Source organism: Kocuria sp. UBA5001 (assembly GCF_002398425.1).
GTDB lineage: Bacteria > Actinomycetota > Actinomycetes > Actinomycetales > Micrococcaceae > Kocuria > Kocuria salsicia.
In genome coordinates this window covers 287655-345031 of sequence record NZ_DGYR01000013.1, presented here as the reverse complement: position 1 = coordinate 345031, position 57377 = coordinate 287655, and the positions used below count along the sequence as shown (strand labels likewise).

The window sequence follows — 57377 nt, the reverse complement described above, 5'->3', positions numbered from 1 at the left end:
CCGCACCATCTCCGTTCGCGCGCGATCCTTGTCCTCCTCCGGCACGGCGTCCTCGATGTCGAGCACCACCGAGTCCGCCTCCGAGGCCAGCGCCGGGGCGAAGAGGGCGGGATCCGCCGCGGACGTGAGCAGCCACGACCGGGACAGCCGTGCGGGAAGTGCTGCGGCGCGCTCATTGCGGTACGGGACCATGAATCTCCTCGGGAGTCGTCGGACGGTGTCCGGGGGACGGGCGGGCCCTGGACCGCTCCTCGCCAAGAGAGAGTACGCAGGAGGACCGGATCCGGGGCGGAAGCCACATAAACCCTATTACCCGGGCACCGAGTGCGTCCCGGGCACGGCGCACAAAAGCACCCGGGGCGCACTTGTGGGGTTCCCACGATCACTCCGCCAGCCGCGCGGAACCGGCCCGGGCTGCCGGAGTCGGCCGCGCGGCGTCGTCGTCCCCCGCTCCCTCCTCAGTCAGCGAGCGGGGTGTGCTCTGCGAGCACCCGCTCCTGCGGGCGAACCGGGCCAGGGGGCGTGGCCCCCGGTGCGAACGGGGACCCGCCGAGAGCCTGCCGGCCGTGCGGCGTGGTCCAGTTGGTGAGGTCCGGACCCAGCGGGACGATGCCGGAGGGGTTGATGTCGCGGTGGACCACGAAGTAGTGGTCCTTGATCTGCTGGAAGTCCACTGTGTCCCCGAAGCCGGGGGTTTGGAACAGGTCCCGCGCGTAGCCCCACAGGTTCGGCATCTCGGTGAGCTTGTTCCGGGACGCCTTGAAGTGGCTCACGTACACCGGGTCGAAGCGCACCAGGGTGGTGAACAGGCGGACATCCGCCTCGGTGATGTGCTCGCCCATCAGGTAGCGGCGGGTCGCCAGCCGCTCCTCGACCCAGTCCAACCCCGCCCACAAGCGCTCGTACGCGGCGTCGTAGGCCTCCTGCGAGCCCGCGAAGCCGCAGCGGTACACGCCGTTGTTGATCTCGGTGTAGACGCGGCGCATGACCGGGCGCATCTCCTCCACCAGCTCGGCGGGCCACAGGTCCGGGGCGCCATCGCGCTGGTACTCGCGCCACTCGGTGGCGAAGTCCTCGGTCATCTGCGCGAAGTCGTTGGTCACCACCTGACCCGTGGGCGCGTCCACCATGGCCGGCACGGTGATGCCGCGCGGGTAGCCTGGGAAGCGCGCGAAGTAGTTCTCCTGCAGCCGCTGGGTGCCCAGCACGGGGTCGCGGCCGTCCGGGTCGAGGTCGAAGCGCCAGGACCGGGCGTCGTGGGTGGGGCCGGCAAGGCCCAGGGAGATGGCGTCCTCCAGCCCCAGCAGCCGGCGCACGATCAGCGTGCGGTTCGCCCAGGGGCAGGCCCGGGCCGCGACCAGGCGGTACCGCCCGGGCTCCACGGGCCATGCCTGCGCCCCCGGGGACAGCTGCGCGTGCTCGGGATCCGCGACGATGCGGTCCTCGATGTACGTGGTGTCACGGTCGTACTCCTCGCCCTCGCGCACGTAGGACCCCACCGTGGAGTACTTCTCGTGGTCCTGCTCGCCGTTGTCCGCCGTCAGATCCGACATGTACCACCTCCTGTGAACGTCTTGCGGATGATACGTCCAGCGTGCCACGGGTCCCCATCTCACGTCACCGCGGCGGGCTACAGTGGCCTTGTTTGAGGCCGTGCGCGGCAGAGCTGCCGCGCGGCACCGCCGCTCGACCACACTGGATCAGCCATGACTCCCGCCCAGCACCCCCGCGACCGCCACGATACCGACGACACCCCGCGCCGGGGCCCCAGCGCGTCCGGGGCCGCAGTGCCTGGAGACCAGGGCACCTGCCACGAGGACGAGCGCCCGCGCTACGGCATCCGCGCGCAGCCGGCCGAGGAGACGCCCCGGCCGACGGCCACGTCGCCCTCCGCACCCGGTCAGCCCTCTGAGCCCTCCACGCGGACCGCTTCTGCACAGGCCGCCCGGCGCATGGGCCGGGGGCTGTCCTTCACCGTCATCCTGCTGGGGCTGCTCGCCGCGGGCACCTGGCTCGGCTGGCTTGTGGGCGGTGCCCTCGTGGTGGCGGGGCTCGCGGGCTACGCGCTCGTGCAGACCCGCGCGCTCGCCGTGTTCCGGGAGCCCTGGGAGACGGGAGGCCCGCAGCGCCGCCCGTGGTCCAGGCTGTGGCTCATCCCCGCCGCCCTGCTGCTGCTCGGGCTGGGCTGCTTCGCCACCGCGTTCGTCGTCCCCTCCTGGCTCGGTCCGTCCGTGCCCCCAGACCTGCTGGACGACTACATCCTGGCGTTCGTGGTGGGGGGCATGACGATGGTGGTGGGCGCCGGTCTCGGCTTCGGCCTGGTCGCCACCGCACGGCTCACGCGCCCGGACGACGACGACTCCCCCCTGCGCCCCACCGACTACGCCGAACGCGTGCGCTGCCGGGATCGCCACGAGGACCCGGGCCACTACGACTCCGACTGGATCACCCGCGAGCACCGCGGCTGAGCCCACCCACCATCCGCGCGACCACGCGCGGGCCGTCACAGAGAGCGCGAGGAAGCATGGACACCACACCCACGGACGTGCCCGTCCAGTGGCTCACCCCGGAGGAACAGGCCGCCTGGCGTGGCTTCCTGGAGCTCAGCCGCGGAATGGAGCGCGCAGTGGACCGCCAGCTGCAGCGCGACAGCGAGCTCTCCAGCTCCGAGTACGAAGTCCTGGTGCCCCTGTCCGAGGGTCCCTCGGAGGGGATGGCGTCCCGCGAGCTGCTGACGCTGCTGGGGTGGGAGCGTTCGCGGCTGTCCCACATGCTCTCCCGCATGGAGCGCCGGGAAATGATCACCCGCTCCCCCAACCCCTCGGACGCCCGCGGACTCATGGTGGGGATCACCGGCCGCGGCCGGGAGGCAATCGAGAACGCCGCCCCGGGACACCTGCACCTGGTGCGTGAGACATTCATCGACGTGCTCGACGAGGAGGAGCAGGCCACTCTTGTGGGCATCGCCCACAAGGTGCTCCCCCGCCTCGTGGCGCTGGGGCTGCGCTGAGACCGGCGCCGAGGGGCCGGGGAAAAGAGCCTGTTAACAGGGGACGGGTCCTGCCACTTGGGGGATCGGCAGGACCCGTCGGACATCCCGAATCTGGGGGAGATCGGGACGCCGGCCAGCCGGGGGATCATCCGGACGCTCATTTGGGGGGACGCGCCCGGGCCACTTCGGCCGACATCAACACTTTATGTGGCAACTCCATCGAGACGCAAGTAAAGCGTTGCGAGGCACACACAATGCCGGGAATGATCTCCGCACCCCGCCGTGACCGGGTGCAACGCACGTCACAATCGTCATATTCATGATTTTCACTGAGCTTGCATCCGAGCGACCCCTGTCCCCCGGAGCACCGACGGCCGCCGCGAGCGGTCACCACTGCTCCGCGAGCTCCACCACGAGCTCCAGGACACTACGCAGGACGGCCGAGCGGTCCTCCCCGCGCCACGCGAGCACGAGCTCCACGTGGGCGCCGTCCGCAAGGTCCTCGTAGGCCACGCCGTCGAGCCGCAGGGCACGCACCTGCTCCGGGAGCACGGCAACCCCCTGGCCTGCCGCCACCAGCGACAGCATCACGGAGATCTCCGGGGTGCTCTGCGCGACGCGCGGCTGGAACCCGCCACCGCGGCACAGCTCGTCCACGGCACGCTGCAGGGGTGATCCCTCCGGGTGGCCGACGAAGACCTGCTCCCGCAGGTCCCCGACCGCGAGCCCCCGCCCGGAGACGAGCGGGCTGCCCTGCTGCACGGCGACGACGAGCCGTTCCCGCCCGACGACCCGGTGCTCGATGCCCGGTGTTGCCACTGGCGGGTGCAGGAACCCGACGTCCAGGGTTCGTTCGCGCAGCCCGGACTCGACGGCAGCACTGGACATCTCCCCCTGCACGGTGAGGGCCACCCCCGGCAGCCGCTCCCCCACTCCTCGCAGCACCCGGGGCATGCTCACGTAGGTCGCGGCACCGCAGCACCCTATCCTCAGCACGCCGGTGGCCCCTGCGCCCACGCGGTGCACGTCCGCCTCCAGCGTCGCGATCTCAGCGAGCACCGCTCTGCCCCGCTCCAGCAGCTCCTGCCCGGCGGGGGTCAGGTCCACGCGCCGGGTGGTGCGCTCCAGCAGGGTGACGCCCAGCTGATCCTCGAGCTGCCGGATCTGCTGCGAGAGAGGGGGCTGGGCCATGCCCAGCCGCTGCGCCGCACGGCCGAAGTGCCGCTCCTCGGCGACCGCGATGAAGTGGCGCAGCTGTCGTAGCTCCACGGGTGCCGCCTTCCTGCCTGGTCGTGAGGGGGCCCTCGAGGAGGCCGCGCTCCCCGCTGTCAACGCCGCCGCGAGCGGCAGGTTCGGCACCGCGCCGGTGCGCGTGCGCCCGCCCCCGCGAACCTCGTGTCAGGAGTCGAGGAGCTTCTTCTCCAGGATCTCCTCCTTGACCGCCCGGCGCAGGGTCTTGCCGAGCATCGTGCGCGGGAGGTCCTCCATGGCGACGATGCGGCGGGGAACCTTGTAGCGGGTCACCTTGTGGTAGCAGTGCTGCCGCAGAGCCGCCTCGTCCAGCTCCACACCGGGCTCCAGAACCACCGCGGCCACCACGGTCTCGTTGCCGTCCGAACCGGGGATGCCCACCACCGCGGCGTCGGCCACGGCGTCGTGCAGCTTCAGGGCCGTCTCCACCTCGGTGGGTGCCACGTTGAAGCCTCCGGTGATGATGACCTCCTTGATGCGGTCCACCACGCGCAGGAAGCCGTCCTCGTCCACCATGACGATATCCCCCGTGCGCAGCCAGCCGTCCTCTGTGAACAGCTCGGCCGTCTCCTGGGGGCGCTTCCAGTAGCCGCGGGTGACCTGCGGGCCCTTGACCAGAAGCTCGCCCTCCGCATCCAGCGGGACGTCCTCGCCGGTGCCGGGGTCGACCATGCGGATGTCGGTGCTCGGGAAGGGGATGCCGATCGAGCCTGCGCGGCGGTGCTCGTTGAGGGGGTTGCACGCCACCAGGGGCGAGCACTCGGTGAGTCCGTAGCCCTCGATGAGCATGCCGCCCGTGGCATCTTCCCAGGTGTCTACGAGGGGAACGGGCAGCGTCATGGCGCCGGAGACGGCCACGCGGATCCCGGTGAGGTCCACACCCTTCTCCGCGGCGGCGTCGAGCACCTTCTGGTACACGGGCGGCACGGCGGGCAGCACCGTGGGCATGCTCTTCCTCATCGCACGCAGGATGAGGTCTCCGCGCACGGTGGGGAACAGCACGAGCTTGGCGCCCAGGGACATGGCGAACGTGAGACCGAGCGTGAGACCGAAGGCGTGGAAGAGGGGCAGCACGCCGTAGACGACCTCGTCCGAGGAGCTCTCCAGCCAGTGCTGGCCCATGAGCGCGTTGGACTCGAGGTTGCGGTGGCTGAGCATGGCGCCCTTGGGAGTGCCGGTGGTGCCGGAGGTGTACTGCAGCAGGGCGATGTCCTGCGCCACGGGACGGGGGTGGTCCGCGCGCAGCGGTTCGTGGGAAGCCAGCGTCCGCCACGGGATCGCCCCCGGCGCAGGCTGGGTCAGCTCCCGGCGCTGCTCCGCGAGCTTCTTCAGCGGCAGCCGCAGCCCGAGCCGCATCAGGGTCGACATGCTCTCGGTGATGTCCACGGCCACCACGTGCTCCACGGCGAGGTCCTTGGGCATCCGGGTGATCGAGGTGGCGATCTTGTCCCACGCAATCACCACGCGTGCACCGTGGTCCTCGAACTGATGGCGCAGCTCCGGTGCCGTGTAGAGGGGGTTGTGCTCCACCACGATCGCCCCCAGGCGTAGCACCGCGTAGAACGCCACGATGTGCTGGGGGCAGTTGGGCAGCACGAGTGCCACGCGATCCCCCGCCTGGACCCCCATGATCCGCAGCCCCTCGGCCGCCCGCTGGACCTGCTCGCCTAGTTGCGCGTAGGTCATCCCGGCGCCGAAGAACTCCACGGCGGTCTTGGCCCCGTGGCGGGCCACGGACTTCTCGAGCATGTGCACCAGCGACGTCTCGGGCAGGTCCAGGTCACGGGGCACCCCCGAGTCGTAGCTCGCTGTCCACGGTCGGGCTGCCAGGAAGTCTCGGGAATTCGCAACAGACATGTGTGCGAGGTTACCCGTCCGTCCTTTCTGACGCATGGAACCCGCGTTGCGTCCTCCTCCGTGACGGCCCGCTCCCGCCGCACGGGGCTCCGCCGTGGGCCCACGAGGATGGGGCCACCTCGGTAGACTTCGGGGAACCCGCCACCGGATCTCCCGCCGAAACGAGGCCCCCGCATGTCCCCCTCCTCAGCCCGCCCCTCAGCCCGCGACCCGTTCGACGACGGCGCGGCGCCCTGGACGGACCGGACGCCCGCCGCGGGGCGGTCCCCGGAGGACGACACCACCCGACCCCTGCCCCGCCCCACCGCCGCAGGACGGTCCGGGATCCCCGGCGGCGGAACCGCTGGCGAGGACGTTGCGAGCTCCCGACCCCGGAGGACGCAGCAGCACGCGCCGGGTGCGCACACCGCCCCCACCGCGGCGGTCCCGGCCGTGGCCGACGACGCCGCCCGCGCGACGTCGTCGTCGACGTCGGCCACCGCGCCGCGCACCGGACGCACCGGCGTGGCTTCCGGCAGGCTGCACCCCCGGGACGCCGACTCCGCGGCGGCCGGGCCCGTGGGCGACGACCACCTGACCCGTCCGCAGGAGCGGATCTCGGCCGAGGCCGCGTGGGACACCATGCGCCCGGCGGTGCGCCCGGACGGTGTCACCGCGCTGCGCCGGCCGAGTGCGGAGGAGCTGCGCGGAAGGCAGAAGCGGCGCTTCGGCGGCCTGCAGGTGCTGCCGGGGCTCATGGGGTTGCTCGTGGCCGTCGGCCTGGCGGCCGTTCTCCTGGCCGTCGCCGCGCTGACGGCACCCGGCTTCGGCGTCGACACCACCGCTGGCGCCGGGGACGCACTCTCCCGCGCCTGGCGCGAACCTGGGACGGGCCTCCTGTGGGCCGCCGTGGCCGTGGCGGGAGGAGTCGAGTTCCTCTCCATGCTCGCCGGGGGATACACGGCCGGGCGCATGGGCAGGTTCTCCGGGGTGGCCCAGGGCATGGGCGTGTGGCTGTGGGCGCTGCTCGCGCGCGCCGTGGTGTCCGTGGCTGTCCTGCTCGGCGCGGGGACCGCTGGTCTCGGTGCAGGCTGGTGGACGGCCCAGGAGCTGCTCGGCAGTGATCCGGGGGTTGGTCTCGTGGCCGTCGCGGGGCTGCTCGTGCTCGGTCTCGTGGCCGCTCTCCTGGGCGGAATCTGGGGAATGCGGTACCACCGCAAAGTGGACGCGTGGACGGTTTCGAATGCACTGAGCGAGTAGACTTTGCCTGTCGAGGGCCTGGGCTGGGTCCTCACAGGGGAGTACGGAGGAACTTGCTATGCCTTCAACACTCGTCGCGGTTGTCGACGATCATGAAGTGGTTCGCGAAGGTGTTCGGCTGGTGTCCATGACATCACTCGCGGACGTCAAACTCGTGGGGTCCTCGGATTCCGTGTCCACGCTGCTGGACCAGCTGGGGAGAGACCCGGAGAATCCCGCGCTCACGGCACAGGGGGCCAAGCGGATCGAGTGCGACGTCGTCCTGCTGGACCTCTCGCTCGCGGACAAGTCGCGCCCCGCCACCAACGTGGAGCGGCTGCGCAGCGCGGGCATGAAGGTGCTGATCTTCAGCATCGGGGAGAACGCCGGTCTGATCCGCGAGGCGCTGCGCGCGGGTGCGCTGGGGCTGGTCCGCAAGTCGGACCCCCTCGAGCACGCGATCGAGGAGGCGCGCGCCATCGCGGACGGCAAACCGGTGATCACCAAGGAGCTCGCCGCCGCGATCGACGGCGACGTCGAGTTCTCCAGGGCGGCGCTGTCCCCGCGCGAGCGCGAGACTCTGCGGCTCTACGCCTCAGGGTTCGCCCAGGTCCAGGTGGCCCGGCGGATGGGCATCAAGCAGTCCGCGGTGAAGACCAACATCGACCGCATCCGGGAGAAGTACGCCCGCATCGGGCGGCCCGCGCCCACCAAGATCGACCTGCGCATCCGCGCGATCGAGGACGGGCTGGTGGACCCGGAGGACGACGTCACCAGCGCCGAGAAGAAGCTGTGACCCGAGTCCGGCCCCCCGCATGAGTGCACGCGAGAGGTCTGTCACGCGCAGGGCGCTCTCGTACCGGCGGGTCAACGTCCGGCTGCGGTGGAAGCGGTTCTTCGCCACCATCGCGCCGGGGGAGCTGGGTCTTTACACGTACCGCGCCCACTATCTCGCGATGATCGGGTTCGGCGTCTTCGGAGTGGCCCACCTCATCGAGGTGCTGCCGATCTACGCCCAGCAGCAGCAGTCGCTGCGGGACTGGTACGCGGTGTTCGTGCTGGCGCTCGCGGTGCTCACCGGGTTCACCCTGCTCTACGGCCTGCGGCACTCGGTGCGTCCCTGGGTTTTCGTGGCCTACACCGCGGTAGTGGCGGCGGGGATCTTCGCGCTGCCGCTCGCATGGACCGGCAGGTCCATGCCGCAGAACCCGTGGATCTCCGGCTTCATCATCCTGGCCGTGGGCGCCGCCGCGGTGCTGTGGAGCCCCAGAGCCGCGGTGCTGTACATGGTGCTGCTCGAGTCCGTCTACGCGGTGATCGCCTCACGCGTGATCACCGTGGAGGACAGCGCGGAGCCCTGGCTCGCCGCAGGGCTCTCCCGGATGGTCTTCGGGTTCATGCTCGTCGTGGTGCTTGCCGTGGGCAAGCGGGGTGTGGAGAAGTTGGACATCGACTACGCGGAAGCCCTCTCCCAGACCCTGGCCATGCGCCGCAACCGCTCGGAGACCGCGGACCAGGAGCGCATCGACCGGCTCATCCACGACAACGTCATGGCCGCCCTGCTCGACGCCTCCCGGTCCCGGGGCCCGCTGTCCCGGCAGACCCGCCAGCTCGCCTCCCGGGCGCTGGACGTGCTGGCGGAGGAGTCCAGCCGCTCCACCGGTTCGCACACCGTGATGGTGCACGTGCTCATGGACGAGCTCATGGACGCTCTGGCCCCCTGGCGCTCCCGGGTGCGGTTCACCAACCTCCGAGGACCCATGCGCCCGGTGGGCGAGCCCCGGGTTTTCGTCCCCGCGTACGTGGCGCACGGGCTCACCCAGGCGGTCACCGAGGCCGTGTCCAACAGCGCCCGCCACTCGGGCAGCGAACTGACCACGGTGTCCATGGAGGGCGCGCTGTGCGAGCCCACCAGGATCAACCCCGAAGGCTTCTACCTGCGCTTCACCATCAGCGACGACGGCCGGGGCTTCAACTACCACGACATCCCCGGCCGCAGGCTGGGCGTGCGCGTGTCCATCGTGGAGAACATCGAGGCGATCGGCGGCGCCGTGGACCTCGACACCGCGCCCGGGCGGGGCACGCGGGTGACACTGACGTGGCCAAAGGACGCCACGGCATGAGCACGGTGAAGCGCGAGGCCTTCGCGCACCGCTACATGCGGCTCATCGTCCTGGCCGCGTTCTCCGCGCCCTTCGTGGCCGCACTGGGGCACTTCGAGGCCTCCGCGGGACGTCAGGGGGCGTTCGTGGTCTCGATGCTCGCCTACACCCTCTCCGGCCTGCTGGTGGCCCTGCCCCCGTGGAACGGCCACCGCTTCCCCCTGGTGCCCACCGCCCTCGTGAGCGGCCTGTTCCTGCTGGCGGCGCAGCAGGGGTATGCGGCCACCCCCGTGACGCTCGACGCCGGGCAGGCCCCCTGGTTCCACCTGGGGTTCATCGCGGTCCTCTTCGCCCTGGGGATGCGCCTGCGCCCGGGATGGGCGTGGACCGTGTGGCTCGGTGTCACGGTCCTCTCGGTGCTGCGCTGGCCCGTGACGGACGGCGTGCTTCGCCCCGTGGAGGCCTACCACGTGGTTGGTGCCGCCGTGCTGCTCGTGACCTGGATGGTGGAACGGCAGTACAACGAGTTCATGCTCCGCCAGGAGGACACCCGCAGAATCCTCGAGACCGCGCGCTCGCGCGACGAGGCCGAGACGGGGATGCGCCAGGCCTCCAGCAGGCGTGTGGACGAGGTCCGCAGGCTCGCCGGCGGGCTGCTGGAGCGGATCGCCCAGGATACCTCCCCCGTCACCGACTACGATGCCCAGCAGTTCCGGCTCACCGAGGCCCAGCTGCGCGACAGCATCCGCGGCCGTTCGATCGCCTCCCCCCACGTCCTCGAGATGACCCGTGCGGCCCGTGCTCGCGGTCTCACCGTGGACATCCTGGACGAGCGGGGCTGCGCACCGTCTCCCGCCGTCATGGAGGCCACTGCCCGGCAGCTCGCCGAGATCATCGCCCAGGCGCGGACGGGCATCATCACGGTGCGCGCGCTGCCGGAAGGCGATCCGACCGCGGTGTTCATCGTGCACGACTCCGAGAACCCGGACGACGACCCCGTGGCGGTGGAGATCGCGGACGGCACCGGGACGGTCTCCGTCTTCTGATGCGGGCGCACTGCACAGCGGCGCCGCGGCATCCTCCGCGGGGCGCTGGATCCACAGGCGCCCCGCTCCCTGCCCGCTGGCGGGCGCGCCGACCCTAGCGTTGCGCCATGACGACTTCGCAGCCTGACTCCCTCGATCCTCTGTCCCTGCCGCCGCAGGACGTGGGCCTGCCCCCGTCCGGGGAGCCCCCCGCGCTCGGGGACCTCCTCGCGCCCGCGGGCCTGGCGCGGACGGCGCTGCGAGCCGTCCTGTGCGGGGACGGGGTGAGCCGGTGCCCGTGGTCACCGGCCACCGTGGGCGCCCTGACCGACCACGACCAGGGCTGGGGCACCACTCCCACGAGCGCCAGGGGATACTTCGCCGCCCTCACCCTGGAACTCGTGGATTCGGGCCTCGCCCGCTGGTCCCAGGCCGCCCGGCACGACGCGTGGCACCTGAACATGGCCGGCCTGGACCCGCGCCGAGTGGCGCTGTTCGACGACGACGACGTGGACGACCTCCTCGACGTCCCAGAGCTCATCCGCAACCGCGCCAAGATCGAGGCAGTGGTCCGCAACGCCCGCGCGTGCCAGGACTGGGAGTTCTCCGACTGGCAGGACGTGCTCGAGGAGGCCGAGGTCCCCGCGCCGGGCCCGGCACCCGAGACCGCGCTGGACCTCCCGGACAGCACCGCGGCGTCGCGACGTCTCGCACTGGTGCTGCGCGGACACGGCATCGGGCTGGTGGGGCCGGTGACGGCACACCGGTGGCTCGAGCGCACGGGCCGCGCACCCGGTCATGTGCTGGGGTGCTTCCGAGCGGTGCCGGAGGCGCCCACGGGCTGAGGCCCGGGCTCAGTCGAGCAGCAGCGCGGGCTCCTCCAGAATGCGGGCCACGTCCGCCATGAAGCGCGCGGAGAGGTCCCCGTCCACCACGCGGTGGTCGAAAGAGCCGCCCAGGGTGGTGATCCAGCGCGGGACGACGTCCCCGTCGACGACCCACGGCTTCTGCTTGATGGTCCCGAAGGCCACGATCGCCGCCTCTCCCGGATTGATGATGGGAGTGCCGGTGTCGATGCCCAGGGCGCCGATGTTCGTGATCGACAGGGTTCCGCCCTGCATGTCCCCGGGCTGGGTGCGTCCCGCGCGAGCTGTCTGCGTCAGTTCGTGCAGCGCGATGGCCAGTTCGCGCAGGCTGAGGTCCTGGGCCTCCTTGATGTTGGGCACCAGCAGCCCCCGCGGCGTGGCCGCGGCGATCCCGAGGTTCATGTAGCGCTTGATGACGATCTCGGTGTCGGTCCACGTGGCATTGACCTGCGGGTTGCGCGCGGCGGCCCAGATCACGGCCCTCGCCAGGATCAGCAGGGGCGTGACCTTTACTCCCTCGAAGTGCGGGGATTCCTTGAGCCGCTTGACGAACTCCATGGTCCGGGTGGCGTCCACGTCCACGAAGATCGACACGTGCGGGGCGCTGAACGCGGACTTCACCATGTTCCGCGCGGTGGCCTTGCGGACCCCCTTGACGGGGATGCGCTCCTCACGGGCGTCCGCGGGCTGGGCGGTCGCGCTCCAGAACGTGTCCGGGCCGCCCTCCACCTCCCGCTCGTGGGCGGCGTAGGCGAGCAGGTCCCTCTTGGTGACCTGGCCGCCGTCGCCGGTGGCCCGCACGTCCGCGAGGTCGATGCCCATCTCCTTCGCTGCCTTGCGCACGGGGGGCTTGGCGAGGTTGGGGCGCCGCGGGATGGACGCGGTGGCCGGGGGCTGCGCCGCGGGCTCGTCCAGGGACTTCCACCACGTCTCGCTGCGGTCCCGGATCTTCCCAGCCTTCTCCGCGAAGTCCACCGCGGCGCTGCCGATGCCCGTGCGGGAGAGCCGGTCCGCCCAGCCCTGCTTCCGCACGACACTGGTGTCCGCCTCGGCCTTCTGGGCCGCTGCACCGCTCTGGCTCAGTCCCTGCGGCGCCTCGGCGTCCGTGCGCATTCCCACGCGGGTACGACGCCGCCGCCGCACCGGGTCCGCCTTCGGCCCGGAGCCCACAAGCGCCTTGCCCCCGGCGGAGTCCAGGCTCGTGCCGGAGCCAGAGGTGATGTCCTCCTCCGCGCGCTGCACCTCGGGGACCGGCTCGTCCGCGAGCCCGTCCTCCGGTGCCGAGCCGGTGTAGCCGGGATCGGTCGCGCCTGCGGGGGCGTCGTCACTCGTGGCGACCGCGATGATGGGGGTGCCCACCTGCACGGTCTCCCCCTCGGCCACCATGATCTCCTGCACGGTCCCCGCGAACGGGGAGGGCAGCTCCACCACGGACTTGGCGGTCTCGATCTCCACCAGCACCTGGTTGACCGTGACCTGGTCCCCCTCGGAGACCTTCCAGGCGAGGATGTCCGCCTCGGTCAGCCCCTCGCCCACGTCCGGAAGCGTGAAAACCTGTGACATGAGTTCTCCCTCGTGCGCTGCGGCCCCCTCCCGGGAACCGGCGGCGCGACTGCTCTAGTAGGCGAAGGACCGGTCGAGTGCCTCGAGCACTCGGTCCAGGTCCGGGACGTAGTGGTCCTCCACAGCGGCGGGAGGATACGGAAGGTGGTAGGAGCCCACTCGCAGCACGGGTGCTTCGAGCGAGTAGAAGGCCCGCTCGGTGACGCGCGCGGCGATCTCCCCGCCCAGCCCCCCGAAGGTCGGGGCCTCGTGGGCGATCACCAGGCGGCCCGTCTTGCGCACGGAAGCCGTCACGGTGTCGAAGTCCACCGGCGAGAGGCTGCGCAGGTCGATGACCTCCACGCTGCGTCCGTCCTCCTGGGCCGCCTGCGCCGCGGCGAGCGCCACCGGCACGAGCGGGCCCCACGCGACCACCGTGGCCTCGTGGCCCTCACGGATCACGGCGGCGCTGAACGGGTCCCCCGGGGAGGTCGTCTCGTCCACGTCGCCCTTGAGCCAGTAGCGGCGCTTTGGCTCGAAGATGATCACGGGGTCGTCGCACTGGATGGCCTGCTGGGACATCCAGTAGGCGTCCTGCGCGTTGGAGGGGGCGAGGATCCGCAGCCCGGCAGTGTGCGCGAACAGCGCCTCCGGGGACTCCGAGTGGTGCTCCACAGAGCCGATGACCCCTCCGTAGGGGATGCGGATGGTCACGGGCACCGTGAGCCTGCCGTCCGAGCGAGCGTGGATCTTGGCCAGCTGGGTGGTGATCTGGTTGAACGCCGGGAACGTGAACCCGTCGAACTGGATCTCGCACACAGGCCGGTAGCCGCGCTCCGCGAGCCCCACGGCGGTGCCCACGATCCCGGCCTCGCCGAGCGGGGTGTCGAGCACGCGGTGGGCGCCGAAACGGGTCTTCAGCCCCTCCGTCACGCGGTACACGCCACCCAGGGAGCCGATGTCCTCCCCCATGAGCATGACCTTGGTGTTCTCCTCCATGGCCCGTGCGAGCCCGGCGTTGATGGCCTTGGCCACGGTCAGCTGTGTCATGCGCCGGTCCCTCCGGTCTCGGTGTCCTGCGCCGGGGTGAAGCCGGCCTGGTAGTCCAGGTACTCGGCCCGTTCGGCGCTCACGAGCGAGTGCGGTTCGGCGTAGGCCTTGCCGAACGACTCCTCGAAGGTGGGCGGCTCCATGGCGAGGACCTCGGCACGCAGCTGCTGCGCGGCGTCGTCGTTCTCCCGCGCCACGGCCTCGAAGAACTCGTCCTCGACCCCGTGGTGGGTGCGGAGGTGGGACCGCAGCCGGTCGATGGGATCGAGGTGGCCCCATTCGTCCTCCTCGTCCCGCTCCCTGTACTTGGTGGGGTCGTCCGCCGTGGTGTGGGCTCCCATCCTGTAGGTCTCGGCCTCGATCAGCACGGGGCCCTCCCCTGCGCGGATCTTCTCGAGCGCGTAGCGCGTGGCCGCCACGACCCCCAGGACATCGTTGCCGTCCACGCGTAACCCCTCGAAGCCGTAGCCCGCGGCGCGCGTGGCCAGGGGGACGCGCGACTGCGTGGTGAAGGGCACCGAGATGGCCCACTGGTTGTTCTGGATGAAGAAGAGTACCGGGGCGTCGTAGGAGGCCGCGAAGACCATGGACTCGTGGATCTCGCCCTCGGTGCTTGCGCCGTCCCCGAAGTACGCGACGACCGCCTCCGGCTCCGTGGTGGGCGGATTTCCCGCGCTCCCCGCGGCCCTGCGGTCCAGCGCGGTCCCCATGGCGTAGCCCACCGCGTGGGGAACCTGGGCGGCGAGGACCATGGTGTAGAGGTTCATCTGGTACTCCTCCGGGTCCCAGCCCCCGGCCGTGATGCCGCGGAACAGCCGCATCAGGTCCGCTGGGCGGATCCCCCGCTCAAAGGCCGCCGCGTGCTCGCGGTAGGAAGGAAAGAGCCGGTCGGTGGGCCGTGTGGGCCACACCGAACCGACCTGCGCCGCCTCCTGGCCCCGCAGCGGGACCCAGAGCACCAGCTGCCCCTGGCGCTGCAGCGAGGTGCCCTCCTCGTCCACACGGCGGGCGAGGGTCATGGACCGGTACAGGTGGTGCAGGTCCTCGAGCGAGAGGTCCGCCGCGTACGGGGAGAGCTTCGGGTCCTCGCGGACGACGCCGCGCTCATCCAGCAGCTGGTGGCGCGGCAGCGTGGCCTGCGCCTCGTTTGTGGGGGTGGGTGGTGCCATCTGGGGTCTCGATCCTTCTGCTGTCGTCACGCCCGGCCCTTCCGTTCCGGCCACGGCTGCGGGTGGCCGCGGTGCGCGTCCGTCCCGGCGCCCGTGGTGGTCCGGGGGCGCTCGGTGCTCGTCACGGTCTCGGCGTCTTCGTGGTCATGGGGTCCTCGCGGGCCGCAGCCCTCAGCAGTCCGCCGTCTGCTGCGGGGCTGGCATGGTGCTGAGGTGCGGGAACGAGGCGCACAGTTCCAGGAACCGTGTGTTGGCCTCCGGCTCCCCGAAACTCACCCGCACCCCCTCCGCGCCGAACCTGCGCACGGACAGGGCTTTCTCGTCGCACGCCCGTGAGAACTGCTCGCTGTGCTCCCCGAGCGGCAGCCACACGAAGTTCGCCTGCGTCTCAGGGTACTGCCATCCCAGCTCCGTGAGCCCGCGCAGCACCCTTTCCCGCTCGGCCACGAGCTGCTCGACGCGCTCATCCACCTGCTCGATGCTCTTCACCGACGCCACAGCGGCCAGCTGCGCCACCTCGGTGACGGAGAACGCGGGCGCGCTCTGACGCAGGTGGCGCGTGACGTTCTGCTGGGCCACGGTGTAGCCCACGCGCAGCCCGGCCAGCCCGTGGGCCTTGGAGAAGGTGCGCAGGGACACGACGTTGGGATGCTCACGGTAGAGGTCGATCCCGTTGGCGAGACCGACCAGGCGCTGGAACTCGGTGTAGGCCTCGTCGACCACCACCACCACGTGCGGGGGCACCTTAGCCAGGAATTCCCGCACGGCCTCGTCGCGCAGGCTGGGGCCTGTGGGGTTGTTGGGCGTGCACAGCAGGATCACGCGGGTCCGCTCGGTCACGGCGGCGGCCATGGCGTCGAGGTCGTGAGAGCCGTCCGGCAGGTTGGGGACCTGCACGCTGGCGGCCCCGGCGAGCCCGACCGAGATGGGGTAGGCCTCGAACGAGCGCCACGCGTAGACGACCTCATCCGGCTGACCATCCTCCCCCGTGCCGGCGAACGCCGCGAGGAGCTGGTTCAGGGCACCGAGGCTGCCCGCTCCGGCCACCACGTCCTCCGCCGGGACGTCCAGGTGCTCGGCCAGCGCCTCCCTCAGCGCTGTGGCGGTGGGGTCCGGGTAGCGGTTGACGTCCGCGAACGAGGCGAGCGCCTCACGCACGGCGGGCACGGCGCCGAAGGGGTTCTCGTTGGACGCGAGCTTGTAGGCCACGAGCCCCGGCACCTCGCTGGCCGGCTTGCCGGCCGCGTACGCGGGGAGTCTGCCGAGTGCCGCGCGCGGGGTGATGCACGTGGTGTCCCGCGGGAGATCCGACGGTACCTGGGCGGACGTGGAATGTTCCATAGCTGTCATGCTAGCGCCCGCCCCTGCCGGGAACCTGTGTGCTCAGTGCTCCTCCCAGCCCTCGTAGACGTAGGTCTCGGTGCGCGTGCCCGGCCCGTGGGGGACCACGTCCGCGAGCCGCTGCTCGTGGGCGGCGACCGCCGGGTGGTGGGACTGCGAGATCCCCTGGGACCCCACGGCGTAGAGGTTCATGTCGTGCGCCCCCACGCCGGTGAATCCGGCCTCCCCGGTCAGCGCCAAGGGGTAGGCAGTGCTGAGCCGCACTGTGGAGCGGTGCCCCGAGTCCGGGTTCGCCACCCCGTCCAGTGCGGGCACGACGTCGTCCACGTGCTCCACCGCCATCACGGACGTGGACTCCGGGATCGCGAAGTCCCCCACCGGCGCGCCATACGTGGTCACGGCTTCGACGTAGTAGCGCTCCCGGAACTGCGTGTTCGCGGCGAGCCCGGCGGCGTCGATCCCGCCGAGGCTGTGGCCGGAGAGCACCACGGCGTCCCCCTCCTGGATCCCGGCGTCCTGCAGGGCCTGCACCGCCATCCGCTGAGCCTGCGGCAGCTCGGTGAGCGGGGCGTCCACCCGGGCCGTCATCCCCTCCGCAATCCCCTTGAGATCGTGCACGCCCGGGCTGTCCACCCACTCCTCCGTGCCCGTGAGCACCACCGAGAACGTACGGCGGCCCTGCTCGTCGACGGCCTTCTGCACCATCACGGTGCTGTTCTCCACGGGCGTCCCGTCCGGACCGGCGCCGGAGACGATGTTCTTCGCGTCCTTGAGGGCTGCGGCCGTTCCGGCGACTGTAGTGGGGATCGTCCCGGGGTTCTCGATGCCGGCAGGCAGGGCCCGCCGGTCCATGCCCGTCATGCGGTGCGCCGCCGCGTTGGCCGGGGTGAGCGCGGTGAATACCTCCCGGGTGGCGGGCTTCAGCGCCTGTGCGGTGAGCCAGGGCCGTAGGTTGTCCGTGACCGCGCGCTCCGCGACCTCTGCGGGGCGCAGCCGCCGCCCCGTGCGCCACGCGGTGTACCAGCGCGGGATGCCCGGGGCATCCAGCATCAAGGCGGCCACCACCGGCGCCAGGATCCCACCGACGGCCGCGAGGACGTCCTTCTCCCCCGCGCCCGCCGCCCCGCCTGCCGTTCCTTCCACTGCCCCGCCCGCTGCGTGGTGGGCACCACCTTCGGGGCGACCGTACCCACTCAGCATCTCGACGGCCCGGAACCGAAGGTACTGGCCCAGTGTCAGGCCGCCCGACGACGTCGCCCGGCCGGCTTCCGTGCCCGCGGCGCCAGTGTCCGCCGCTCCCGTTGCGGGTGGGTGGGGGCCCGGGGCGGTGCCGTCCGGGGCGTCGTCCGCCACCCCTGATCCTGTCCCGCCGAGGGGGACGCGCAACGCGGCGTCCGCGATGTCGTCCAGCCCGATTCCCCGGATCAGGGCATCCGTACCGCGGGGGCCACCGCCCCGCACGACGACTCCGAATGCTGTGAACTCGACCTTGCGGCCGAACTCCTCGGGTGAGCCGATGCCCGCCCGGGCGAGTGCGACGTCCACGTCCTCCGCGGTGCGGCACACCTCGCGCGCCACGGAGCTGCCCACGGCACCCAGCGGCGTATCCAGCGCGGCACGCGAGAACGCCCCGGTGAGGACGTCCTCCAGGGCCGCGTACCGCAGCTGGGCGAGCAGCAGCCTGCCCCCGGTTGCGGCGACGCCCTCGCCCACGCCCAGCAGGTCCACCGCCACCAGCCCCGCGAGCGCGGCGGCGTGCACTGCCTGGGGTTGTCCGCTCAGCGACCACAGCTCCAGTTCGGCGGCCAGGGGCGCCATGCCCGCGAGCGCGAAGCACAGGTCCGTGGCAACACCGGAGAGGGCACTGGCGAGCGCCGCGATCGCGGTGGTGTCCACCCGCACACCGCCCGCGCCGTCGGTTCCGGTCCCGACGACCCCGCCGGAGACCTCCATGCTCGTGGCCGCCCCCTCCACGGCCGCCGCCACGGCGTCGGCGTCCTCGAAGCCCTCCGCCGCGGGACGTGGCCCCGTGCCCTCGGCGAAGAGCACGCCCTGGAGGTCCTCGGCCGTTCCGTGCACCTCGGTCACGCCCGCCGCCATGTCCGGCGCGGGAAGCGGGGTGGAGCGGTGTTCAGAGGTGGCCGCAGCGCCGGTTTCAGTGCCCGGCTCATGGCCCGTACCGACGCCGGACTCATTGCTGGTGTCAGTGCCCGTCTCGGCGCCTCTTTCCGTGTCCGCCGAGGTGCCCGGGCGTGTGTCATCCTCCCCGGGCACGCGGGTGGGCTGAGGCGCGCTCACGTCGACGCTCCGAGGCCAGCGCCCATTCCCACGTTCATTCCCGAGCCCAGTCCCGAGCCCAGTCCCGCGCCCAGAGCCACGGGACCGAGCACCGCGGTGAGTGCACCGGTCAGGGGCCCGCCGAGATCCAGGACCGACTCCACGTCCTGGATCCGCTGCCCGAGCATGCTCGCCGTCTGCCGCACGAGATCGGCAACTTCCCGGCACTGCTCCGCCTTCCCCCGGGTGTCCTGACCGTGGCGCTGCACCCACGCCGTGAAGGCACGCGAACCCGGACCGGCCCAACCGTCCGCCCGTGCAAGTTCCGCGAGCCGGGCGGCGAGGGCGTCGAGGTGCTCCGCGGCGGCCTCGTACCGGGCGGCGAGACTGCTGAGCCGTTCGTGGACCAGACCGGCGAGGGTCCAGGGGCTCGCACCGGGCGGCGCCGAGCTCGCGAGGGGTGTCATGAGCGGTTCCTTTCCGGCACCGGCCGCGGATCCGGACGGCGTCAAGGACCCAGGCTAGGAAGCGTGCCGGGACGGCCTGGGCGGCGACCGGTGCGTGTGCACGGGCACGGAGCCCGGCGGCCGTGGAACGTGGCTGTGGAGGGCGATCGCCGCCGCCGTGCGCGGAACCGGCATGGAAGAATGAGGGCCATGTCGAACACCGCGCAGACCCTCCCGTCCGGACGAGTGGCCCTGGGCCAGCAGGAACCCGCCATCGCGCTGGGGCCGCTGGACGGCCGCTACCGTCCGCAGACCGCCGTGCTGGTGGACTTCCTCTCGGAGGCGGCGCTGAACCGCGAGCGGGTGCACGTGGAGGTCGAGTGGTTCATCCACCTGTGCGAGCAGCGCGCCCTGCCGGGCCTGGAGCCCCTGAGCGAGGAGCAGAAGGCAGGCCTGCGCGCTCTGGTCACTTCCTTCGACGCCGCCTCCGTGGCCGAGCTCGCCGAGCTCGAGGCCGTGACCGTGCACGACGTGAAGGCCGTGGAGTACTACATCGGCCGCCGGCTGCCGGAGCTCGGCCTGGAGCACCTGACCCCGCTCGTGCACTTCGCGTGCACCTCCGAGGACATCAACAACCTCTCCTACGCACTGGGCGTGAAGGACGCCGTCGAGCAGGCGTGGCTGCCCGCCGCCCGCGGTCTCGTGGCGGCGGTCTGGCAGATGGCCCGAGAGACGAAGGCCACTCCCATGCTCTCCCACACGCACGGCCAGCCGGCCACACCCACCACCCTGGGCAAGGAGCTCGCCGTCTTCGCCCACCGCTTCGAGCGGCAGTTGCGGCGCATCGAGGGCACCACGTTCCTGGGGAAGATCAACGGCGCCACGGGAACCTTTGCGGCCCACACCGCCGCCGCGCCGGACACCGACTGGCCGCAGATCTCCCGGACCTTCGTCAGGGGCCTCGGGCTCACGTGGAACCCGCTGACCACGCAGATCGAGTCCCACGACTGGCAGGCCGAGCTCTACGCGGACCTCTCCCGGTTCAACAGGATCCTGCACAACCTGTGCACGGACGTGTGGTCCTACATCTCGATCGGCTACTTCCAGCAGATCCCGGTGGAGGGCGCCACCGGCTCCTCGACCATGCCGCACAAGGTCAACCCCATCCGCTTCGAGAACGCCGAGGCCAACGCCGAGATCTCGTGCTCGCTGCTGGACACCCTCGCCGCCACGCTCGTGACCTCACGGTGGCAGCGTGACCTCACGGACTCGTCCTCCCAGCGCAACATCGGGGTGGCGTTCGGCCACTCCCTGCTGGCCATCTCCAACGTGGTGAAGGGCCTGGACCGCCTGGACGTGGCCGAGGAGACCCTGGCCGCGGACCTCGACGGCAACTGGGAGGTGCTCGGCGAGGCTGTTCAGACCGCCATGCGCGCCGAGGCCATCGCGGGTCGCGAGGGCATGGACAACCCCTACGAGCGGCTCAAGGAGCTCACCCGGGGACACCGCGTGGACGCAGCGCGCATGCGCGGGTTCATCGCGGGACTGGGCCTCTCCGAGGCGACCGCTCGGCGTCTGAGCGAGCTCACCCCCGGCGGCTACACAGGCCTGGCAGAGGAGCTCGTGGACGAGTTCGGCGACTGATCCCCCGTGAGCCGCGCCCTCATGGTGCGCGGCACGTTCGTGGTGATCTGCTGGACCCCCAGGCCCAGGCACGCCCGCGTGTCCTCGACGGTGTCGACGGTCCACACGCGCAGCACCGCTCCGTCGCGCAACCACTACTCCACCTCGGAGAGGTGGGACCGCACGAAGGCGATTCCAGGCCCGACGAGCGGCCCAGCCACGAGGTTCTCCCGCGCCTGCGCACCGGAGTCCTCGTCCAGCAGCTGGCACACGTTCTGCGGTGCGACCCTCTCCAGGAGGTGACGCACTGCGTCGGCGTTGAAGCTCATGATCGAGACACGGACGCTGCCGAGCCAGCCGCTGTCTGGATCCCAGCCCCGGCGTTCGAGGAGCACGAGCAACGCCTCCTCGAGACCCTGCCCGCGGGGGCTGGGGTGCTTCGTCTCCACGGCGAGCCCCACTGGTCGGCCGGCGGCGAGCAGGAGGTCCAGCAGCTCATCCAGGGACATCAGCTGCTCGTGGGCGAGGCCGTGGGTGGCCGGGATCCCCACTCCCTTCCAGGACGTGTAGTCCAGCGCCCGCAGCTGCTCGAGCGTGTGCTCGGCGAGCGCGCCGCTGCCGTCCGAGGTGCGCCCCAGCTGGTCGTCGTGGTGCAGGACGAGGTACCCGTCGCGCGTGAGGTGGACGTCGCACTCCACGCCGTCCGCTCCGTCCGCCAGCGCCTCGACGAAGACGGCCCGGGTCAGTTCGGGATAGCTGGCGGAGGAGCCGCGGTGCGCGTACAGGAGCGGGGGTGCGGAAGACGGGAGAGGTGCGTGTGCCACGCGTCCCAGCGTACGAGCCGCACGGGGTGCCGTGTCGAACGGGTCGACGACGCCGTTGCCCCGAGCGGGTGCCCCGGGGCCGGATCCCGGTCCCCAGCTCGCGGCCCCGGAGGAACCGAGCCACGGAGACACCCCCGCCCCGGCCAGCACGGTGCCCCGGGAGGTCGAGACCGCCCCGGGGCACCGTGCACGTTCAGCAGGCCGCGCAGAGCCAGCCGTACAGGCTCAACTCCGCACTACTTGCGCTTCTTGCGGTCCGTTGGCCCGGAGTCCAGAGCCTGCTGATCGGACGCCGTGGCACCGTCCCTGAACTTCTCGGCGCGCTCCTGCACCTCCAGGTTTGCCGGGAACGTGGCGGGGAACCCCCCGAAGGCCTCGTCGGTGGCCTTGACCACCTGGCGGGCCATCGCGAGGTTGGCACCGCCACCCACCACGGCGCCGAGGCCGAAGGGGAGGGCGCGGCCCAGTACCGCGCCGGTCTGACGGGCCAGGAACCGCTTGACAAACATGCTGCGGATGGTGCGGCCCACGTCGAACTTCTTGGAGTCGGCGGGCGACTTGCCCAGCATCAGCCCCCACTTGCCCGTGAGGTTCTTGCTCGTGGAGGAGTTGGCGAGCAGCTGGCCCATCAGAGCGTTGCCGTCCTCTCCGAGCATCAGCGCCATGATCATGGTCCGGTTCTGCTGCTCGTCGCTGGGCTCGATGCCGTGCAGCTCGGCGACGGCCTGCGCGTAGAGTGCGGTGGCCTCGAGGTACCCGGCCACGGCCGCCGAGGAGAGCCCGACGGAGGCGATGGTTCCGATCCCGGGGACGGCGGCGGTCGCACCCACGGCCCCACCGCCCACGGTCACCGATCGGACGTAGATCTTCTGGGCGCGTCGGGCGATCTCCTCGGGGGTCGCGTCCGGGTGCTGCCGACGCTCGTGCTTGAGCATTTTGACCACCCAGGGCTGCTGGATGCGCAGTGCGTGGTCCAGGAACTTGTTCACCCCGGGTTTGGGCTTTCCGTCCTTGTCAAATGCCTTGTTCAGGGGATTCTGGCCCATCGACGTCCACTCCTCGACACGGGTAGTCATTGCCCGGCGGATCCCGCCGAGAACATCACGTCCACTATTCCACAGCGCCCTGAGCGTTGCGCGGGGCGCGGTTCGCTCAGCGCACGAAATCGGCCCACGCGTGCGGCGCCCTCAGCAGGTCCGTCTTCTTAAACGCGTTCCCGCACACCCGCTCCAGCACGAAGGAGAGCGTCCGGACGGCCTCGACGACGCAGGTGCCCTTGTTGAGCATCACGCACTCCGTGCGCTGGCCCTGGGCGGCGTCGGCGATCTCTGCACGGGAGGGGATCCCGTTCTTCGCCAGGCTTTCGAGCACCTGGGTGGCCCACACGATCGGCACGTGCACGGCCTGGCACAGCCACAGGATCTCCTCCTGGACGTCTGCCATCTGCTCAAATCCGGTGTCGACCGCGAGGTCCCCGCGCGCGGTCATCACCCCGCAGTCCTAGCAGTGCCTGGCCTCCAGCAGCATCATGGGCAGCTGCTCGAAACCGCCCACGGTTTCGTTCCTCGGGGTCACGTCCAGGCCGTGGGCCTCCAGCGCCTCCAGTTCGGCCAGGAGGTCTGCGACGTCCCGTGCCCGGCGCACGAACGACATGTTCACGATGTCCGCATGACGGGCCACGAAGCGCAGGTCCTCCCGGTCCCGCGCCGTCAAGGAGGGGATGAGGAGGTCGGTGTCCAGGAAGTCGATGCCCTTCTCCGCCGAGAGTCTGCTGCCGCCGGGCGCCGCCCGGGTGGTCTCCACGTCCATCGTCCCGGGGCCCACGGCGGTGGCGACACTGCCCAGCCTGCCGTCGTCGAGCAGCACCCGGTGCCCCACCCGGGCGTCGCGGAAGGCTTCGGGCACGGTGCGGCCAATGCTCGCGGGCCCCTGGCGTCCCGCAGGTGGAGGCGGTCCCCCGGGCGGTGCCGCGCGAGCCACCGTGCGGGGCCCACAGGAACGCAGGCGACACCGTCGTCCCCGGGTGCGGACGAGCCGAGCCACAGCCGAACCGGGCTCAGCACGTGACCGGTGGCCTTGCGCTGCGGCTTGATCCCGGCCACGCGGGGACCTGGCTGCAGCGGACCTGTACGGACTTTGGGTCCGGCGAGGTCCATCGCAATGCGCAGGTCCCGTCCCTGCTCCGCGGCCGCTGCCCGCAGGTGCTCGACCATGCGCGTACACCGTGCCGGGCCGTCGTGCGCGCAGTTGATCCGTGCCACGTCCATTCCGGCGGCCACCAGGCAACGGACGAGGCCGGTGTCCGTGGCCACCTCACAGGGCAACGTGACCATGGTGCGGGTTCCGTGTCCCTCCGGCGTCGGTCCGAGCAGCCCGACCACGCGCAACAGGAACGCGGCGGCCCGTTCGGCGCGTGCCTGTGCTGTGCCGGGTGTCGGCGCTGCACCGGCTGCCTCTGTTGTCCGGTTTTCGCTGCCGTCATGGGGCTCCCCTTCCGGCCGTGGCCCCGGCACGACGGCGCGCGGCCACGTCCACGGCAGCTCACCCGGGCCAACGGCGGGTGAAGGGGAGACTGCCCGTCAGTGCGTGCTGAACTCGGTGTAGGAGTGGGTTGCGGGGCCGAAGTGCTCGTCCACCGTGATCACGGCGCCCGGGGTGTCCCGGGAGATCAGCGCCTGCAGGAACTCCCCGGCGGCCCACCGGGGCCCCTCGGCGACGACGGTCACCGTGCCGTCGTCGTTGTTCGTCGCGGAGCCCACGAGACCGAGCTCCTGGGCCTGCTGCCAGCACCAGTGGCGGAAGCCAACGCCCTGGACGGTGCCGTGCACCACTGCGCTGAGCCCGATGGTCTCGTTGAGGTCGAGGGGTTCGGAAGGGCGCCCGGACGCGGGGTTCTGGTGGATCGAGGGCATCTCCATGCTCCCAGCCTAGAAGACGGCCCGGCCCGTGCACGTCACGGTGACGGGCACGGGCCGGGCCGCTTGGCTGACCGCTCGCTCAGGGGATCAGGCGAGACCGTCGATCGCCTCGGCGATCGGGGTTTCCCCGTCCGCGAACTCGATGAACGCACCGGTGGTGCCCTTGGGGTCCGTGAGTGTCCGGGCTGCCACGAGGGCCACGTTGCCGCGGGAGGTGTCCCGGTTCTCGTCCTCCCCGGCGCGGCCCAGGGCGATCGATCCCGAGGGGTCGTCGTCCGTGAGCATGCCCGGGCCCAGGATGGTCCAGTTCAGGGAGCTGGCGCGCAGGTGGTCGTCCGCGTCCGCCTTGGACTGGGCGTAGGCGTAGAAGTCGTTGTCCTCGGGCACCCCGTGGTCCTGGCCCGCGCCCATGTAGGACACCATCACGTAGTGCTTCACGCCGGCCGCCTCGGCGGCGTCCATGCTGCGGATCGCGGCATCGCGGTCCACAGCGTAGGTGCGCTCGGGGGACCCGCCGCCGGCACCCGCGGACCACACGACGGCGTCCTGGCCGGAGAGCAGCTCGGTCAGCGCTGCCACGTCCAGGCTCTGGACGTCAGCGACCACGGGTGTGGCACCCGTGTTCTCCACGTCCTCGCTCTGCTCCTCCTTGCGGATGACGGAGCGCACTGTGTCCCCCTGGGTCGAGAGCAGACGGCTCAGCTGCAGCGCCACCTTGCCGTGGCCGCCGATGATCGTGATCTCAGACATTGCTGGTCCTTCCTGTCGCAACGATGCCGCGGGAAACGGCTGCGTCCCCGGGACCAGTACAGCAATCACGGGCGGGTGGATATTCCGGCACCCCGTGCTTTCCCCGGACGCTGCTCCTCAGTGAGGCCCAGGTGGAGCCCAGGGGACGGGCCGCCTCCGCCTGCGCCGGACTCGACCTCACCCGCCGGGCGCGAGGGTGGACAGACCCTCCGTGAGCTCGCGGAACAGACCCCCCAGATCGGCGTCGGAGCGCTGCAGCAGCGCATCCGCGACCAAGCCCACGAGACCGTGCACGGCGAAGCGGTCCCGCCGGCACTGCACGGCAGCCACCGCCCCGTCCCGTGCAACGGTGCCGACGCCGCCCACCACCCTCCCGACATCGTCCGCCCCAGACTCGTTGCGCCGGGCTCGTTCGGCGCGCAGCCCGGCCACGGCGTGGTCCACCACGGCGTCACGGGCCGCCGCGCCCGCCGGACCCGAGAGGACGTTGCGGTAGTAGTCGCGGTGGCTTGTCATGTGCGCCACGACCGGTGCGAGGACGGCCACCCACACGGTGGTTTCACGGGTGCCGGCGGGCTCCACGGACGGCACGGCGTCGCGCAGCAGCCACTCGGTGGCACTGCGCAGCACCTCGTCCCGGGAGCCGAAGTTCTCGTAGACGGCCTTGCGGCTGACACCGGCGGCAGTGGCGATCTCGGTCATGCCCACGGCCGGGGCGCCGCGCGCAGCCAGCGCCACGGCGGCTTCGACCACCGCGGTGCGGGTCCGTTCGATCCGCCGGTCCATGCGTCCTCCCATGACGAGGTCGAGAATAAGTGGCCTTGTCATTTAACGCGTCCGACCGGATCGTCGCGACAGCCCTAGGGGTGAGATCGGGCGGGAGGCTCACTGGCCGCTGACGGCCACCGCCTCCACCAGGAAGACCTGTCCCTCGCCCTCGATCGTGGCGGTGCCCGGTCCCTCCAGACAGATCAGGGACTGCCCGGCGGAGGCCCGCACGTTCCCCGGGACCACGGTGACCTCACCCTCCGTCACCAGCACCATGCAGGTTCCCGCGAGCTCCCGGCGCACGGGGTTCCCGGGGGACACGCGCGCAGAGACGAGCGAGACCGCAGGATCCCACAGGGGGTAGCTCACGGTGCCGCCGGGCTCCGCGCGCGGCTCCATCACTGCCACGGGCTCGGACGTCCTGGACATCACGCGCAGCAGCTCTGCCACGTCAACGTGCTTGGGGGTAAGCCCCGCGCGCAGCACGTTGTCGGAGCATCCCATGATCTCCACGGCCGTGCCGCTGAGGTAGGCGTGCACCTGCTGGGCCGGGGTGAACAGCGCCTGCCCCGGGGCAAGGTGCACCACATTCATGCACAGCGCCACCAGCAGCCCCCGGTCTCCCGGGTAGTGGTGGGCCAGCAGCCGGATCAGGGCGACGGCGCGCTGCACCGGGTCCATCTCCGGAGAGAGGGCACGGGGTGCGGCGCCTGTGCTCTCCGCCTCCGGGCCGGTGGACGGGGCGGAGTGCACCGACGGCCCAGACGTCGCGGAGGCCTCAGACTGTGAACCGGGGCCGGACTGCCCCGCAGCGGCGGACTCCGCCTTGTCGGGCTCTGAGGTCCGTGAGGCCGCGGCGACGCTCGCGCGGACGGCCGCTGCGGCGTCGTCGTCCGGCAGTTCGAGGACGTGCTGCACGGGGCACGGCGTCTGCACCGCGAGCTCGAGCCAGGCCAGGTCGAGGTGCTCGGCCAGCCGCGCGAGGCGGGCGCGGTCCTGCTGGCCCACGAGCAGCCACATCTCGGACAGTGCCACCACGGTCTCGGGCTTGGCCCGGTCGTCCTTGTAGTTGCGGTGGGGCGCGTCGAGCGGGACCCCGGCCGCGTTCTCGCGCGCGAAGCCCTCCTGCGCCTGCTCGGTGGAGGGGTGGACCTGGATGGACAGGGGCGCGGCGATGGCGAGGATCTTGAGCAGGAACGGCAGGTGCGGGAGCACCTCGTGCAACCCGCGGCGAGCGCCCTGCACCTCCACGTGGGACGGCGCGCTCGGGTGGGCCCCCATCCACATCTCGGCCTCCGGGTCCGCGGTGGGTGCGGGGCGACCCTGCATGGTCGCGAGCACCGAGCAGGACCCCCAGGCGTAGTGCTGGATCGGGTTGCTCATCCTCAGGAACTCGGCCATGTCGCACATGTAACCACAGCGCCCGGGGAAAAACCGTGCGGTGCGCGGCACAGGGACGCAAGTGGGGACGCCCCGCCTGAGGAGCGCGCGGGGGCGCCTCCCGTAGAATCCGAACGGTGACCACAGATCTTTCATCATCATTCAAGGCCTACGACGTCCGCGGCATCGTGGGTGAGAGCATCACCGCCGAGAGTGTGCGTGCCACCGGTGCGGCGTTCGTGGACGTCCTGGGCCTCGCGGGCTCGGGCGTGGTGGTCGGCGGGGACATGCGCCCCTCCTCCCCGGAGTTCGTGGCGGCGTTTGCCGAGGGCGCCACGCGCCGCGGTGCGAACGTGACCGTGATCGGCAGCATCTCCACGGACGAGCTGTACTTCGCCTGCGGCACGCTGGACTGCGCCGGTGCCACGTTCACCGCGAGCCACAACCCCGCCGCGTACAACGGCATCAAGATGGCCAAGGCCGGTGCCGTTCCCGTGTCCTCGGACACCGGGCTGTACGAAATCCGTGACACCGCCCAGGGCTACCTGGACTCCGGCGAGATCCCCGCCGCGGAGCACCAGGGCACCGCGTCCGAGCGGGACGTGCTCGGCGACTACGCCCGCTACCTGCGATCCCTCGTGGACCTCAGCGGCATCCGTCCGCTGAAGGTCGTGGTGGACGCCGGCAACGGGATGGCTGGCCTGACCACCCCCGCAGTGCTCGGCGACACCTTGCTCCCGGCGCTGCCCCTGGAGATCGAGCCCCTGTACTTCGAGCTGGACGGCACGTTCCCCAACCACCCGGCCAACCCCCTTGAGCCCGCCAACCTGGTGGACCTGCAGAACGCGGTCCGCGAGCACGGGGCGGACATCGGACTCGCATTCGACGGGGACGCAGACCGCTGCTTCGTGGTGGACCAGAACGGGGACCCGGTCTCGCCCTCCGCGGTCGCGGCGATCGTCGCCGAGCGAGAGATCGCCCGCGCCCAGGCCGGGGGCGAGGAGCACCCCGTGGTGATCCACAACCTCATCACCTCCAAGGCGGTTCCCGAGCTGATCGAGGCCAACGGCGGACGGGCAGTACGCACCCGCGTGGGGCACTCCTTCATCAAGGCCGTCATGGCCGCCGAGCACGCCGTGTTCGGGGGGGAGCACTCCGCGCACTACTACTTCAAGGACTTCTTCAACGCGGACACCGGCATGCTCGCGGCCATGCACGTCCTCGCCGCCCTCGGCGAGCAGGACGCGCCGCTGAGCGAGCTCATGGACCGCTACGACCCGTACACTGCCTCCGGAGAGATCAACTCGGAGATCGAGGACAAGGCCGCCGCGGTGGACCGCGTGCGCGCGCACTTCGCCGCCGAGGACCCCGCCGTGACGGTCGAGGACATGGACGGCACCACGTTCACCCACCCCGAGCAGGGCTGGTGGTTCAACCTGCGTCCCTCCAACACGGAGCCGTTCCTGCGCCTGAACGTCGAGGCCCCAGACGCCGCCGCCATGGAGACCGTGCGGGACACCGTCCTGCGCATTGTGCGCGAGGGCTGAGACCCGAGCACACACCGCCCCGCGGGCACGACGACGCCGCGCAACCAGATCTGGCTGCGCGGCGTCGTCGTACGGAACCGGTGACAGGGCCCCGGGAAACTCAGGCGTTCGCGGTGCGCGCCTCGTCGTGGAGCATCCACAGGTCCGGGCCGAAGATCTCGTAGTGGATCGAGCGGCCGGGAACCCCGCCGGAGACCAGCTGCGAGCGCACCGACTGCATGAAGGCCAGGGGCCCGCACATGAAGACCTCGGCACCCTCGGGGATCTCCGCCTGGGAGACGTCCATGTGTCCCGCGAAGTCCCCCTCACCTGGTGCGGCGAGCCATGAGACGAGCTTCGCGTTGGGCATGCGGGAGACGTAGTCGCGCACGAGCTCGCGGCCGGGCCACGCAGCCTCGGAGCGGTCCGCGTGCAGCACGAGCACCTCGCGCTCGGGGTCCTCCCGCGCGAGCTGGTCCAGGAACGCCACCACCGGGGTGATGCCGATGCCCGCAGAGACGAGCACGAGCGGGCCGTGGAAGTCCGGGTCCAGGGTCACGTCCCCGTAGGGGTTGGAGATCTCCAGGACGTCACCCACCGCGATGTCCTCGTGCAGGATGGGCGAGACCTCCCCCTCGGGATCCTCGCGCACCACGATCCGCCGGTGGCCGGGGTCGCTCGGCACCAGGGTGAACTGGCGGGGCTGGCGCAGGCCGTCCATCACGACCACCTGGATGGAGATGTACTGGCCTGCCACAGAGGGCGTCATGGGGGTGTCGTCCGCGGGCTCGAACTCGAAGGCCACCACGCCCTCGGCCACCGGTTCCTTCGAGATCAGGCGGAAGGGCGCGAACATGACGTCGTTGGCCTGCTGGGAGTAGAGCCCCTTCTCGATCTTGATGAGGGCGTCCGCCATGAGCCAGTAGACCTCGTCCCACGCGGCCACCACCTCGGGCGTCGCCGCGTCCCCCAGGTCCGCGGCGATCGCGCCGAACAGGTGCTCGTGCACGGTGGGGTACTCCTCGGGCAGCAGGCCCAGGGAGGCGTGCTTGTGGGCCACGCGGGAGAGCACCTCGTCCGGGTACGAGTCCGGGTGGTTGAGCAGGTGGGACGCGAACATCGCGATGGACCCGGCAAGCGCCTGTGGCTGCGTGCCGTTCTTCTGGTTCGCTCGGCTGAACATCCCGTCCAGCAGGTCCGGGCGGGCCTCGAACATCGACTTGTAGAACACGGGCGTGATGTTTGGGATGCGTTCGGCGATGATGCCGATGGTCGCTTCTACGACCGGGCGGGACTTCTCGGACAGCATGGTGGCTTCCTCTCGTCGACATGTGACGGAAGCCAATTTAGCATTCAAGATGCCACTTAGATAGCCGAGGTGGGCGTCCCCGAATCCGGCTGCTCGGGGGGTCGCAGACCCAGCTGCACGGCGATCGGACCCACCTGCCGCGGATTGACGAGCTCCGCGATGCTCACCGTGTCCAGTTCCCCGTAGAACGCCTCGCGCGCGCCGGCCAGGGCCCTGCGCAGGCGGCAGCCGTGGTTCAGGGGGCAGGCGGTCTCGTCCGCCTCGCACTCCACGATGGCGGTGTCCGCCTCGAGCACCCGCAGCACTTGACCCACGCGGGCCTCACGCCCCTCGTCCGTGAGCATCACCCCGCCGGAGCGCCCGCGCTGGGAGCACAGCAGGCCCATGCCGCGCAGCCTGGCCACGGTCTTGGCCACGTGGTTGTAGGGGGCGCCCACGCCGTCGGCGATCCGCTGGGTGGACAGCATCGTCTCCGGTGCCAGCCCCCCCATGAGCAGCAGCACACGCAGCGCGATGTCCGAAAATGCCGTCAGCCGCACACTTGTCCCTTCTTCGCGGGCCGCCCTCTTCCACGCACGACGACGCCGCGCGGCCCATTTGGCCGCGCGGCGCGATCATATCCCGGTCACCGGGCGGTGTCTCGCCCCGCAAGTTCCCGCCCGGTGCCCGCGGTCAGCTCTGGCGCAGCCGCTCCTCCAGACCGGCGCGCTGCTCGAGGATGACCTCGGGGACGTCCTTCAGGCGGGCGAACCACTCGTCGATCCCGGGCAGCTCGTTCAACCACTCGTCACGGTCCACCCGCAGGGCGGCGTCCAGCTCCTCGCCCGAGATCTCCAGACCGGCGAGATCCAGGTCCTCCTTGGCGGGAAGGATGCCGACGGGTGTCTCGTGCCCACCGGCGGTGCCCTTGAGCCGCTCCACGATCCACTTGACCACGCGGGAGTTCTCGCCGAAGCCCGGCCACGCGAAGCCGCCGTCCGCAGTGCGGCGGAACCAGTTCACGTAGTAGATCCGCGGCATGTTCTCCTCGCCCATGCGGGCACCGGTGTCCAGCCAGTGCTCGAGGTAGTCGTTCGCGTTGTAGCCGATGAACGGGAGCATGGCCATGGGGTCGCGGCGCACCACACCCACCGCGCCCTTCGCGGCGGCGGTGGTCTCGGAGGACAGCGTGGCGCCCTGGAACACCCCGTGCTCCCAGCCGAAGGACTCGGAGACCAGCGGCACGGTGGTCTTGCGGCGGCCACCGAAGATGATGGCCGACAGCGGCACGCCCTCGGGGTCGTCGTACTCCGGCGCCAGAATCTCCACCTGCTTGATGGGGGTGCAGAAACGGGAGTTGGGGTGCGCGGCGGGACGCCCGGACTCGGGCGTCCAGTCCCGGCCCTTCCAGTCGGTGAGGTGCTCGGGGACGTCGTCCGTCATGCCCTCCCACCACACGCCACCGTCGTCGGTCAGCGCCACGTTCGTGAAGATGGTGTTGCCGCGGGCGATCGCGTGCATCGCGTTCGGGTTGGTGGACCAGCCGGTGCCGGGGGCCACGCCGAAGAGGCCGGCCTCCGGATTGACCACCCGCGGGGTGCGGTCCTTGCCGAAGCGGATCCAGGCGATGTCGTCGCCCACCATCTCGGCCTTCCACCCGGGCACCGTGGGCTCGAGCATCGCGAAGTTGGTCTTGCCGCACGCGGAGGGGAACGCCGCCGCGATGAAGCGCGAGTCGCCCTCGGGGTCCGTGACCTTCAGGATCAGCATGTGCTCGGCCAGCCAGCCCTCGTCGTGGGCGATCGCGGAGGCGATGCGCAGCGCGTAGCACTTCTTTCCCAGCAGCGCGTTGCCGCCGTAGCCGGAGCCGAAGGACCAGATGGCGCGGTCCTCGGGGAACTGGACGATGTACTTGGCCGGGTTGCACGGCCAGGGGACGTCCTCCTCGCCGGGCTGCAGCGGCGCCCCCAGCGAGTGGACGCACTCCACGAACGGGGCCTTGTCCTGGGACATCTTCTCGAGCACCGGCGTGCCGATGGTGGCCATGATGCGCATGGAGCACACCACGTACGGGGAGTCCGTGATCTCCACGCCGTACTGCGGCTTGGCGGCGTCCAGGGAGCCCATCACGAACGGGATCACGTACATGGTGCGCCCGTGCATGGCACCGGAGAAACGCTTCTCGAGCGTCTCCTTCATGACGCGCGGGTCCTCCCAGTTGTTGGTGGGACCCGCGCCCTTCTCCGTCTTGGTGCAGATGAAAGTGCGCTCCTCCACGCGGGCGACGTCCTCAGGGTCCGAGAACGCGGCGAAGGAGTTGGGGAACTTCTCCTGGGACAGCCGCACCAGGGTGCCCGCCTCGACCATCTGGTCCGTCAGCTGCGTCCACTCGGCCTCGGATCCGTCCGCCCAGTGGATGCGCTCCGGCTGCGCCAGTTCGGCGATCTCCCGCACCCAGTCCGTCAGGGCCCGGTAGTCGGTGGGGGGATTCTCAAGCGAGTCCCGCACCTCGCTGCTGAGCTCGGTGGTCCCGGTGGTTGCCGTGGTGTTGTCAGCCATTGACATGTCTCCTCGTTGAGGCCGTCGTGCATTCCGCGTCCCGGAGGATCCGATGGGTCCGTGCACCGCCCCACGCCACTGTGGAGGGGCCCCGCACACCGGTCCGCCGGGGTTGCGCGTGGGTGTGGCTGGAGTCTATCGCGACCGGGCCCACGCCAACTGAGAGTTACACCACACCGGGCACGCTCTACACCCTCCAGCGATTTGTCGCCGGGGACGCACAGGTGTAAGTTGTTACCCGTTGCAACGGCCACGGCCACCGCAGCAAGGGCGCCTGTAGCTCAACGGATAGAGCATCTGACTACGGATCAGAAGGTTGTAGGTTCGAATCCTATCGGGCGCACCGCATGAGGACCCCGCATCCACCGGATGCGGGGTCCTTCGTCTGTGACCGGTCCCCACCGGCCGCTCCACGAGGATCGAGGCACCCCCTGACTTCCCCCGGCACCGCCCGCTCCCCCCGCGCCCGCAGGTTCGCCCTGGGCGCGGCCGCTCTCACACTGGTGCTCACCGGCTGCGCCATCCCCGGTTCCCCAGGTGCGCCCTCCAGTTCCTCGGGCACGACGGCGCCGTCCCCCACCTCCCCCACCTCCGGTTCCTCCGCGAGCGTCGGAGCCACCGGCCACGAGACCGCGGACGACGGGGCACCCGCTGGCGCCACGGCGTCGTCGGGGGACGAACCGCAGGACGCGTCCGAGCACGCCGCGGCAGGAACGGCCCTGGCCGCCCTCGGCGAGCTGCCCGTGAAGGGCCGCGCGCCCAAGACCGGCTACTCACGCGACGAGTTCGGCCCGCGCTGGGCGGACACGGACCACAACGGCTGCGACACCCGCAACGACATCCTGCGCCGGGACATGACCGGCATCGAGGTCACACCCGGCACGCGCGGCTGCAAGGTGCGCACCGGCACGCTGCTCAGCCCCTACTCGGGCGGCACCGTGGACTTCACCGCCGGGCAGGACACGAGCTCCGAGGTGCAGATCGACCACGTGGTTGCACTGTCGGACGCGTGGCAGAAAGGTGCCCAGCAGCTCCACACGGACCGGCGCACCGAGCTGGCGAACGACCCCCTCAACCTGCTGGCCGTGGATGGACCCACCAACAACCAGAAGTCGGACGGGGACGCCGCGACGTGGCTGCCGCCCGCCGCCGGGGAGCGCTGCGAGTACGTGGCCACGCAGATCGCTGTGAAGCGCAGCTACGACCTGTGGGTCACGGACGGCGAGAAGAAGGCCATGGTGCGTGTGCTGGACACCTGCCCCGAACAGCCGCTGCCGCAGGCCCGCACGGTGCCGACCCCGGTGGAGGAGCCCGTCGCGGCACCGCTGACAGAGGCCCCCGCGCCCGTCCAGGAACCCGAGGCTCCGGCGCGGCAGGCCCCCGCCGCGCCAGCGGCTCCCGGGGCGGACGGCGGCGTGGCGGGCGGGAATGTCTACTACTCCCGCTGTGCCGAGGCCCGTGCCGCCGGCGCGGCGCCCCTCCACGCGGGCTCGCCGGGCTACCGCCCGGGCCTGGACGGCGACGGTGACGGCGTAGCCTGTGAGGCCAAGCACTGACCCCGACCGGACGGATCACGCATGAGACCCTTCCACCGCACGCTCAGGACACTGTGGACCGCCGCGGGAATTCTCATGGGGTCCGCCGTGGTGCTGTGGGGCGCCGCGTTCCTCGGCATCGCCCTGCTGCCGGACGACGACGGGCTGGGCACAGCCTTCCTCGGCATCTACCTGATCCTGGCGGGCATGGTGCTGCTGGGTGCGTCGCTGGTGGTGCTGCTGCTGCGCCGCGCCCGTGAGTCACGGGACCAAGACCCAGCCGCAGACCGGAAACCTCACACGCGCGGCGCGTAGAACCGGGTGAGGCGGGCGTCCGCGCCGTCGAGCAGCGCCCAGTCCCCCGCGACCTCCAGCACGGCGGTGCCCGCGGTGGGGAACCCGCTCGCGGCGTCCATCATGGCGTCCTGCTCCGAGTCCCGGGAGGCCAGCCGCAGCACGACGTCCAGCACACCCGGCATGTGCGCGACCACCAGCAGCGTGCGCACCGTCTCGGGAACGTGGTTCACGGCGGCGACGAGCTGCGCGTCCGTGGCGTTGTAGAGCCCCTCCCACAGCTGCGGGGTGGGCGCCTTCTCCCCCAGTTCGTGGCCCACCCACGTGACCGTCTGGCGCGTGCGCAGCGCCGGGGAGGTCAGGATCATGTCCGGAGCGGCGTTGCCCGCGAGCCACCGCCCCACGTCCGCGGCCTCGCGCGCGCCCCGCGGCGTCAGCGGCCGGTCGTGGTCGGGAACCCCCCGCGGGAAGTCAGCCTCACCGTGCCGCATGATCACCAGGTGCTTGAGGTCGTGGCGCGTCATGCGAGCCAGTCTGTCACGGGCAGCAGAGCCCGGGAACGACGACGCCGGGCCCGCGACCCGGCGTCGTCGTGCGACCACCTGTGGTGATGGCGTCCCTGGACCCGTCGGTTGCCCAGCCCGTCAGATGGAGTACTCGGGGGCGGCCCAGACGACGACCTCAGGGTGGTCGTAGAACCGGTAGCCCTGCCCGCGCACGGTGCGCACGGTGTTGGCCAGTCGCCCGAGCTTGGAGCGCAGACGGCGCACGTGGACGTCGATGGTGCGCTCGGACGGGACCTCGTCCGCGTCCCCCCACAGGTTGTCCAGCAGCTCCGTGCGCCCGACCGTGCGGGTGCCGTTCTCCACCAGGTAGTTGAGCAGCTCGAACTCGCGGTGCGTGAGGTTGAGCAGATCGCCGTCCAGGAAGACCTCGCGGCGGGAGAGGTCGATCAGCACGCCCACGCGCTGGTAGTCGATGGTGCCGCCGCCGCTGGCCGGCAGGGGTGCGATGGGCTCGACCACCGGGTCCGTGAACGTGGGATCGCCCAGGGCGCTGCGCACGACCTCAAGGTCCGTGCCCTCGGCGTTGATGGGGGCGAGCGCGACGGCGGCGTAGGAGTCCGACTCCGGAACCGTGGCGCTGATGTACTGCCGGATGTCCTGCACCAGCTGGACCAGGTTGATGCCGCGGTCCGCGGCGGCCTGCTCGTCCACGCCCACGTAGAGCACGAAGCCGCGCGCCTCGGTGGGTTGCTGCTCCGCGACGGGCTGGGCCCCGCTGCGGGTCTCGGGACTGAATTCCGCGGACACGGATCGCAGGTGGCGGTACTTCTCGGGCGTCGCGGCCACGGGGCGGGCTCCTCGCGGCAGGACGGGGGCCTGGGTGCCGCCCACGCGGTGCCGCTGGGAGATATGGACGTATCCCGGTGCGCCTGTCATTAGAACTCCTGCCTCGTGAAGCCCCGTTCCCGTGAGTTCCCTGGAAAACGGCGTTATCAACATCGTCGGCGATGAAGGTCGAGACTGGCAAGTAATAGAAGCGTATTTTTCTCACATGATGAGACAGTCTGCAGCTCAGACCAGCCGCTGGCGGAAAAGGGTTGCATTGCCGGGCGCAGGGAGGATGAATCCTCACCGAAAGTCCGCGCATTTTTGCACTCGGCCGAGCAAACTCAGGTGAGAGCTTGAGCAATCACACCTGAAAGCGAATGTCAACCAGTCGTGCGAGATCCCCACTCAGGGCGGGGAGCGGGGCACCGGAGGCGGCCCCGGGCCCTCAGTCCACCACGCCGTAGAGCCTGTCCCCGGCGTCGCCGAGGCCCGGGATGATGTAGGCGTTCTCGTCCAGGCGCTCGTCCACGGAGGCCAGCACCACGTTCACCTCGGCATCCTCGAGCTCGCCGTTCAGCCGTTCCAGCCCCTCGGGTGCGGCCAGCAGGCACACGCACGTGATCTGCTCGGCGCCGCGGCGGTAGAGGAACTTGATGGCCTCGCTGAGGGTGCCGCCCGTGGCGAGCATGGGGTCCAGCACGTAGACCTGCCGCCCGGTGAGGTCGTCCGGGAGCCGTTCCGCGTAGGTGATGATGTCCAGGGTGGCGTCGTCCCGGGCCATGCCCAGGAACCCGACCTCCGCGGTGGGGACCAGACGGGTCATGCCCTCGAGCATCCCCAGCCCCGCGCGCAGGATCGGCACCACCAGCGGCCGCGGCCGGGCCAGCGCCACACCCTCGGTCTGCGCCACCGGGGTCTGCACGGTGACGGTCTCCACGCGCACGTCCCGGGTGGCCTCGTAGGCCAGGAGGGTTACGAGCTCCTCCACCAGCTGCCTGAACACGGGCGACGGCGTGTCCTTGTCGCGCAGCACGCTGAGTTTGTGGGCGACGAGGGGATGCTCCAAGACGGTGACTCGCATACCCCAGAATCTAGCAGTCGCCCGGCCCGCCCACTCACCACCCGGGGCCGCCGGGAGGGATCGGCACCGGCCGACGGCACCCGGTGCCGCGCACCAGCTCGTCATCACAAATTCATCACACACCGCTGAACCTGAGGGATTCCCGAACACGTGTGCCCTATTCTCGTAAGCGTCACCCGACAGCGTTCTGTGCATCACACCCCCGGAAGGAACACATCGAATGACGGTTCCGGTTCTCGAGACGGAGAATCTGGTCAAGATCTACGGCCGGGGAGAAACCAGGTTCGACGCCCTCAAGGGCATCAACCTGGAGATCGACAAGGGCGAGTCGCTGGCGATCGTGGGGAAGTCGGGTTCCGGGAAGTCCACCCTCATGCACCTGCTGGCCCTGCTGGACGGACCCACGCACGGCGTGGTGGCGCTCGAGGGAAGGCCCACCAACGACCTCAGCGCCAAGGAACTGAACGAGCTGCGCAACTCCGCCTTCGGATTCGTGTTCCAGCAGTTCTTCCTCACCCCTGGCCAGACGGTCCTGGAGAACGTGACGCTGCCGCTGAAGATCGCCGGTGTTCCCGCGGCTGAGCGCAAGCGCCGGGGCCTGGCGGCGCTGGAACAGCTGGAAATGGGGGACAAGGCCCAGAACAAGGCCACGGACCTCTCCGGCGGCCAGAAGCAGCGCGTGGTCATCGCCCGTGCGCTGATCAACGACCCGTCCGTGATCTTCGCGGACGAGCCCACCGGCAACCTGGACTCGGCCACCTCCCGCGTGGTCGAGGACATCCTCTTCGGTCTTAACCGGGACAAGGGCATCACCCTGGTGGTCGTCACCCACGACGAGGACCTCGCCCGGCGCTGCTCCCGCCAGATCCACCTGGTGGACGGGCGGATCGTGCCGGAGGCGGAGAAGGCCGCGGGCGGCGGCGTCGTCCCCGGTCCCGCGGCCGCCGACGACGCCGCACAGGCGCCCGCTGCCCAGGCAGCCGGCACACCCTGGGACGGCGCCCCGGAGGCCGCGCCCCGTGAGGACACGGGCGGGCTGACCGTCAAGGAGCCGCGGACCGGCGCGATCGTGATGCTCAGCGAGGCGGACGTGGCCGAAATCGCCCGTGCCGCGCAGCAGCCGCCGCGAACGGGCAAGCACAGTGCCTCCCCCAGCACCCCCGAGCAGCCAGGAGCCACCGCGTGAAATTCATCGATCTGCTGCGCACGGCAATCGGCAACACGTTCCGGTCCAAGGCACGCACGGTGCTGACCGTGATTGCGATCTTCATCGGCTCGTTCACGCTGACCCTGACCTCCGGGATCGGCACGGGCGTCAACGACTACATCGACAAGACCGTGGCCGCGTTCGGCAACGACAACGCCCTGTTCGTGCAGAAGGTCTCCGAGCAGTCCACGTCCGGCGCGGGCCAGGACGACGGGCCCACCGAGTACAACCCGGACGACGCCAACGTGCGGATGGGCTTCGGCTCCATGAGCGGGCTGAGCGACTCGGACATCGCGAAGATCGAGAAGATCGACGGGGTGGAGTCCGTGGACCCCATGTACATGGTCACGCCCAAGTACCTCGAGGCGGCCAACGGCAAGAAGTTCACGCTGAGCCTGGGCTCTCCCCCGGAAGCGGACGGCCTGCAGCTCGAGGCTGGGAAGACGCCGGACCGCGCGAAGGACGAGATCCTGCTCCCGGCCTCATGGGTGGAGCCGCTGGGGCTGGGCTCCAGCCAGGACGCCGTGGGCAAGACCGTGAAGATCACCATCGGCAACGCCGTGGACGAGGACAAGGCGTTCACCGTCACGGTCTCCGGGGTCTCCCAGGCGTCCCTGGCGGGCTCCTCCGACAACCCCATCCCCTCCGCGGGGCTGAACAAGAAGCTCTACGACTACCAGGTCTCTGGCAGCCCCCGGAAGATCCCGAACTCCTACTTCACCGCCACGGCCACCGTGGACGACGCCTCCAAGCTGGGTGCCGTCAAGTCCCAGCTGGCGGACGAGAGCATGATGGGCAGCACCGTGGAGGACCAGCTCGGGATGTTCCGCGCGGTCATCAACGGGATCGTGTGGATCCTCAACTCCTTCGCCATCATCGCGCTGCTGGCGGCCGGTTTCGGCATCGTCAACACGCTGCTGATGTCCGTGCAGGAGCGCACCCGGGAGATCGGGCTCATGAAGGCCCTGGGGATGAGCGGCGGGAAGGTCTTCGGCCTGTTCTCACTCGAGGCCATCTTCATCGGCTTCCTGGGTTCCGCAATCGGCGCCGCCGTGGGCGTGGCCGCCGGCAGCATCATCAGCGGCGTGCTCTCCGGCGGCCTGCTCTCCGGGCTGCCCGGGCTGAGCCTGTTCCTGTTCGACCCCCTCAAGACCCTGCTCATCATCCTCGCGGTGATGTTCATCGCCTTCCTCGCCGGCACCATTCCCGCGGTGCGGGCCGCCCGGCAGGATCCCATCACCGCGCTGCGGTACGAGTAGTTCCCCCCCTCAACGCACCACGCCGCGTAGTACTCACAGGAAGGACCGTCCTCATGAGCACCACCCCCAACGAGCCCCAGGATCCCCGTTCCGCAGTGCCCGCAGACCCGAACACAGATGACCCGCGGGCTACGGGTCACGGTGGTGTCAACGGCGTTCCCGCCGGTCAGCCGTACGCCGAACCCCAGAACTCCGGTCAGCAGTACGGCCAGGCCGGCGGCAAGTACGGCACCGCCGAGTACAACCCCGGGCAGTACACCGGCGTGACGGAACGCCCCGGCACGCTCGACAAGCTGCTGAAGCTGACCATGGCCTCGCTGGGGATCTACGTGCTCAGCGGCATCGTGGGCCTCATCGCGGTCAGCACCATCGAGATGGCCGGCAAGGCCGGTGGCGTGGGCGGACCAACCAGTTCGATCATCTCCCTGATCATCGGCATCGCGCTCTACCTGCTGGTGTGGACCAACCTCAAAAAGGGCAAGAACTGGGCTCGAATCCTGGGCACGGTCTTCGCAGCCATCGCCATCCTCGGCGGCCTGTTTGGCCTCATCGGCACCTTCGTCTACCCGGCACCGTGGAACATCATCATGATCGTGTTGGCCCTCCTGAAGGTGGTCGTGGACATCCTCTGGATCGTCACCGCCTACAAGGCGCCCACCTCCGCCTGGTTCACCCAGAACCAGGTCCAGCGCTGAGCCGGATGGCTCTTCCGCACACCGCCAGGTCCATCCAGCTCTCGGGCTGGATGGACCTGGCTCTTTCCGAGGCCGCACTCACGGCGGGCTCCGGGGACGTTCCCATCGGCGCCGTAGTCCTCGATGCCGAGGGCGCGGTGATCGGACGCGGGCACAACCGCCGGGAGGCCGACGCCGATCCCACCGCCCACGCCGAGGTCCTGGCCCTGCGCGAGGCCGCTGCACGGCGCGGAGAGTGGCGGCTGGAAGGCTGCACGCTCGTCGTGACCCTGGAACCGTGCGCCATGTGCGCCGGCGCGGTCGTGCTGTCCCGCATCTCCACGGTTGTGTTCGGCGCATGGGATCCCAAGGCGGGAGCGTGCGGCTCGGTGTTCGACATCGTGCGCGACCCCCGGCTCAACCACTGGGTGGAGGTCACCGGGGGTGTCAGGGAGGAGGAGTGCGCGGCCCTGCTGCGCGACTTCTTCCGCGGCCACCGGCACGGCCGCTGACACCGACGAGGTCGCACGCACCAGTACGCTCCCCGCGCACGGGTGCGCCCCGGTTTGGAGCGGTCGCGGGCGGGCCTGTAAAGTGCTGAGAGCTGGTGACGTGTCCGAGCGGCCGAAGGTGCATCACTCGAAATGATGTTTGGTGTCAAAGCCAACGTGGGTTCAAATCCCACCGTCACCGCCAGTGGCCGAGGGCCCTGCTCCCCCGAGATCTCGGGGAGGCAGGGCCCTCACTCATACTCCAGGGATGCCCCGTGGACGCACGGCGCCGCCTCTCACACCGGGATCTCCCGGTCCGGGCCAATCCGCTTCATCACCAGCGTCGAGTTCAGCCGCTGCACCCCGGGCAGCCCGCTGAGCACGGTGTCGTAGAACTTCTGGTAGGCCGCGAGATCCGCGACCAGCACCCGGAGCATGAAGTCCGGTTCGCCGAAGAGCCGCTCCGCCTCGATGATCTGGGGGATCTTCTCCACCATGGTCTCGAACCGGGCGATCACCGTCGGCCCGGTGTGCTCCATGCGCACGAACACGAGGGCCTCGAACCCCAGCCCCACGGCCTGCGGGTCGACCACCGCGCGGTAGCGCTGGATGGCTCCGGAACGCTCCAGCTCCTTGAGCCGCCGGTGGCACGAGGACAAACTCAGACCCACCTGCTGGGCGAGGTCCGTGGTGCTTGCTCGACCATCGCCCTGCAGCAGTGAAAGGATCTTCCGGTCGAGTTTGTCCATGCCGAGAATCCTCTCACGAAAACCGTCTTCCTATTGGAGATAAGCAAGCACATTTCACCGTCTGCCGCATAGTGTTTCGCCCGGAAAGGGGAATTGCATGGACGTGACGCTGATGACGGAGTTCTGGGTGCTGGGCTTCCTGCTGGTGCTGGTGCCGGGACCGGACTGGGCCTACGCGATCGGTGCGGGACTGCGCGCCCGCTCCGCGGCACCGTCCGTCCTGGGGATGCTCTCCGGATACGTCGTCGTGGTCACGGTGGTGGCCGTGGGCGTGGGCACCCTGGTCACCAAGTACCCGGTGGCGCTGACCACCATGTCCGTGGTGGGTGCGGGATACCTCCTCTACCTCGGAACCACCGCTCTGACGGCCCGCAGCGAGGGCGGCATCACCGCCGGGAACATCCCCCTGGACACCCGCGGATCCACGCAGTTCGTCAAGGGCCTGGGCGTCAGCAGCCTCAACCCCAAGGGCCTGCTGCTCCTCATGGCCCTGCTGCCCCAGTTCGTGAGCCCGCAGGGGTGGTCCTCCACCGGACAGATGCTGGTGCTGGGAGGGCTGCACATCCTCAACTGCGCCGCGGTCTACTTCGCGGTGGCGCTGCTCTCCCGCAAGCTTCTGGGCTCCCGCCCGGCCGCGAGCGCCGTGATGTCCAAGCTCGCCGGGGTCATGATGCTCGTGGTGGGGCTGGGGATCCTGGGCGAGAAGGCGAGCGAGCTGCTCGGCTGACACGCGCCGTCGTGCCCGTTCTGGATACCCACCGCCCTAGGATGTAGCGCAGACCACATTCTCCGCGCTCGAACGCGCCCGGGCAACGACCCCGCCGACCGCGGCCGGGCCCCGGGAGCCGAGGGCAGCGCGAGCACCGACACGACGAGGAGCACAGCATGAGCGACGAACAGCCCGTGGGCCACCTGGGCAGCAACGGCGAGGACGTCCCGAACGCCCACTACGTCCGCACGGGCGAGCACAGCTTCCGCACCACGGTGCACACGCAGGGCGCGTGGAGCCCCCTGGAGCAGCACATGGCGGCGTCCTCCGGGCTGCTGGTGCACGAGATCGAGCGCAACCACCCGCGCGAGGACGTGCTCCCGGTGCGCTTCTCGTTCGACATCCTGGGCTTCATCGCGGGCGGCGAGATCGAGGTGCACACCAGGGTGCTGCGCTCCGGCAAGACGATCGAGCTGCTCGAGGCCACCATGAGCAGCGGCGGGCGCGACTGCATCCGGCTGAGCCTGTGGCGTCTGAAGACCTCGGACACCCGGGACGTGGCCGGCGGGGAGATCGAACCGTTGACCCCCCTGGAGGAGTGCGAGCCGCTGGACATGTCGGAGGTCTGGGACGGCGGGTTCATCGGGTCCCTGGAGGGCCGCGTGGCCCGCGCGCCCCGCCCCGGCAGTGGTGCCGGCTGGCTGCGGATCGGCAACGACATCGTGGCGGGTGAGCAGTCCTCGAACACCGCCCGTTTCATCAGCGCCGTGGACTCCGCGAACGGGCTCGCACCGCGCGTGGAGATCGGACCGTGGGCGTTCCCCAACGTGGACCTGAGCATCCACATGTTCCGCGCCCCCGTCTCCGCGTGGGTGGGCCTGGATGTGAATGTGGAGTTCGGCGGGGACGGCGTGGGCCTGACCCACTCGGAGCTCTTCGACGAGCAGGGCCCTGTGGGACGGGTGGCCCAGGCGCTGACCGTGCGCCGCATGGGCTGAGGGGCACCGCCCCGGCGCGGGGCGGGGCTCATCACACTTCGCCATCCGATGGGGCCGAAGTTGACGGGCAACCCTAGAATAGCGGCTGGTTCCCAGAAGATTCCGGACGGGGTAGCACCCCAGGAGGTCCCAGCACGTGAGCAGCATCCTGATCAATGTGACCGACCGCGAGGGCGAGCGCACCGAGGGCGTGGAGTGGAAGGACTACGAGTCGCTCATGGAGTGCCTCACCCGCCACAAGTTCCCCATCCTGGCCACGTGCGGCGGCAACGCGTCCTGCTCCACGTGCCACTCCTACCTGAACCAGGAGGCGTTCGTGAAGACGGGCGGCCCCAACGAGGAGGAGGAGGACCTCCTCGAGATGCTGGACGACACCCGCCACGACAACTCCCGCCTCACCTGCCAGGTGGAGTGGTCCGAGGACCTCGAGGGCGCGGAGATCACGATCGCCCCGGAGTGGTGAGTCCCGCTTACTGACACGGAGTTGGAAACCTCGCGTCCCGTGCACGAAAGTTGGGGCATGACAACTCTCCGGGAGGATCTCACCACCCGCGCCGCCTACGTCTCGGACGCCTCGATCTACCGCAGGCTGCCCCGGGCCGTGGCGGAGCCGCGCTCGGTGCAGGAGGTCCGGGAGCTGCTCGCCACCGCGCGGGAGAACGGCTGGCCCGTGATCTCCCGCGGCGGTGGCACGTCCGTGGCGGGCAACGCCATCGGTGAGGGTCTGGTGGTCGACACCTCCCGCCACTTCAACCGCATACTGGAGATCGACCCCGCCGCCCGCACGGCGCGGATCGAACCCGGTGTGGTCTGCGACCAGTTGCGGGACGCCGCCTCCGAGTTCGGCCTCACCTACGGTCCGGATCCCTCCACGCACTCGCGCTGCACCGTGGGCGGGATGGTGGCCAACAACGCGTGCGGCTCCCACTCGGTGGCGTGGGGCACGAGCGCCGCGAACCTCGTCTCGCTCACGGTCATGCTCGCCGACGGGCGCCTGGTCACCCTGGATGCCGGTGGCACCTCGGACGCCGCGCTGACTTCACAGCTTGAGCAGCTGCGGGACTCCCACCTGGCCATGCTGCGCACAGAGCTGGGACAGTTCCCCCGCCAGGTCTCGGGCTACGGGCTGCACTACCTGCTGCGGGAGAACGGCTTCGACACGGCCAAGGCCTTCGCCGGGTCCGAGGGCACGTGCGGGATCATCACCGAGCTCACCGTGAAGCTCGTGCCCAGGCCCGCGCACACAGCGCTGGCGGTGATGGGCTTCGAGGACGCGATCGCGGCGGCCACCGCCGCCCCGTCGTTCCGGGTCAGGGGCGTGACGACCATCGAGGGCATGGGCTCGGACCTCCTCGACGCGCTGCGCACCCGTCCGGGTCAGGAGAACGCCGGCCAGGAGCTGCCCAGCGGCGGCGGGTGGCTCTACTGCGAGGTCGCCGGAAACACCCCCGAGGAGGCGCTGGAAGCGGCCCGCACGCTGCCCGCCCTGGCTGGGGACGCCGTCGTCGACTCCGTGGTGGTTGGCGATCCGGCCCGGGCCCGCGCCCTGTGGCACATCCGCGAGGCCGGCGCGGGCATCGTGACCCGCCTGCCGGACGGCGGCGAGGCGTGGCCCGGCTGGGAGGACTCCGCAGTGCCCCCGGCGCGGCTGGGCGAGTACTTGGGGGACCTCTACCGCCTGCTGGAAGAGATGGGCCTGCGCGGCATCCCCTTCGGGCACTTCGGCGAGGGCTGCGTGCACATCCGCATCTCCTTCGACTTCAACACCGAGCCGGGAGTGGCGCAGTACCGGGAGTTCATCGAACGCGCGGCGGAACTCGTGCACCGCTACGGCGGATCGGTCTCCGGCGAGCACGGTGACGGCCGCGCCCGCTCGGAGCTGCTGGGCACCATCTACACGCCCGAGGCGCTGGAGACCTTCGCCCGGTACAAGCGGATCTTCGACCCTGACAACGTCTTCAACCCCGGGGTGCTCGTGGACCCCGAGCCCATGGACCGCGGCATCCGCCCCGGTCCCGGTGCGCGGACCTTCGACCTCACGCCCGTGCACGCGTTCTCGCACGACGGCGGCTCCTTCGGCCAGGCCGTGAACCGCTGCGTGGGCGTGGGCGCGTGCCGCTCGGACAGTGGTGCCATGTGCCCCTCCTTCCACGCCACGGGGGACGAGGTGCACTCCACCCGCGGGCGCATGCGCTCCCTCGCGGAGATGCTGCGCGGCGAGCACCTCACCGACGGCTGGAAGTCCAAGGAGACCTACGAGGCCCTGGACCTGTGCCTGTCCTGCAAGGCATGCGCCACCGAGTGCCCTGTGAACGTGGACATGGCCACCTACAAGGCCGAGTTCCTGCACCACCACTTCCGCCAGGGCCTCACCTCCTTCGTGGGGCGCAACCGCCGCCCCATGGCCCACCTGACCATGGGGTGGATGCCGCTGCTGATGCGTATCGCCACGGCCGTCCCCGGCTCCCTGCGTGCGGTCAACGTTCTGGAGCGGTTCGCCCCGGTGGAGGCACTGACCAAGAAGCTCGGTGGGATCGAGCCACGACGGCGCATGATCCGCTTCAACGACACGCCCCTGACCTCGTGGTTCAGGGACCGCACCCGGCACGACGCCGCGGCGGGCCGGGCACGCGGTGGCGCGCGGGCGTCGTCGTCGAACGAGCAGCCGTCCGTGGTGCTGTGGCCGGACACCTTCACCAACTTCTCCGCGGACGGACCTGGCAAGGCCGCCGTGGAGGTGCTCGAGGCCATGGGCTACCGCGTGCTGATGCCCATGGGGAACGTGTGCTGCGGGCTCACGTGGCACTCCACCGGCCAGCTGGACATGACCCGCCGGACGCTGCTGCAGACCTTGGACGTGATGGCGCCGCTGATCGAGGCGGGGTACCCGATCATCGGGCTGGAGCCCTCCTGCACGGTGATGCTGCAGCACGAGATCACCGAGCTGCTGCCGGAGGACCCGCGGGCCCACGCGGTGCGCGGGCTGACCGTGTCCCTGGGGGAGTTCGCGGCGAAGCACCTGCAGGACGGCGGGGACTGGCCGTTCGACACGCTGCAGACGCGCCAGGGACCGAGCAGCGCAGTGTGCCAGGTGCACTGCCACGAGAAGTCCCTGGGGGACTACTCGCCGGAACTGACGGTGTTGGGCGAGCTGGGTGTGGACACCTCCGTGGTGGGCGGCGGGTGCTGCGGGCTCGCTGGGAACTGGGGATTCGAGCCGGGTCACTACGAGGTCTCCCAGCGCCTCGGCGAGCGCAACCTGTTCCCCGCAATCCGTTCCGCGGAGCCCGGGACGATCGTGCTGGCGGACGGCTTCTCGTGCCGCACGCAGATCGCGCAGGGCACGGATGCGGAAGGAGTTCACCTGGCACAGGTGATGCGTGCCGCATTGCGGGCTGAAAAGTAGGACACTGTTGCCATGATCACCACATCGCCCACCCCCAGGGGCACCCGTTCCGCCACCCGTCCGCTGCTTGCCGTGACCGCGCTGAGTGCGCTGCTCGTGCTCTCCGCGTGCGGCTCTTCGGACGACCCCCCCTCCGAGAACTCGTCCGGATCCGCGGCCCCGAGCAGCAGCACCTTCCCGAGCTCCGCGTCCCCCAGCGCCGCGGACGCGAGCGGCTCGGCGTCCCCCACGCCGTCGTCCTCCGAGCAGACTGCACAGGCCGCCGAGGCCTCCCAGTCCGAGCCGGAGGAGACCCGCAGGGCCTCCGCTCCGGAGGTCGGGATGCCCACGGCCAGCCCGTTCGACCAGCAGAAGGCCGATGCCCAGGCGGGTGCGGGCACGTGCGCGGCGGGCCAGCTCAGCGGTTCCACGGCGCCCCAGCAGGGCGCGGCGGGCCACGTCATCGCGAGCGTCACCCTGACCAACACCGGCTCCACGCCCTGCACACTCAGCGGCTACCCGGGCGTCTCGTTCGTGAACGCGAGCGGTGCCGCGGTGGGTGCCCCCGCATCCCGCGAGGAGACCGGCGGCGCGGGCGCCGTCGTGCTGCAGCCGGGCGCCTCGGCCACGTCCAGTCTGCAGATCACCCAGCCCGGTGTGGTCGGGCAGGTGTGCAACCCGCAGGACGTCACGGGCCTGCGCGTCTACCCGCCGGGCAGCTACGACTCGCTGGTCCTCTCCTACCCGGGCCAGGCGTGCGGCAACCCGAAGGTCTCCCAGCTGCAGGTCAGGGCATTTGGGTCCTGATCCGGTTCTGAACCTCTTCTCCCCTGCGACCGCGCAGTGGTTCGGGGCTGCGTTCGGCGGCCCCACGGCCGCCCAACGCGGTGCATGGGAGGCCGTGGCGGCGGGCCACCACGCCCTCGTGGTGGCCCCCACCGGCTCCGGCAAGACACTGGCCGCGTTCCTGTGGTCCATCGACCGCCTGCTCGGCGCCAAGTCCGCGTCGGCACTCCCCTCTGGCACCTCCGACGACGACACCGCGGCGTCCGGTGCCGTTCCCGCGGGCAGTGTGCGGACAGCGTCGGGAACGCCCGAGACCCCTCCCGCACGGCTCCGCGCCCCTTCTGGCACGGACCGCGAGGAGTTCCCGGACGAGGACCGCACCACGGTGCTCTACATCTCCCCGCTCAAGGCCCTGGGCGTGGATGTGGAGCGCAACCTGCGTGCGCCGCTGATCGGCATCACCCAGGCTGTGAAGGCCACCGGGGGCGATCCCCCGGAGATCTCCGTGGGCGTGCGCTCCGGGGACACCCCGCAGGCGATCCGCCGCGCCCTGCTGGCCCACCCGCCGGACATCCTCATCACCACCCCGGAATCCCTCTACCTCATGCTCACGTCCAAGGCGCGGGAGACGCTGCGCCACGTGGACACGGTGATCATCGACGAGGTCCACGCCGTGGCGGGCACCAAGCGCGGCGCGCACCTGGCGGTGAGCCTCGAACGCCTCGACGACCTGCTGGAGCGGCCCGCGCAGCGCATCGGGCTCTCGGCGACCGTGGAGCCGGTGGACACCGTGGCCGGGTTCCTGGGCGGTTCGCAGCCCGTGGACGTGGTGCGGCCCCCGTCCGAGAAGACGTGGGACCTCACTGTCTCCGTGCCGATCCCGGACATGACCGTGCTGGGCGGGGCGGCGGCGTCGCCGTCCGCGGATGGTTCCGCCGCGCTGGACGGGAACCTGGACGCCCCCGGGCAGCAGGCCACCGCGTCCATCTGGCCGCACGTGGAGGAGCGGATCGTGGACCTCGTGGAGGCGCACCGCTCCACGATCGTCTTCGCCAACTCGCGCGGGCTCGCGGAGAAGCTGACCGCGCGGCTCAACGAGATCCACGAGTTCCGTCTGGAGAACGCCGCCGAGCAGGCTCGCGGTGGCGGCGGGAATGACCGCGAGGGCGGCGATCCCGTGGCCGTGGGCGACGCACTGAACGGCCTGCTGGTCGAGAGCGGGCGGCGGGCCGCGGGAATCGCTGTCGAGGGGGGCGACGTCGCCCCCGGACCCACACCACACGCCGCGATCCCGCGCCAGACCAACCGTTACGAGGGCACCTCCCCCGTGCTCGCGCGCGCGCACCACGGTTCGGTGTCCAAGGACCAGCGCACCCTGATCGAGGAGGACCTGAAGACCGGGCGGCTGCGCTGCGTGGTGGCCACGTCCTCCCTGGAGCTGGGGATCGACATGGGCCACGTGGACCTCGTGGTGCAGATCGAGGCCCCGTTCTCCGCGTCGTCGGGACTTCAGCGCGTGGGCCGCGCCGGGCACCAGGTGGGCGAGGTGTCGGTCGGGCGGATCTACCCCAAGCACCGCGGGGACGTGCGGGACGCCGCCGTGATCGCGGAGCAGATGCTCGCGGGGAACCTGGAGCCGCTCAGCGTGCCCGCAAATCCCCTGGACATCCTCGCCCAGCAGACCGTCTCCGCGGTCTCGGCGGAGGACGTGGACGTGGAGGCCTGGTACGACACCGTGCGCCGCAGCGCCCCGTTCCGCTCCCTGCCGCGTTCCGCGTACGACGCCGTGCTGGACCTTCTCGCCGGGCGGTACCCCTCCGACGAGTTCGCCCAGCTGCGCCCACGCCTGGTGTGGGACCGCGAGACCGGCACCCTGCAAGCCCGCCCCGGCGCGCTGCGCCTGGCGGTGACCAGCGGCGGCACGATCCCGGACCGCGGCCTGTTCCCCGTCTTCCTCGTGGGCGAGCAGGACTCCAAGTCCCCCAAGCGCGTGGGCGAGCTGGACGAGGAGATGGTCTACGAGTCCCGCGTGGGGGACGTGATCGCCCTGGGTGCGTCCAGCTGGCGGATCGAGGAGATCACGCACAACCGGGTGGTCGTGGCGCCGGCCCCGGGTGTTCCGGGCAAGCTGCCCTTCTGGCACGGGGACGGACTGGGGCGGCCCGTAGAGCTGGGGCACGCCGTCGGGCGCTTCACCCGCGAGCTCGCAGGCGCGGCGGCGCCCGAGGCCCGCGAGCGCCTGGCCGCCTCCGGCCTGGACGAGTGGGCGCAGGACAACCTGCTGGCGTACCTGGCGGAGCAGCGCGAGTCCACGGAGCACGTTCCCGACGACCGCACGCTGATGGTCGAGCGTTTCCGGGACGAGCTCGGGGACTGGCGCGTGGTGCTGCACAGCCCGTTCGGCACGCCGGTGCACGGGCCGTGGGCGCTGGCCGTCCGTGCCCGGCTGGACGAGCGCTGGGGTCTGGATGCCTCCGCCCAGGCCGCGGACGACGGCATCGTGCTGCGCGTGCCCGCCACGGACGAGGAGCCCCCCGGTGCGGAGCTGTTCCTCTTCGAGCCGGAGGAGCTCGAGCAGATCGTCACCGAGGAGGTGGGCGGTTCCGCGTTGTTCGCGTCCCGGTTCCGGGAGAACGCAGCCCGCGCCCTTCTGCTGCCGCGCGCGGACCCCGGCAAGCGCACGCCGCTGTGGCAGCAGCGCCAGCGCTCGGCGCAGCTGCTGGACGTCGCACGGAAGTACCCGCAGTTCCCGATCATCCTGGAGACGGTGCGCGAATGCCTTCAGGACGTGTACGACGTCCCCGCCCTGCTGCAGCTGCAGCAGGACCTGGCCGGGCGGAAGCTGCGGGTGGTGGAGACCACCACGGACTCCCCCTCGCCCTTCGCCCGCACCCTGCTGTTCGGGTACGTGGCGCAGTTCCTCTACGAGGGCGACTCCCCGCTGGCCGAGCGCAAGGCCGCCGCGCTGTCCCTGGACCCGGCCCTGCTCAACGAGCTGCTGGGCCGCGCCGAGCTGCGCGAGCTGCTGGACCCCGAGGTCATCGAGACCACCGTCCTGCAGCTGCAGCGCCTTGCCCCGGACCGCCGCCTGCGCGGGGTCGAGGGTGCAGCGGATCTGCTGCGCCTGCTCGGCCCCATGACCGCCGACGACGCCGCCCTGCGCCTGCGCGGGGACGGTTCCGTTCCTGCGGGGTCGGCGGCCGCGGGGTCCGCCCCCACCGGGGCAGGTGCCGCACCTCCCGACGCTCCGGCACCCAGCACCGAGGCGTCGGAGGCGGCGAGCACCGCCGTCTCCGCCCGGGTCGGGCACGTGGGTGGCCCCGGTGAGGCGTTGGCGTCGGGCAGTCCTGACGGTGAGGACGAGCCGGAGCGGGCCGAGGACCCCGCGTACCGGGCGATCGCCCCCGAGACCGCGCGTGAGCTGCTGGAGACCCTCGTGGACACCAACCGCGCGATCGTGCTGCGCGTGGGCGGGCGTGAGGTGTACTGCGCGGTGGAGGATGCCGCCCGGATGCGGGACGCGCTCGGTCAGCCCCTGCCCATGGGGGTTCCGCTCGCGTTCCTGGAACCGGTCGCGGATCCCGTGGGGGACCTCGTCTCCCGGTATGCCCGGACGCACGGGCCGTTCAGTGTGGCCGAGGCCGCGCAGGCCCTGAGCCTGGGCCCCGCCGTGGTGGAGTCCGCGCTGCGGTCCCTGGCCAGGCAGCGGCGCGTGAGCGAGGGGGCGTTCCGCCCGAGCGGTGACCCGGCCGCGTCGGACTCGGAGTGGTGCGACATCGAGGTGCTGCGGACCCTGCGGCGTCGTTCGCTGGCGGCCCTGCGCGCGGACGTGGAGCCGGTGGACCCGCAGGCGTACGCCACGTTCCTGCCTGCGTGGCAGCACGCCGTGAAGGGGCACCAGCTGCGCGGGCTGGACGGGGTGATGACCGTGATCGACCAGCTCGCCGGGGTGCCGATCCCGGCGTCCGCGTGGGAGCCGCTCGTGCTCGCGCAGCGTGTGGTGGACTACCGGCCCGCCATGCTGGACGAGCTCATGGCCACGGGCGAGGTCATCTTCTCCGGCGCCGGGTCCCTGGGTACCGAGGACGGCTGGGTGGCGTTCCACCTGGCCGAGTCCGCGGAGCTCTCGCTGCCGCCCGTTGCGCAGCTGGACGCCACCGCGGAAGCCCTGGACTCTGCGCTCGAACGGGAGCTGCTGACGGTCCTGCAGGGCGGTGGCGCGTACTTCGCGTGGCAGCTGATCCAGCCCCTCGCCGCCGCGGGCGTGAGCGTGGACATGCCCCAGCTGCGCACTGCGCTGTGGAACCTGCTGTGGGCGGGGCTGATCACCAACGACACGTACGCCCCGGTGCGCGCGCTGATCTCCGGTGGTCACTCCGCGCACAAGACGCCCAAGCGGCCGGGGCGTTCCCGCTCGGCCGGGCGCCGGGGTGCGGCGCGGTTGCGCGCGGTGGGTCGTGGTCCGGCCGGCTTCGACCCCGCGGGTTCCTCCGACGACGCGGCTCCGTCCGGCACGCGCGTGGCGCGTGCCTCCGGGGGCGGCGAGGAGCGCACGACGGCGGGCCGGTGGTCTGCGCTGCGCCCCGAGCCGCTGAACTCCACCGTGCGGGCACAGGCCCAGGCGGAGCTGCTGCTGGACCGCTACGGGATCCTCACGCGCGGACCCGTGTCGGTGGAGGACGTGCCGGGCGGTTTCTCGACCGTCTACAAGGTGCTGCGTGCCCTGGAGGACGCGGGGCGGGTGCGGCGCGGCTACTTCATCGAGGGTCTCGGTGCCGCTCAGTTCACGCAACCGGCAACGGTTGACGTGCTGCGCAGCTTCACGGACGACGACGCCGCCCGCAAGGCAGGGCCCCAGGTCCTCGCCCTGGCGGCCACGGACCCCGCGAACCCGTACGGCGCCGCACTGGACTGGCCGGAGGCGGTGGTGCTGGAGTCCAGCACGAAGCACCGGCCGGGGCGCAAGGCCGGCGCCGTGGTGGTGCTCGTGGACGGTGCGCTCACCCTGTATCTGGAACGCGGTGGGAAGACGGCGCTGGCGTTCGTCGCGGATGCGGGCCTGCTGCACCTCGCGGCGGAGGCGGTTGCCGGTCTGGTGCAGCGCAAGGCCGTGGACTCCCTGGTGGTGGAGAAGGTCAACGGGGACTCGGTGCTCTCCTCGGAGGAACTGGTCACCGCGGTGCGGGACGGGCTGCTCGCGGGCGGCTTCTACCAGACGCCCAAGGGCCTGCGGATGCGGGCGCCCGTGGGTGGGGGCAGGTCCTGACTTCTGCGGTCGTCCCTATCCCCCCAGGGTGATACCGCCCCGACACCATGGCTCTCATGGCCATGACGTTGCGACTGACGGACGAGCACGTTCTCGTCGGCCTCGCGTAGGCCGACGGCAACAGCCGGCAGGACGCGGTGATCCGCGCCATCCGTGGGGTGGCCGCACGCCTGGATCGACCATCCGCGACACCACGGGCCCCGCCGTCCACAAGGGCCATTCGGCCACGCTTGGGGAGTCACGACGTACGCTGATCGCCACACCCACAACCCAGGAGGCCCCGTGCCCGAAGGCGATTCCGTCTACCGCCAGTGCAAGATGCTGCGCGAGGCGCTGGAGGGTGCGGTGATCGAGAGTTCGGACTTCCGGGTGCCCGCCCTTGCCACCTCGGACGTCTCCGGGCGCACCGTGGTGGCGGTGGTGCCGCGCGGGAAGCACATCCTGATCCGGCTCTCCGCCGCCCCGAACACTGAGGAGATGAAGTCCGGTGCCGAGCCCCTCACCCTGCACTCGCACCTGATGATGGACGGCACGTGGCGGGTCTTCGACAGGGCTCACAACGACGACGCCGGGCACCTGGGGGAGCCCCGCACCAGCGGAGCCGACGCGGGTAGGAGCGGCGCAGATGCACGCGGACCAGGCAGGGCGACGTCGTCGTCTGGGCCGGGCGGCGTGCAACGGAGCCGGCCCGGCGCGAGCCCCTACCGCCCGCGCGGACAGGCCCGGCGAGGCGGCAGCGTGCGTTCCGCAGCCGAGTCGCGCACCCGGATCAGCGCCGACGTGTCCGTCGGGCAGGGCTCGCACACCATCCGCGCGATCCTGCGCACCAAGGACGTGGAAGCCGTGGGCTTCGACGTCAAGGACGTGCGCCTGGTGCCCACCCGGCTGGAGGACCAGGAGCTCGTGGGCTACCTGGGCCCGGACATCCTCGGGCCGGACTGGGACCTGGAGAAGGCCCTGGACCGGCTGAGCGCACAGCCGGACCGGGCGATCGGCACCGCCCTGATGGACCAGCGCAACCTCGCGGGGATCGGCAACGTCTACCGGGTGGAGGTGCTGTTCATGACCCGCACCAACCCGTGGGCCCGGGTGGACTCCCTGCCGGAGGGCAGGCTGCGCGAGATCGTCGTGCTCGCCCACAAGCTGCTGCACCTGAACAAGGACCGCTCGATGCGCTCCACCGTGGGCCAGGCGCCGCAGGGCCGCCCCCTGTTCTGGGCCTACGGCAGGGATGGTCAGCCGTGCCGACGCTGCGGGGTGCAGCTCAAGCGCGGGGAGATCGACGACGCCCTGCTCACCGTAGATCCCGCACCCTCACGCACTGCGGTCCAGCACCTGCGCACCATCGCGTGGTGTCCACGGTGCCAGGTCGCGGGCTGACGCGGCGCCCGGGGCTGCGGCCGACGACGTCGTGCCCCGCCGAAAGCTCCGGGCGACGGGATCTCGGCGACCCCACGCCTTCGCCAAAGCGACCCGCTTCCCGCTGAGGCAGCAGGCTGGCGGGGTCCCGAAGCCGCGGCCAACGACGTCGCACACCGGGCAGGGTCGTCACCAACCGGGCCGCGCCACCGCTGCCGCTGCCGCCGTCAGCGCGTGACCCAGGTCTTCCCGGTCACGCGGGACCAGTGCGCCACGTACCCGTTGGAGAACCGCTGCCGGACCTCGTTGCCGGCGCTGTACTCCTCGGTGGTGGGGTAGCCCCAGCCCCGCTCGTACCCGGCCTTCTGCCAGGCCCGACCGATGGCCCCGCTCTCCTTCACCGCGTGTGCGCCGCTGGCGGAGGACCAGAGGAACTTGTAGCCAGCTCCGGTGGAGGTGCGGAAGTTCTGGTAGACGCCACCGCGGACCAGTCCGCCGCGCTCGTTCATGGTCGGCTGGCCGAAGACGGCTGCTCCACCGAGCGCGGTGTAGCGGGTCTTGATCCCGCCGCGCACGGTGTAGCCCTTCACCACGGGAGCAGCAGCGGCGGGAGCCACCTTCGTGGGCTGGGACGCGCCCCCCGCCACGGTGGTGCGCGCATCCGCCGGTCCCCCGCCGTTCGCGTAGCCGTAGGAGTCGACGGTGCCTACGAGCCGCCAGCCCTGCCCATTGCCGGACAGGGATCCGTCCACGTAGGTGAGGCCGATGCCGATGACCTGCATCTTGGGGTCGGTGAGCACCTTGTTGTGCGCGGTGGAGCCTTTCCACCACGTCACCAGATCGGTCACGGAGTGCTGCCAGGACAGTGCGTGGATCTCCCCCACCGCCGTGTAGGAACCGGCGCGCGGGTCCGTGAGGAACGTGTTGGAGTGGTCGATGACCTCCTGCTTGACCAGCCGGTCCGACTGCCCCTGCGAGATTCCGGACAGGGACGCCGAGTACTTCACGGGGGACAGCCCCTTGGACGCGCGGTGCGCGTTGATCAGCGACAGCATCTTCTGGGCGTCCGCGGTACGAGTTGCCGCGGACGCTGTGACGATGTCCTTCCCGGCGGCGCTCGCGGGTGCGGCGGTGCTCAGCCCCGCGATCAGCAGGGCCACGGCCAGCAGCAGCGCGGCGAGGGTACCGGACAGGGTGGCCGACAGCGGGTTCCGCGCACGGCGCGGGCAGGAGTTGAGAGAGGACATGGGGGCCCGTTTCGTCAGGGTGGGCGCTCGCGAGGACGCCGTGACAATTGGCCACGGGGCAGCGCGCGGGTGCACACGGTGAGGACAGTTGGTGGCGGCGGATGCGCGCCGTCCGGAGCTGAAGGAGTACAGCATCTCCGGCACGTGGGCCCGATGAGGGGGGAAGACCCGCGGGTAACGCTACCTCGCAGAAACTGCATTCGTATGCAACAGATCACAACATAACGGAAAAGTTACGACGCATTCCTGTCAAGCATCCCCAGGGGCCCTTCCGCGAGTGCCGCGTGCCCCCTGCGCCACGCCTCGTGGCTGCTCGGGGTCAGCCGCGACTCGACGACCGTCTCCCGCCCCGTCCTGGGGTGCGTGAACGCGATGGACCGGGCGATCAGCTGCAGCGGGTTGTCCGGGTCCTCCACGTCGAAGTCCTCGCGAGGGTCGGGGTAGAGCTTGTCTCCGCGCAGCGGCAGGCCCAGGGACGTCATGTGCACCCGGATCTGGTGCGTCCGCCCAGTCAGGGGCGCCACCTCGTAGAGACCCCACTCGCCGTCGTCATCCGTGAAGCGCTTCGCGAGCCGGACGTCCGTGACGGCGTTGACCTCGCCCGGCTCCTCGAACGCCTGCACCACGCCCTGGATCTTGCGGATCCGCGACTCCACCCGTACCGTCTCGCGGTCCACACGGTCGTTCACTCGGGCCACGGCCCAGTAGGTCTTGCGCACCGTGCGCTCCTGGAACATCCGGTGGAAGTCTCCCCGGTCCTCGGCGTGCCTGCAGAGCAGCAGCACCCCTCCGGTGGAGCGGTCAAGGCGGTGCAGGGCGGCGATCTCGTCGTTGTGGAACTGGCAGCGCGCGGCCACCACCACCGAGCGGCGCACGTTCTCTCCCTTGGGCGTGCTGCACAGCCCGTGCGGCTTGTCCACGGCGATGATCCACTCGTCCGCGTACAGCACCTCCAGCGTGACGGGCGGGGCGTCCTCGTCCGGCACGGGGCGGTGGAACCACACGGACGCTCCGGGGTCGTAGGGCGTTTCCGGGGTCACGACGACGCCGCCGTCCCCGACCACACGACCGGCGGCCACCTGCTCGGCGAACCAGGCGGCGGCGTCGGGGAAACGGGCGGCGACGTACTCGACAGCCGTGGCCGGCATCCCGCAGGCCGCCAGAACCGGGTCGGGGGCGCCCGGGCCCGGCATCCGCACCCGGGTGGGGCCCACTCCGCGGACCGTGCGAAGCGGAGGGGTCACGCGGCGCCTCCCGGAACGCCTTCCCCCTGCCGATACCATGGGCTGGAAACTAGCACACGACCGTGAGGTGGCCTCGTGAACGAGCAGAGCAGCCCGGAGCACGTGGTGCTCCTGGACGACCAGCACCACCCGATCGGCACGGCCCTGAAGTCGCAGGTCCACACAGAGGACACCCCGCTGCACCTCGCGTTCTCGTGCCACGTGCTCAACACGGACGGCCAGGTGCTGGTCACCCGCCGCGCGCTGGACAAGCGCACCTGGCCCGGCGTGTGGACCAACAGCTTCTGCGGCCACCCCGGCCCAGACGAGCCGTTCCAGGACGCGATCGCCCGCAGGGCCCGCCAGGAACTCGGGATGGAGGTCCGGGACCTCGCGGTGATCCTGCCGCAGTTCAGCTACCGCGCCACGGACGCCTCCGGGATCGTGGAGAACGAGTTCTGCCCGGTCTACGTGTGCCTCACCGATGCCGAGCCAGAGCCCGCCGCCGCGGAGGTCGTCGAGTACGCCTGGGTGGACCCGGCCCGCCTCGCGAGCGCAGTGGCGGACGCCCCCTTCGCGTTCAGCCCATGGCTCGCGGAGCAGGTCGCGGACCCCCTGCTGCGGGCCGCGCTGGCCTGAGGCGGCAGCGCCGAGCTGGCAGAGCGCTCTGGTCTGAAGGGCGCGACGACGCCGCGGCGCCACGCCGTCCTCGTCCGCCGACAGCCCGCGCTACCTACATCCCGGCTGCACCACCAGCCTGGGCTACGAGCCGGACTGCCCGCGCGTCCCGCGCGTGCTCTCGTGAGAAGTCCGCGAGGATCCGCGCGGCGAGCGCGTCCGCGGACTGGGGGGGGTCTGCCCGGTGTAGAGCATCCCGTCCACCTCCACGAAGGGACGCGGCGGCAGCCGACCCTTGCGGTACTCGATCCCGGCCTCCTCCAGGGTGTCCTGGAGGTACCACTTGGCCTTCCAACCGAATGCGTTGAGCTTCCCCCCCCCCCCCCCCCC

The 57377-nt window shown here is 71.0% G+C and carries 48 protein-coding genes, 2 tRNA genes and 2 pseudogenes (1 of these 52 only partly in view); 25 read left to right on the top strand and 27 right to left on the bottom strand.

Annotation, left to right across the window (positions count from 1 at the left end):
- Both B3G12_RS09460 and B3G12_RS09455 read right to left on the bottom strand, forming a co-directional pair.
- Positions 1–192, bottom strand: partial view of an HpcH/HpaI aldolase/citrate lyase family protein gene (locus B3G12_RS09460; protein WP_055082748.1) — the beginning only. The gene continues 654 nt to the left of window position 1, outside the view; 192 of the gene's 846 nt are visible here — the first part of the coding sequence; the start codon lies at positions 190–192; the stop codon falls past the left edge of the window.
- 266 nt (positions 193–458) lie between these two features.
- Entirely contained in the window at positions 459–1553 is a 1095-nt protein-coding gene (locus tag B3G12_RS09455; protein ID WP_144941051.1) for a glutathione S-transferase family protein, read from the bottom strand.
- Between the two features lie 153 nt (positions 1554–1706).
- On the opposite strand from B3G12_RS09455, the gene B3G12_RS09450 reads away from it, so the two are divergent.
- Positions 1707–2468, top strand: a complete 762-nt coding sequence (locus B3G12_RS09450; protein ID WP_290500054.1) for a hypothetical protein — start codon at positions 1707–1709, stop codon at positions 2466–2468.
- 56 nt (positions 2469–2524) lie between these two features.
- Positions 2525–3010, top strand: coding sequence for a MarR family winged helix-turn-helix transcriptional regulator (locus B3G12_RS09445; RefSeq protein WP_055082744.1), 486 nt, complete (start codon positions 2525–2527; stop codon positions 3008–3010).
- 369 nt (positions 3011–3379) lie between these two features.
- On the opposite strand, the gene B3G12_RS09440 is transcribed toward B3G12_RS09445, so the two are convergent.
- Positions 3380–4261, bottom strand: a complete 882-nt coding sequence (locus B3G12_RS09440; protein ID WP_290500052.1) for a LysR family transcriptional regulator — start codon at positions 4259–4261, stop codon at positions 3380–3382.
- Positions 4262–4390: 129 nt separating this feature from the next.
- Complete coding sequence (locus B3G12_RS09435; protein WP_145010172.1) at positions 4391–6100, bottom strand: long-chain-fatty-acid--CoA ligase; 1710 nt, start codon at positions 6098–6100, stop codon at positions 4391–4393.
- A 174-nt stretch (positions 6101–6274) separates the two neighbouring features.
- Between B3G12_RS09435 and B3G12_RS09430 the strand changes: the two genes are divergently transcribed.
- From B3G12_RS09430 to B3G12_RS09410, 5 genes are all read left to right on the top strand, one after another.
- Positions 6275–7339 carry a hypothetical protein gene (locus B3G12_RS09430; protein ID WP_290500049.1) on the top strand — a complete coding sequence of 355 codons (1065 nt, stop codon included), beginning with the start codon at positions 6275–6277 and terminating at the stop codon, positions 7337–7339.
- A gap of 58 nt (positions 7340–7397) precedes the next feature.
- Positions 7398–8114 (top strand): response regulator transcription factor, encoded by a 717-nt coding sequence (locus B3G12_RS09425; RefSeq protein ID WP_144941061.1) that lies wholly within the window; start codon positions 7398–7400, stop codon positions 8112–8114.
- A 19-nt stretch (positions 8115–8133) separates the two neighbouring features.
- The gene (locus tag B3G12_RS09420) at positions 8134–9441 is read left to right on the top strand and encodes a sensor histidine kinase (RefSeq protein ID WP_145010178.1); all 1308 of its coding nucleotides are present in this window, start codon (positions 8134–8136) and stop codon (positions 9439–9441) included.
- Positions 9438–10466, top strand: a complete 1029-nt coding sequence (locus B3G12_RS09415; RefSeq protein WP_145010181.1) for a hypothetical protein — start codon at positions 9438–9440, stop codon at positions 10464–10466. The genes B3G12_RS09420 and B3G12_RS09415 overlap by 4 nt, the downstream gene beginning before the upstream one ends.
- A gap of 107 nt (positions 10467–10573) precedes the next feature.
- Positions 10574–11290, top strand: coding sequence for a DNA-3-methyladenine glycosylase I (locus tag B3G12_RS09410; protein ID WP_144941067.1), 717 nt, complete (start codon positions 10574–10576; stop codon positions 11288–11290).
- Between the two features lie 9 nt (positions 11291–11299).
- On the opposite strand, the gene B3G12_RS09405 is transcribed toward B3G12_RS09410, so the two are convergent.
- The 6 genes from B3G12_RS09405 to B3G12_RS09380 all read right to left on the bottom strand — a co-directional run bounded on the left by B3G12_RS09405 (position 11300) and on the right by B3G12_RS09380 (position 19157).
- Entirely contained in the window at positions 11300–12874 is a 1575-nt protein-coding gene (locus B3G12_RS09405; protein ID WP_144941069.1) for a dihydrolipoamide acetyltransferase family protein, read from the bottom strand.
- Between the two features lie 54 nt (positions 12875–12928).
- Complete coding sequence (locus B3G12_RS09400; protein ID WP_144941071.1) at positions 12929–13903, bottom strand: alpha-ketoacid dehydrogenase subunit beta; 975 nt, start codon at positions 13901–13903, stop codon at positions 12929–12931.
- On the bottom strand, positions 13900–15072 hold the full coding sequence (locus tag B3G12_RS09395; protein ID WP_290500042.1) for a thiamine pyrophosphate-dependent enzyme: 1173 nt from the start codon (positions 15070–15072) through the stop codon (positions 13900–13902). Before B3G12_RS09395 ends, B3G12_RS09400 begins: the two co-directional genes overlap by 4 nt.
- A 171-nt stretch (positions 15073–15243) precedes the next feature.
- The gene (locus B3G12_RS09390) at positions 15244–16413 is read right to left on the bottom strand and encodes a histidinol-phosphate transaminase (protein ID WP_290500040.1); all 1170 of its coding nucleotides are present in this window, start codon (positions 16411–16413) and stop codon (positions 15244–15246) included.
- A gap of 42 nt (positions 16414–16455) precedes the next feature.
- Positions 16456–18501, bottom strand: coding sequence for a hypothetical protein (locus B3G12_RS09385; protein WP_290500038.1), 2046 nt, complete (start codon positions 18499–18501; stop codon positions 16456–16458).
- Between the two features lie 206 nt (positions 18502–18707).
- Complete coding sequence (locus tag B3G12_RS09380; protein WP_144941078.1) at positions 18708–19157, bottom strand: hypothetical protein; 450 nt, start codon at positions 19155–19157, stop codon at positions 18708–18710.
- 189 nt (positions 19158–19346) lie between these two features.
- On the opposite strand from B3G12_RS09380, the gene purB reads away from it, so the two are divergent.
- Positions 19347–20780: an adenylosuccinate lyase gene (gene purB, locus B3G12_RS09375; RefSeq protein ID WP_414672747.1), complete on the top strand. Its 1434-nt coding sequence runs from the start codon at positions 19347–19349 to the stop codon at positions 20778–20780.
- Between the two features lie 134 nt (positions 20781–20914).
- Here the strand turns inward: purB and B3G12_RS09370 are convergent, their stop codons facing one another.
- The 8 genes and pseudogenes from B3G12_RS09370 to B3G12_RS09335 form a co-directional block, all read right to left on the bottom strand.
- Positions 20915–21583, bottom strand: coding sequence for a glycerophosphodiester phosphodiesterase (locus B3G12_RS09370; protein ID WP_349678122.1), 669 nt, complete (start codon positions 21581–21583; stop codon positions 20915–20917).
- Between the two features lie 236 nt (positions 21584–21819).
- Positions 21820–22659: a di- and tripeptidase gene (locus B3G12_RS09365; protein WP_290500035.1), complete on the bottom strand. Its 840-nt coding sequence runs from the start codon at positions 22657–22659 to the stop codon at positions 21820–21822.
- 76 nt (positions 22660–22735) lie between these two features.
- Positions 22736–23449, bottom strand: a pseudogene (locus B3G12_RS09360) (pyruvate kinase).
- Between the two features lie 284 nt (positions 23450–23733).
- Positions 23734–23850: pseudogene (locus B3G12_RS12400) on the bottom strand (hypothetical protein); the annotation flags it as partial.
- A gap of 312 nt (positions 23851–24162) precedes the next feature.
- Complete coding sequence (locus tag B3G12_RS09350) at positions 24163–24501, bottom strand: acylphosphatase (protein ID WP_144941089.1); 339 nt, start codon at positions 24499–24501, stop codon at positions 24163–24165.
- 87 nt (positions 24502–24588) lie between these two features.
- Positions 24589–25251, bottom strand: a complete 663-nt coding sequence (locus tag B3G12_RS09345) for an NAD(P)-binding oxidoreductase (protein ID WP_144941091.1) — start codon at positions 25249–25251, stop codon at positions 24589–24591.
- A gap of 177 nt (positions 25252–25428) precedes the next feature.
- On the bottom strand, positions 25429–26079 hold the full coding sequence (locus tag B3G12_RS09340) for a TetR/AcrR family transcriptional regulator (protein WP_290500032.1): 651 nt from the start codon (positions 26077–26079) through the stop codon (positions 25429–25431).
- Positions 26080–26136: 57 nt separating this feature from the next.
- Entirely contained in the window at positions 26137–27420 is a 1284-nt protein-coding gene (locus B3G12_RS09335) for a type I phosphomannose isomerase catalytic subunit (protein ID WP_145010199.1), read from the bottom strand.
- A 116-nt stretch (positions 27421–27536) separates the two neighbouring features.
- On the opposite strand from B3G12_RS09335, the gene B3G12_RS09330 reads away from it, so the two are divergent.
- Positions 27537–28946 carry a phosphomannomutase/phosphoglucomutase gene (locus B3G12_RS09330; protein WP_144941095.1) on the top strand — a complete coding sequence of 470 codons (1410 nt, stop codon included), beginning with the start codon at positions 27537–27539 and terminating at the stop codon, positions 28944–28946.
- 100 nt (positions 28947–29046) lie between these two features.
- On the opposite strand, the gene B3G12_RS09325 is transcribed toward B3G12_RS09330, so the two are convergent.
- From B3G12_RS09325 to B3G12_RS09315, 3 genes are all read right to left on the bottom strand, one after another.
- Positions 29047–30234, bottom strand: coding sequence for a globin domain-containing protein (locus B3G12_RS09325; protein ID WP_144941097.1), 1188 nt, complete (start codon positions 30232–30234; stop codon positions 29047–29049).
- A 56-nt stretch (positions 30235–30290) separates the two neighbouring features.
- The gene (locus tag B3G12_RS09320; protein ID WP_144941099.1) at positions 30291–30773 is read right to left on the bottom strand and encodes an RrF2 family transcriptional regulator; all 483 of its coding nucleotides are present in this window, start codon (positions 30771–30773) and stop codon (positions 30291–30293) included.
- A gap of 133 nt (positions 30774–30906) precedes the next feature.
- Positions 30907–32772 (bottom strand): phosphoenolpyruvate carboxykinase (GTP), encoded by a 1866-nt coding sequence (locus B3G12_RS09315; protein WP_290500027.1) that lies wholly within the window; start codon positions 32770–32772, stop codon positions 30907–30909.
- A gap of 270 nt (positions 32773–33042) precedes the next feature.
- On the opposite strand from B3G12_RS09315, the gene B3G12_RS09310 reads away from it, so the two are divergent.
- The 3 genes from B3G12_RS09310 to B3G12_RS09300 all read left to right on the top strand — a co-directional run bounded on the left by B3G12_RS09310 (position 33043) and on the right by B3G12_RS09300 (position 34622).
- Positions 33043–33115, top strand: a tRNA-Arg gene (locus B3G12_RS09310).
- A gap of 160 nt (positions 33116–33275) precedes the next feature.
- A complete protein-coding gene (locus B3G12_RS09305) occupies positions 33276–34328 on the top strand; it encodes a GmrSD restriction endonuclease domain-containing protein (RefSeq protein ID WP_186367242.1) in 1053 nt (350 codons plus the stop codon).
- A gap of 21 nt (positions 34329–34349) precedes the next feature.
- Positions 34350–34622 (top strand): hypothetical protein, encoded by a 273-nt coding sequence (locus B3G12_RS09300; RefSeq protein WP_290500024.1) that lies wholly within the window; start codon positions 34350–34352, stop codon positions 34620–34622.
- On the opposite strand, the gene B3G12_RS09295 is transcribed toward B3G12_RS09300, so the two are convergent.
- The 3 genes from B3G12_RS09295 to upp all read right to left on the bottom strand — a co-directional run bounded on the left by B3G12_RS09295 (position 34604) and on the right by upp (position 37016).
- Positions 34604–35125, bottom strand: coding sequence for a SixA phosphatase family protein (locus tag B3G12_RS09295; protein WP_145010210.1), 522 nt, complete (start codon positions 35123–35125; stop codon positions 34604–34606). The two genes, B3G12_RS09300 and B3G12_RS09295, sit on opposite strands and share 19 nt — an antisense overlap.
- Positions 35126–35245: 120 nt before the next feature.
- Entirely contained in the window at positions 35246–36043 is a 798-nt protein-coding gene (locus tag B3G12_RS09290; protein WP_144941109.1) for a winged helix-turn-helix domain-containing protein, read from the bottom strand.
- 337 nt (positions 36044–36380) lie between these two features.
- Complete coding sequence (gene upp / locus B3G12_RS09285; RefSeq protein WP_144941111.1) at positions 36381–37016, bottom strand: uracil phosphoribosyltransferase; 636 nt, start codon at positions 37014–37016, stop codon at positions 36381–36383.
- 220 nt (positions 37017–37236) lie between these two features.
- Between upp and B3G12_RS09280 the strand changes: the two genes are divergently transcribed.
- The 5 genes from B3G12_RS09280 to B3G12_RS09260 all read left to right on the top strand — a co-directional run bounded on the left by B3G12_RS09280 (position 37237) and on the right by B3G12_RS09260 (position 40852).
- Positions 37237–38202, top strand: coding sequence for an ABC transporter ATP-binding protein (locus B3G12_RS09280; RefSeq protein ID WP_290500019.1), 966 nt, complete (start codon positions 37237–37239; stop codon positions 38200–38202).
- A complete protein-coding gene (locus B3G12_RS09275; protein WP_144941115.1) occupies positions 38199–39482 on the top strand; it encodes an ABC transporter permease in 1284 nt (427 codons plus the stop codon). The genes B3G12_RS09280 and B3G12_RS09275 overlap by 4 nt, the downstream gene beginning before the upstream one ends.
- A 53-nt stretch (positions 39483–39535) precedes the next feature.
- Positions 39536–40177, top strand: a complete 642-nt coding sequence (locus tag B3G12_RS09270; RefSeq protein WP_290500016.1) for a hypothetical protein — start codon at positions 39536–39538, stop codon at positions 40175–40177.
- Between the two features lie 5 nt (positions 40178–40182).
- On the top strand, positions 40183–40668 hold the full coding sequence (gene tadA, locus B3G12_RS09265) for a tRNA adenosine(34) deaminase TadA (RefSeq protein ID WP_290500013.1): 486 nt from the start codon (positions 40183–40185) through the stop codon (positions 40666–40668).
- 94 nt (positions 40669–40762) lie between these two features.
- A tRNA-Ser gene (locus B3G12_RS09260) sits at positions 40763–40852 on the top strand.
- A 91-nt stretch (positions 40853–40943) separates the two neighbouring features.
- Here B3G12_RS09260 and B3G12_RS09255 read toward each other — a convergent pair.
- On the bottom strand, positions 40944–41396 hold the full coding sequence (locus B3G12_RS09255) for an Lrp/AsnC family transcriptional regulator (RefSeq protein WP_290500011.1): 453 nt from the start codon (positions 41394–41396) through the stop codon (positions 40944–40946).
- Positions 41397–41493: 97 nt separating this feature from the next.
- On the opposite strand from B3G12_RS09255, the gene B3G12_RS09250 reads away from it, so the two are divergent.
- From B3G12_RS09250 to B3G12_RS09220, 7 genes are all read left to right on the top strand, one after another.
- Positions 41494–42123, top strand: coding sequence for a LysE family translocator (locus B3G12_RS09250; protein WP_144941123.1), 630 nt, complete (start codon positions 41494–41496; stop codon positions 42121–42123).
- 158 nt (positions 42124–42281) lie between these two features.
- The gene (locus tag B3G12_RS09245; protein ID WP_290500009.1) at positions 42282–43103 is read left to right on the top strand and encodes a thioesterase family protein; all 822 of its coding nucleotides are present in this window, start codon (positions 42282–42284) and stop codon (positions 43101–43103) included.
- A gap of 136 nt (positions 43104–43239) precedes the next feature.
- Positions 43240–43566, top strand: coding sequence for a 2Fe-2S iron-sulfur cluster-binding protein (locus B3G12_RS09240; RefSeq protein ID WP_055085542.1), 327 nt, complete (start codon positions 43240–43242; stop codon positions 43564–43566).
- Positions 43567–43623: 57 nt separating this feature from the next.
- Entirely contained in the window at positions 43624–46509 is a 2886-nt protein-coding gene (locus tag B3G12_RS09235; RefSeq protein ID WP_144941125.1) for an FAD-binding and (Fe-S)-binding domain-containing protein, read from the top strand.
- Between the two features lie 12 nt (positions 46510–46521).
- The gene (locus tag B3G12_RS09230) at positions 46522–47295 is read left to right on the top strand and encodes a DUF4232 domain-containing protein (RefSeq protein ID WP_290500006.1); all 774 of its coding nucleotides are present in this window, start codon (positions 46522–46524) and stop codon (positions 47293–47295) included.
- A complete protein-coding gene (locus tag B3G12_RS09225) occupies positions 47285–52540 on the top strand; it encodes an Lhr family ATP-dependent helicase (protein WP_290500004.1) in 5256 nt (1751 codons plus the stop codon). Before B3G12_RS09230 ends, B3G12_RS09225 begins: the two co-directional genes overlap by 11 nt.
- Before the next feature lie 282 nt (positions 52541–52822).
- A complete protein-coding gene (locus B3G12_RS09220) occupies positions 52823–53920 on the top strand; it encodes a DNA-formamidopyrimidine glycosylase family protein (protein ID WP_290500002.1) in 1098 nt (365 codons plus the stop codon).
- A 206-nt stretch (positions 53921–54126) separates the two neighbouring features.
- On the opposite strand, the gene B3G12_RS09215 is transcribed toward B3G12_RS09220, so the two are convergent.
- A complete protein-coding gene (locus tag B3G12_RS09215; RefSeq protein WP_055085532.1) occupies positions 54127–55146 on the bottom strand; it encodes a CAP domain-containing protein in 1020 nt (339 codons plus the stop codon).
- A gap of 233 nt (positions 55147–55379) precedes the next feature.
- Complete coding sequence (locus tag B3G12_RS09210; RefSeq protein WP_260983276.1) at positions 55380–56390, bottom strand: pseudouridine synthase; 1011 nt, start codon at positions 56388–56390, stop codon at positions 55380–55382.
- Positions 56391–56465: 75 nt separating this feature from the next.
- Here B3G12_RS09210 and idi point away from each other — a divergent pair, with 75 nt between their 5' ends.
- The gene (idi, locus tag B3G12_RS09205; protein WP_055085530.1) at positions 56466–57008 is read left to right on the top strand and encodes an isopentenyl-diphosphate Delta-isomerase; all 543 of its coding nucleotides are present in this window, start codon (positions 56466–56468) and stop codon (positions 57006–57008) included.
- Positions 57009–57377: the final 369 nt, after the last annotated feature.

Excerpts from the sequence above, each read along its gene's own strand:
- B3G12_RS09455 (WP_144941051.1), bottom strand. The coding sequence starts at position 1,553 with ATGTCGGATCTGACGGCGGACAACGGCGAGCAGGACCACGAGAAGTAC.
- B3G12_RS09450 (WP_290500054.1), top strand. The coding sequence starts at position 1,707 with ATGACTCCCGCCCAGCACCCCCGCGACCGCCACGATACCGACGACACC.
- B3G12_RS09445 (WP_055082744.1), top strand. The coding sequence starts at position 2,525 with ATGGACACCACACCCACGGACGTGCCCGTCCAGTGGCTCACCCCGGAG.
- B3G12_RS09435 (WP_145010172.1), bottom strand. The coding sequence starts at position 6,100 with ATGTCTGTTGCGAATTCCCGAGACTTCCTGGCAGCCCGACCGTGGACA.
- B3G12_RS09430 (WP_290500049.1), top strand. The coding sequence starts at position 6,275 with ATGTCCCCCTCCTCAGCCCGCCCCTCAGCCCGCGACCCGTTCGACGAC.
- B3G12_RS09425 (WP_144941061.1), top strand. The coding sequence starts at position 7,398 with ATGCCTTCAACACTCGTCGCGGTTGTCGACGATCATGAAGTGGTTCGC.
- B3G12_RS09420 (WP_145010178.1), top strand. The coding sequence starts at position 8,134 with ATGAGTGCACGCGAGAGGTCTGTCACGCGCAGGGCGCTCTCGTACCGG.
- B3G12_RS09415 (WP_145010181.1), top strand. The coding sequence starts at position 9,438 with ATGAGCACGGTGAAGCGCGAGGCCTTCGCGCACCGCTACATGCGGCTC.
- B3G12_RS09410 (WP_144941067.1), top strand. The coding sequence starts at position 10,574 with ATGACGACTTCGCAGCCTGACTCCCTCGATCCTCTGTCCCTGCCGCCG.
- B3G12_RS09405 (WP_144941069.1), bottom strand. The coding sequence starts at position 12,874 with ATGTCACAGGTTTTCACGCTTCCGGACGTGGGCGAGGGGCTGACCGAG.
- B3G12_RS09400 (WP_144941071.1), bottom strand. The coding sequence starts at position 13,903 with ATGACACAGCTGACCGTGGCCAAGGCCATCAACGCCGGGCTCGCACGG.
- B3G12_RS09395 (WP_290500042.1), bottom strand. The coding sequence starts at position 15,072 with ATGGCACCACCCACCCCCACAAACGAGGCGCAGGCCACGCTGCCGCGC.
- B3G12_RS09390 (WP_290500040.1), bottom strand. The coding sequence starts at position 16,413 with ATGGAACATTCCACGTCCGCCCAGGTACCGTCGGATCTCCCGCGGGAC.
- B3G12_RS09380 (WP_144941078.1), bottom strand. The coding sequence starts at position 19,157 with ATGACACCCCTCGCGAGCTCGGCGCCGCCCGGTGCGAGCCCCTGGACC.
- purB (WP_414672747.1), top strand. The coding sequence starts at position 19,347 with ATGTCGAACACCGCGCAGACCCTCCCGTCCGGACGAGTGGCCCTGGGC.
- B3G12_RS09365 (WP_290500035.1), bottom strand. The coding sequence starts at position 22,659 with ATGACTACCCGTGTCGAGGAGTGGACGTCGATGGGCCAGAATCCCCTG.
- B3G12_RS09350 (WP_144941089.1), bottom strand. The coding sequence starts at position 24,501 with ATGGAGATGCCCTCGATCCACCAGAACCCCGCGTCCGGGCGCCCTTCC.
- B3G12_RS09345 (WP_144941091.1), bottom strand. The coding sequence starts at position 25,251 with ATGTCTGAGATCACGATCATCGGCGGCCACGGCAAGGTGGCGCTGCAG.
- B3G12_RS09340 (WP_290500032.1), bottom strand. The coding sequence starts at position 26,079 with ATGACAAGGCCACTTATTCTCGACCTCGTCATGGGAGGACGCATGGAC.
- B3G12_RS09335 (WP_145010199.1), bottom strand. The coding sequence starts at position 27,420 with ATGGCCGAGTTCCTGAGGATGAGCAACCCGATCCAGCACTACGCCTGG.
- B3G12_RS09325 (WP_144941097.1), bottom strand. The coding sequence starts at position 30,234 with ATGCTGTCCGAGAAGTCCCGCCCGGTCGTAGAAGCGACCATCGGCATC.
- B3G12_RS09315 (WP_290500027.1), bottom strand. The coding sequence starts at position 32,772 with ATGGCTGACAACACCACGGCAACCACCGGGACCACCGAGCTCAGCAGC.
- B3G12_RS09300 (WP_290500024.1), top strand. The coding sequence starts at position 34,350 with ATGAGACCCTTCCACCGCACGCTCAGGACACTGTGGACCGCCGCGGGA.
- B3G12_RS09295 (WP_145010210.1), bottom strand. The coding sequence starts at position 35,125 with ATGACGCGCCACGACCTCAAGCACCTGGTGATCATGCGGCACGGTGAG.
- B3G12_RS09290 (WP_144941109.1), bottom strand. The coding sequence starts at position 36,043 with ATGACAGGCGCACCGGGATACGTCCATATCTCCCAGCGGCACCGCGTG.
- upp (WP_144941111.1), bottom strand. The coding sequence starts at position 37,016 with ATGCGAGTCACCGTCTTGGAGCATCCCCTCGTCGCCCACAAACTCAGC.
- B3G12_RS09280 (WP_290500019.1), top strand. The coding sequence starts at position 37,237 with ATGACGGTTCCGGTTCTCGAGACGGAGAATCTGGTCAAGATCTACGGC.
- B3G12_RS09270 (WP_290500016.1), top strand. The coding sequence starts at position 39,536 with ATGAGCACCACCCCCAACGAGCCCCAGGATCCCCGTTCCGCAGTGCCC.
- tadA (WP_290500013.1), top strand. The coding sequence starts at position 40,183 with ATGGCTCTTCCGCACACCGCCAGGTCCATCCAGCTCTCGGGCTGGATG.
- B3G12_RS09255 (WP_290500011.1), bottom strand. The coding sequence starts at position 41,396 with ATGGACAAACTCGACCGGAAGATCCTTTCACTGCTGCAGGGCGATGGT.
- B3G12_RS09250 (WP_144941123.1), top strand. The coding sequence starts at position 41,494 with ATGGACGTGACGCTGATGACGGAGTTCTGGGTGCTGGGCTTCCTGCTG.
- B3G12_RS09245 (WP_290500009.1), top strand. The coding sequence starts at position 42,282 with ATGAGCGACGAACAGCCCGTGGGCCACCTGGGCAGCAACGGCGAGGAC.
- B3G12_RS09235 (WP_144941125.1), top strand. The coding sequence starts at position 43,624 with ATGACAACTCTCCGGGAGGATCTCACCACCCGCGCCGCCTACGTCTCG.
- B3G12_RS09230 (WP_290500006.1), top strand. The coding sequence starts at position 46,522 with ATGATCACCACATCGCCCACCCCCAGGGGCACCCGTTCCGCCACCCGT.
- B3G12_RS09215 (WP_055085532.1), bottom strand. The coding sequence starts at position 55,146 with ATGTCCTCTCTCAACTCCTGCCCGCGCCGTGCGCGGAACCCGCTGTCG.